57 protein-coding genes, 1 tRNA gene and 1 other RNA gene (2 of these 59 running past the window's edge) are annotated in these 56,393 nt (G+C 60.2%); 33 read left to right on the top strand and 26 right to left on the bottom strand.

The genetic code is table 11. The annotated features are described in order from the left end of the window. A protein-coding gene (locus GAO09_RS02445; protein ID WP_153352450.1) for a low temperature requirement protein A crosses the window boundary here: on the top strand, window positions 1-876 show its 3' portion. 303 nt of this gene lie to the left of the window's left edge; the window shows 876 of its 1,179 coding nt (coding positions 304-1,179); its start codon lies beyond the left edge, outside the window; its stop codon occupies window positions 874-876. Between the two features lie 12 nt (window positions 877-888). On the opposite strand, the gene GAO09_RS02450 is transcribed toward GAO09_RS02445, so the two are convergent. The 4 genes from GAO09_RS02450 to GAO09_RS02465 all read right to left on the bottom strand — a co-directional run bounded on the left by GAO09_RS02450 (window position 889) and on the right by GAO09_RS02465 (window position 3,567). Next, a complete protein-coding gene (locus tag GAO09_RS02450; protein WP_324184964.1) occupies window positions 889-1,095 on the bottom strand; it encodes a SlyX family protein in 207 nt (68 codons plus the stop codon). Between the two features lie 3 nt (window positions 1,096-1,098). Further along, a complete protein-coding gene (locus GAO09_RS02455; RefSeq protein ID WP_153352451.1) occupies window positions 1,099-1,632 on the bottom strand; it encodes a cupin domain-containing protein in 534 nt (177 codons plus the stop codon). 67 nt (window positions 1,633-1,699) lie between these two features. After that, window positions 1,700-1,858: a hypothetical protein gene (locus tag GAO09_RS02460; RefSeq protein ID WP_153352452.1), complete on the bottom strand. Its 159-nt coding sequence runs from the start codon at window positions 1,856-1,858 to the stop codon at window positions 1,700-1,702. 215 nt (window positions 1,859-2,073) lie between these two features. Next, window positions 2,074-3,567: a globin-coupled sensor protein gene (locus tag GAO09_RS02465; protein ID WP_153352453.1), complete on the bottom strand. Its 1,494-nt coding sequence runs from the start codon at window positions 3,565-3,567 to the stop codon at window positions 2,074-2,076. Window positions 3,568-4,589: 1,022 nt separating this feature from the next. On the opposite strand from GAO09_RS02465, the gene recF reads away from it, so the two are divergent. Genes recF through GAO09_RS02480 form a run of 3 tightly spaced genes read left to right on the top strand, consistent with a single transcriptional unit; the run spans window position 4,590 to window position 6,991 of the window. Continuing rightward, complete coding sequence (recF, locus tag GAO09_RS02470; RefSeq protein WP_153352454.1) at window positions 4,590-5,711, top strand: DNA replication/repair protein RecF; 1,122 nt, start codon at window positions 4,590-4,592, stop codon at window positions 5,709-5,711. A 39-nt stretch (window positions 5,712-5,750) separates the two neighbouring features. Further along, entirely contained in the window at window positions 5,751-6,521 is a 771-nt protein-coding gene (locus GAO09_RS02475; protein ID WP_153352455.1) for a molybdopterin-synthase adenylyltransferase MoeB, read from the top strand. Then, on the top strand, window positions 6,518-6,991 hold the full coding sequence (locus GAO09_RS02480; protein WP_153352456.1) for a GNAT family N-acetyltransferase: 474 nt from the start codon (window positions 6,518-6,520) through the stop codon (window positions 6,989-6,991). Before GAO09_RS02475 ends, GAO09_RS02480 begins: the two co-directional genes overlap by 4 nt. Here GAO09_RS02480 and GAO09_RS02485 read toward each other — a convergent pair. Further along, window positions 6,988-8,004, bottom strand: coding sequence for a 2-hydroxyacid dehydrogenase (locus GAO09_RS02485; protein WP_153352457.1), 1,017 nt, complete (start codon window positions 8,002-8,004; stop codon window positions 6,988-6,990). The genes GAO09_RS02480 and GAO09_RS02485 overlap by 4 nt on opposite strands. A 191-nt stretch (window positions 8,005-8,195) precedes the next feature. Between GAO09_RS02485 and GAO09_RS02490 the strand changes: the two genes are divergently transcribed. Further along, a complete protein-coding gene (locus GAO09_RS02490; RefSeq protein WP_153352458.1) occupies window positions 8,196-8,741 on the top strand; it encodes an SH3 domain-containing protein in 546 nt (181 codons plus the stop codon). Here GAO09_RS02490 and GAO09_RS02495 read toward each other — a convergent pair. After that, entirely contained in the window at window positions 8,734-9,726 is a 993-nt protein-coding gene (locus tag GAO09_RS02495) for an adenosine kinase (RefSeq protein ID WP_153352459.1), read from the bottom strand. The genes GAO09_RS02490 and GAO09_RS02495 overlap by 8 nt on opposite strands. Window positions 9,727-10,136: 410 nt before the next feature. On the opposite strand from GAO09_RS02495, the gene GAO09_RS02500 reads away from it, so the two are divergent. Continuing rightward, window positions 10,137-11,081, top strand: a complete 945-nt coding sequence (locus GAO09_RS02500) for an AEC family transporter (protein WP_324184966.1) — start codon at window positions 10,137-10,139, stop codon at window positions 11,079-11,081. A gap of 64 nt (window positions 11,082-11,145) precedes the next feature. On the opposite strand, the gene GAO09_RS02505 is transcribed toward GAO09_RS02500, so the two are convergent. Then, window positions 11,146-11,718, bottom strand: a complete 573-nt coding sequence (locus GAO09_RS02505; protein ID WP_324184967.1) for a c-type cytochrome — start codon at window positions 11,716-11,718, stop codon at window positions 11,146-11,148. A gap of 150 nt (window positions 11,719-11,868) precedes the next feature. On the opposite strand from GAO09_RS02505, the gene GAO09_RS02510 reads away from it, so the two are divergent. Continuing rightward, window positions 11,869-12,624 carry a 3-deoxy-manno-octulosonate cytidylyltransferase gene (locus GAO09_RS02510; RefSeq protein ID WP_153352460.1) on the top strand — a complete coding sequence of 252 codons (756 nt, stop codon included), beginning with the start codon at window positions 11,869-11,871 and terminating at the stop codon, window positions 12,622-12,624. Window positions 12,625-12,632: 8 nt separating this feature from the next. Beyond that, window positions 12,633-13,484: a prephenate dehydratase gene (locus GAO09_RS02515; protein ID WP_153352461.1), complete on the top strand. Its 852-nt coding sequence runs from the start codon at window positions 12,633-12,635 to the stop codon at window positions 13,482-13,484. A gap of 250 nt (window positions 13,485-13,734) precedes the next feature. Here GAO09_RS02515 and GAO09_RS02520 read toward each other — a convergent pair whose 3' ends face one another. The 4 genes from GAO09_RS02520 to GAO09_RS02535 all read right to left on the bottom strand — a co-directional run bounded on the left by GAO09_RS02520 (window position 13,735) and on the right by GAO09_RS02535 (window position 16,260). After that, window positions 13,735-14,100: a VOC family protein gene (locus GAO09_RS02520; protein ID WP_153352462.1), complete on the bottom strand. Its 366-nt coding sequence runs from the start codon at window positions 14,098-14,100 to the stop codon at window positions 13,735-13,737. Between the two features lie 69 nt (window positions 14,101-14,169). Then, window positions 14,170-14,865 carry a helix-turn-helix transcriptional regulator gene (locus GAO09_RS02525; RefSeq protein WP_324184968.1) on the bottom strand — a complete coding sequence of 232 codons (696 nt, stop codon included), beginning with the start codon at window positions 14,863-14,865 and terminating at the stop codon, window positions 14,170-14,172. Continuing rightward, window positions 14,862-15,824, bottom strand: coding sequence for an NAD(+) diphosphatase (gene nudC, locus GAO09_RS02530; RefSeq protein ID WP_153352464.1), 963 nt, complete (start codon window positions 15,822-15,824; stop codon window positions 14,862-14,864). Before nudC ends, GAO09_RS02525 begins: the two co-directional genes overlap by 4 nt. A gap of 31 nt (window positions 15,825-15,855) precedes the next feature. After that, window positions 15,856-16,260, bottom strand: a complete 405-nt coding sequence (locus GAO09_RS02535) for an HIT domain-containing protein (RefSeq protein WP_153352465.1) — start codon at window positions 16,258-16,260, stop codon at window positions 15,856-15,858. A gap of 109 nt (window positions 16,261-16,369) precedes the next feature. Here GAO09_RS02535 and ffs point away from each other — a divergent pair. The 4 genes from ffs to GAO09_RS02555 all read left to right on the top strand — a co-directional run bounded on the left by ffs (window position 16,370) and on the right by GAO09_RS02555 (window position 19,439). Then, an RNA gene (ffs, locus tag GAO09_RS02540) (signal recognition particle sRNA small type) lies at window positions 16,370-16,466 on the top strand. Window positions 16,467-16,541: 75 nt separating this feature from the next. Continuing rightward, entirely contained in the window at window positions 16,542-18,425 is a 1,884-nt protein-coding gene (locus GAO09_RS02545; protein ID WP_153352466.1) for a DNA polymerase III subunit gamma/tau, read from the top strand. A gap of 11 nt (window positions 18,426-18,436) precedes the next feature. Next, window positions 18,437-18,760, top strand: coding sequence for a YbaB/EbfC family nucleoid-associated protein (locus GAO09_RS02550; RefSeq protein ID WP_153352467.1), 324 nt, complete (start codon window positions 18,437-18,439; stop codon window positions 18,758-18,760). A gap of 67 nt (window positions 18,761-18,827) precedes the next feature. Further along, the gene (locus GAO09_RS02555) at window positions 18,828-19,439 is read left to right on the top strand and encodes a LysE family translocator (protein ID WP_324184969.1); all 612 of its coding nucleotides are present in this window, start codon (window positions 18,828-18,830) and stop codon (window positions 19,437-19,439) included. Between the two features lie 10 nt (window positions 19,440-19,449). On the opposite strand, the gene GAO09_RS02560 is transcribed toward GAO09_RS02555, so the two are convergent. After that, on the bottom strand, window positions 19,450-20,070 hold the full coding sequence (locus GAO09_RS02560) for a hypothetical protein (protein WP_209018576.1): 621 nt from the start codon (window positions 20,068-20,070) through the stop codon (window positions 19,450-19,452). A 181-nt stretch (window positions 20,071-20,251) separates the two neighbouring features. Between GAO09_RS02560 and recR the strand changes: the two genes are divergently transcribed. Then, window positions 20,252-20,857, top strand: a complete 606-nt coding sequence (gene recR / locus GAO09_RS02565; protein WP_153352468.1) for a recombination mediator RecR — start codon at window positions 20,252-20,254, stop codon at window positions 20,855-20,857. A gap of 10 nt (window positions 20,858-20,867) precedes the next feature. Next, on the top strand, window positions 20,868-22,109 hold the full coding sequence (locus GAO09_RS02570; RefSeq protein ID WP_153352469.1) for a lytic murein transglycosylase: 1,242 nt from the start codon (window positions 20,868-20,870) through the stop codon (window positions 22,107-22,109). 24 nt (window positions 22,110-22,133) lie between these two features. Here GAO09_RS02570 and GAO09_RS02575 read toward each other — a convergent pair whose 3' ends face one another. After that, on the bottom strand, window positions 22,134-23,765 hold the full coding sequence (locus tag GAO09_RS02575) for an MFS transporter (protein WP_324184970.1): 1,632 nt from the start codon (window positions 23,763-23,765) through the stop codon (window positions 22,134-22,136). Window positions 23,766-24,030: 265 nt separating this feature from the next. On the opposite strand from GAO09_RS02575, the gene rimP reads away from it, so the two are divergent. From rimP to infB, 4 genes are all read left to right on the top strand, one after another. Continuing rightward, the gene (gene rimP, locus GAO09_RS02580) at window positions 24,031-24,627 is read left to right on the top strand and encodes a ribosome maturation factor RimP (RefSeq protein ID WP_153352470.1); all 597 of its coding nucleotides are present in this window, start codon (window positions 24,031-24,033) and stop codon (window positions 24,625-24,627) included. 56 nt (window positions 24,628-24,683) lie between these two features. Beyond that, complete coding sequence (gene nusA, locus GAO09_RS02585) at window positions 24,684-26,300, top strand: transcription termination factor NusA (RefSeq protein WP_153352471.1); 1,617 nt, start codon at window positions 24,684-24,686, stop codon at window positions 26,298-26,300. Beyond that, complete coding sequence (locus GAO09_RS02590) at window positions 26,297-26,989, top strand: RNA-binding protein (protein ID WP_153352472.1); 693 nt, start codon at window positions 26,297-26,299, stop codon at window positions 26,987-26,989. The genes nusA and GAO09_RS02590 overlap by 4 nt, the downstream gene beginning before the upstream one ends. A gap of 101 nt (window positions 26,990-27,090) precedes the next feature. Then, complete coding sequence (gene infB, locus GAO09_RS02595; RefSeq protein ID WP_153352473.1) at window positions 27,091-29,832, top strand: translation initiation factor IF-2; 2,742 nt, start codon at window positions 27,091-27,093, stop codon at window positions 29,830-29,832. A gap of 64 nt (window positions 29,833-29,896) precedes the next feature. Here infB and GAO09_RS02600 read toward each other — a convergent pair whose 3' ends face one another. Further along, a complete protein-coding gene (locus GAO09_RS02600; protein ID WP_153352474.1) occupies window positions 29,897-30,802 on the bottom strand; it encodes a DMT family transporter in 906 nt (301 codons plus the stop codon). 294 nt (window positions 30,803-31,096) lie between these two features. Here GAO09_RS02600 and exbB point away from each other — a divergent pair, with 294 nt between their 5' ends. From exbB to GAO09_RS02620, 4 genes are all read left to right on the top strand, one after another. Next, window positions 31,097-32,359, top strand: coding sequence for a tonB-system energizer ExbB (exbB, locus tag GAO09_RS02605; RefSeq protein ID WP_235937884.1), 1,263 nt, complete (start codon window positions 31,097-31,099; stop codon window positions 32,357-32,359). Window positions 32,360-32,364: 5 nt separating this feature from the next. Next, window positions 32,365-32,880 carry a TonB system transport protein ExbD gene (gene exbD, locus GAO09_RS02610; RefSeq protein ID WP_153352475.1) on the top strand — a complete coding sequence of 172 codons (516 nt, stop codon included), beginning with the start codon at window positions 32,365-32,367 and terminating at the stop codon, window positions 32,878-32,880. Next, window positions 32,877-33,824 (top strand): energy transducer TonB family protein, encoded by a 948-nt coding sequence (locus GAO09_RS02615; RefSeq protein ID WP_324184971.1) that lies wholly within the window; start codon window positions 32,877-32,879, stop codon window positions 33,822-33,824. The genes exbD and GAO09_RS02615 overlap by 4 nt, the downstream gene beginning before the upstream one ends. Before the next feature lie 93 nt (window positions 33,825-33,917). After that, complete coding sequence (locus GAO09_RS02620) at window positions 33,918-34,907, top strand: Ldh family oxidoreductase (RefSeq protein ID WP_153352476.1); 990 nt, start codon at window positions 33,918-33,920, stop codon at window positions 34,905-34,907. Between the two features lie 18 nt (window positions 34,908-34,925). Here the strand turns inward: GAO09_RS02620 and GAO09_RS02625 are convergent, their stop codons facing one another. The 4 genes from GAO09_RS02625 to GAO09_RS02640 form a co-directional block, all read right to left on the bottom strand. Next, window positions 34,926-36,341 carry an ABC transporter permease gene (locus GAO09_RS02625; protein ID WP_153352477.1) on the bottom strand — a complete coding sequence of 472 codons (1,416 nt, stop codon included), beginning with the start codon at window positions 36,339-36,341 and terminating at the stop codon, window positions 34,926-34,928. Next, a complete protein-coding gene (locus GAO09_RS02630) occupies window positions 36,338-37,027 on the bottom strand; it encodes an ABC transporter ATP-binding protein (protein ID WP_153352478.1) in 690 nt (229 codons plus the stop codon). Before GAO09_RS02630 ends, GAO09_RS02625 begins: the two co-directional genes overlap by 4 nt. A gap of 4 nt (window positions 37,028-37,031) precedes the next feature. Further along, window positions 37,032-37,511, bottom strand: a complete 480-nt coding sequence (locus tag GAO09_RS02635; RefSeq protein ID WP_153352479.1) for a hypothetical protein — start codon at window positions 37,509-37,511, stop codon at window positions 37,032-37,034. 112 nt (window positions 37,512-37,623) lie between these two features. Further along, a complete protein-coding gene (locus GAO09_RS02640) occupies window positions 37,624-39,378 on the bottom strand; it encodes an alkaline phosphatase (RefSeq protein WP_153352480.1) in 1,755 nt (584 codons plus the stop codon). Between the two features lie 437 nt (window positions 39,379-39,815). Here GAO09_RS02640 and GAO09_RS02645 point away from each other — a divergent pair, with 437 nt between their 5' ends. Next, window positions 39,816-40,439, top strand: a complete 624-nt coding sequence (locus GAO09_RS02645) for a ribonuclease D (protein WP_153352481.1) — start codon at window positions 39,816-39,818, stop codon at window positions 40,437-40,439. Window positions 40,440-40,472: 33 nt separating this feature from the next. Here the strand turns inward: GAO09_RS02645 and GAO09_RS02650 are convergent, their stop codons facing one another. After that, window positions 40,473-40,736: a hypothetical protein gene (locus GAO09_RS02650; RefSeq protein WP_153352482.1), complete on the bottom strand. Its 264-nt coding sequence runs from the start codon at window positions 40,734-40,736 to the stop codon at window positions 40,473-40,475. Between the two features lie 22 nt (window positions 40,737-40,758). On the opposite strand from GAO09_RS02650, the gene GAO09_RS02655 reads away from it, so the two are divergent. Further along, window positions 40,759-41,046 carry a hypothetical protein gene (locus tag GAO09_RS02655; protein WP_153352483.1) on the top strand — a complete coding sequence of 96 codons (288 nt, stop codon included), beginning with the start codon at window positions 40,759-40,761 and terminating at the stop codon, window positions 41,044-41,046. Window positions 41,047-41,227: 181 nt separating this feature from the next. Beyond that, a complete protein-coding gene (locus GAO09_RS02660; protein WP_153352484.1) occupies window positions 41,228-42,994 on the top strand; it encodes a hypothetical protein in 1,767 nt (588 codons plus the stop codon). A gap of 83 nt (window positions 42,995-43,077) precedes the next feature. Here GAO09_RS02660 and rpsA read toward each other — a convergent pair whose 3' ends face one another. Together rpsA and cmk are read right to left on the bottom strand one after the other, a co-directional pair. Beyond that, window positions 43,078-44,781: a 30S ribosomal protein S1 gene (gene rpsA, locus GAO09_RS02665; RefSeq protein WP_153352485.1), complete on the bottom strand. Its 1,704-nt coding sequence runs from the start codon at window positions 44,779-44,781 to the stop codon at window positions 43,078-43,080. Between the two features lie 149 nt (window positions 44,782-44,930). After that, a complete protein-coding gene (gene cmk / locus GAO09_RS02670; protein ID WP_153352486.1) occupies window positions 44,931-45,569 on the bottom strand; it encodes a (d)CMP kinase in 639 nt (212 codons plus the stop codon). A 260-nt stretch (window positions 45,570-45,829) separates the two neighbouring features. Here cmk and GAO09_RS02675 point away from each other — a divergent pair, with 260 nt between their 5' ends. Together GAO09_RS02675 and GAO09_RS02680 are read left to right on the top strand one after the other, a co-directional pair. Further along, the gene (locus GAO09_RS02675; protein WP_324184973.1) at window positions 45,830-46,216 is read left to right on the top strand and encodes a TIGR02300 family protein; all 387 of its coding nucleotides are present in this window, start codon (window positions 45,830-45,832) and stop codon (window positions 46,214-46,216) included. 153 nt (window positions 46,217-46,369) lie between these two features. Next, a tRNA-Ala gene (locus tag GAO09_RS02680) sits at window positions 46,370-46,445 on the top strand. 53 nt (window positions 46,446-46,498) lie between these two features. Here the strand turns inward: GAO09_RS02680 and GAO09_RS02685 are convergent. The 5 genes from GAO09_RS02685 to GAO09_RS02705 are packed head-to-tail and all read right to left on the bottom strand — an operon-like array spanning window position 46,499 to window position 50,790. Then, on the bottom strand, window positions 46,499-46,903 hold the full coding sequence (locus GAO09_RS02685; protein ID WP_153352487.1) for a hypothetical protein: 405 nt from the start codon (window positions 46,901-46,903) through the stop codon (window positions 46,499-46,501). Between the two features lie 40 nt (window positions 46,904-46,943). After that, complete coding sequence (gene nagA, locus GAO09_RS02690) at window positions 46,944-48,101, bottom strand: N-acetylglucosamine-6-phosphate deacetylase (RefSeq protein ID WP_153352488.1); 1,158 nt, start codon at window positions 48,099-48,101, stop codon at window positions 46,944-46,946. Then, window positions 48,098-49,126 (bottom strand): SIS domain-containing protein, encoded by a 1,029-nt coding sequence (locus GAO09_RS02695; RefSeq protein WP_153352489.1) that lies wholly within the window; start codon window positions 49,124-49,126, stop codon window positions 48,098-48,100. The genes nagA and GAO09_RS02695 overlap by 4 nt, the downstream gene beginning before the upstream one ends. A 15-nt stretch (window positions 49,127-49,141) precedes the next feature. After that, window positions 49,142-49,906: a GntR family transcriptional regulator gene (locus GAO09_RS02700; RefSeq protein WP_153352490.1), complete on the bottom strand. Its 765-nt coding sequence runs from the start codon at window positions 49,904-49,906 to the stop codon at window positions 49,142-49,144. Further along, the gene (locus GAO09_RS02705; protein WP_153352491.1) at window positions 49,903-50,790 is read right to left on the bottom strand and encodes a glucosamine kinase nucleotide-binding domain-containing protein; all 888 of its coding nucleotides are present in this window, start codon (window positions 50,788-50,790) and stop codon (window positions 49,903-49,905) included. The genes GAO09_RS02700 and GAO09_RS02705 overlap by 4 nt, the downstream gene beginning before the upstream one ends. Window positions 50,791-50,997: 207 nt before the next feature. On the opposite strand from GAO09_RS02705, the gene GAO09_RS02710 reads away from it, so the two are divergent. From GAO09_RS02710 to GAO09_RS02735, 6 genes are all read left to right on the top strand, one after another. Next, window positions 50,998-51,888, top strand: a complete 891-nt coding sequence (locus GAO09_RS02710) for an N-acetylmuramic acid 6-phosphate etherase (protein WP_153352492.1) — start codon at window positions 50,998-51,000, stop codon at window positions 51,886-51,888. Between the two features lie 50 nt (window positions 51,889-51,938). Next, a complete protein-coding gene (locus GAO09_RS02715) occupies window positions 51,939-53,204 on the top strand; it encodes an ABC transporter substrate-binding protein (RefSeq protein ID WP_153352493.1) in 1,266 nt (421 codons plus the stop codon). Window positions 53,205-53,387: 183 nt separating this feature from the next. Next, window positions 53,388-54,338 carry a carbohydrate ABC transporter permease gene (locus GAO09_RS02720; protein ID WP_153352494.1) on the top strand — a complete coding sequence of 317 codons (951 nt, stop codon included), beginning with the start codon at window positions 53,388-53,390 and terminating at the stop codon, window positions 54,336-54,338. Window positions 54,339-54,349: 11 nt separating this feature from the next. Further along, the gene (locus tag GAO09_RS02725; RefSeq protein ID WP_153352495.1) at window positions 54,350-55,189 is read left to right on the top strand and encodes a carbohydrate ABC transporter permease; all 840 of its coding nucleotides are present in this window, start codon (window positions 54,350-54,352) and stop codon (window positions 55,187-55,189) included. After that, entirely contained in the window at window positions 55,186-56,247 is a 1,062-nt protein-coding gene (locus GAO09_RS02730; protein WP_153352496.1) for a Gfo/Idh/MocA family protein, read from the top strand. Before GAO09_RS02725 ends, GAO09_RS02730 begins: the two co-directional genes overlap by 4 nt. Before the next feature lie 22 nt (window positions 56,248-56,269). Then, on the top strand, window positions 56,270-56,393 hold the beginning of the coding sequence (locus GAO09_RS02735; RefSeq protein WP_153352497.1) for an ABC transporter ATP-binding protein. Its footprint extends 884 nt past the window's final position; only the first 124 of its 1,008 coding nucleotides appear in the window; the start codon lies at window positions 56,270-56,272; its stop codon lies beyond the right edge, outside the window.

Below are 56,393 nucleotides of genomic sequence, written 5' to 3' on the forward strand. Positions count from 1 at the left end.
GCTTTTGCCGATCTGGGGCTTGTGTTCGCGCTTGCCTATTCCGGCATGCAATTGTCACGCTCGCTGTTTGCGCTTTATGCGTTTCGCGGCACCGATGACGAGTCCTACCGCACGTTTCAGCGCATCACGCTCTGGCTCATCTTATCCTGCGCGTTCTGGATTGCCGGTGGCCTGATGGAAAGGGAGACGCGCGTCATCCTCTGGATCGCAGCTCTCGCCATCGAATATATCGCACCTTTGCTGCGTTACTGGTTGCCGGGCCTTGGCCGGGCGCCAGAAGAGACGCTTGATGTAAACGGCGAACATCTGGCCGAACGGTGTGCGCTGTTCGTGATCATCGCACTCGGCGAAACCATTTTGACCACCGGCAAGACTGCATCCAGCCATTTCGACAGCGCCATGACGCCGCTCGTGCTGACATGCGCCTTCCTGTCCACGGTGCTGATGTGGTGGCTGTATTTCCATGACGGCCAGGAACGCGCCGCCGACAAGGCGGAAGAGGATGCCGAGCCGCAGGCGACCGGCCACCAGCTCTTCACCTACGGACATCTGCCTATCGTAGCCGGTATCATCCTGACCGCTGTCGGTGAGGATTTTTCGCTGGCGCATCCGCTCGAAAAGGGCGGCTACAACCACGCCATCGCCGTGCTAGGCGGGCCGGTGCTTTACCTCGCCGGCACATTGTGGATGAAGACCATATCATCGCGAATGATGCCGTGGTCGCACTGCGCCGGTATCGCCATTCTCATGGCAGGCTTTGTGATCGTGCCGTTCACGGCCAATTTCCTGATCCAGATTCTTGCGAGCCTGACGTTGCTGATGGTCGCAATCTGGGAATATCTGGCGCTCAAGAACCTGCGACGCGACGCCGCCTGACCGGAATTCGTCTCAATAATGCGGCGGGCGGGTGATGGCCGGAGCTTCGAGCGAGGTTTCCTCGAGCGAGAGAAAACGCTCGGTCAACCGGTCCAGCTTGGCACGCGTGTGCTCGACCACTGTCCATTGTTCGGCAAGCTGGTCCGACAGTTCCTCGATCACCTTGGCCTGATGCGCCGCCAGTTCTTCCAGCTTCACCAGCCGTTCTTCATTGCCCACGGACTATTCCTTCCGGTTCGTATCTGCCACCTGTGACGCTCTCAACGTATCCGGCAAGCCATCGTGATCTCCAAGCGGCCGTTGCGGCGGATCGCTCCACCAGTCCGGACGAGACGTCTGCATCTCTTCATGCTTTGGGTAGTAGATGCGGTTTTCCGGTTTGGAAACCTCGCCGACGATAAGAAGGCGCACATCCGCATCGGAATTGTTGATGAATGTATGCGCCTGCCCCGTTCCGGCGGGGAAACCGACGGAGTCGCCCGCTTGAAGGCGATGCAGTTCACCATCCAGCCAGACATCCGGCGTGCCTTCGATGACGTAGACGAATTCTTCCTCGAGGCTTTCGGCATGCGGAAACGATGTGCGTCGGCCGGGCGGCAGACGTTCGTGATGGATGCCGATGCGCGTGAGGCCAAAATGACGCGCCAGCGGGGCGCCGATCGCCAGAAGCTCGTCATATCCACGATAGCAGCTATCGTCCGGGCTTTCGATTTCGGTCCAGTGGGAAATGCAGTCCGGTCTTTGCTTTTCCGACATGTGGCGCGACCTCCAGTAGACGATTGGCCGAGGTTAGCGCATCTGTCCGAAAACCGGAATGGCCGGATCAGGCAATCGTGTGCCGACCGGCATGACCGCTGCGGGCGACCTGCTGCTCCATAAGAATCAGCATGCCGGCAAGAATGACCGCGAGACACATGGCCAGCCCGCAGGCGACCCAATGGAGCGGCTTGAGAAGCGTGGCGACAACTGTGCGATAGGTCATGGCGAGACACTGCAACAGAAACATCCTGCTGCGCTTGGACATAAAATCACGCAAAACATTGGTCCGATCGGAAAGATGTATTTTTCAAATGTACTGAAATTATCGCCGCGCCGGATATGCGGCGGGGTCATCCTTCTTTGATCCTATCGGTCCAATGTCGCAATACGTGATTATTGATCGGTTTGTTTTGACATATGGGGTATTCTCAAGCGCATTCAGGCGCGCAGACGGGGTCGTTCCTGATGCGTGTTCTGGGCCGAGCGGGTGCGGAAACGGCCAACAAGCGCGGCGAGCGTGTTGGATATGCCGACAAGGCTCTGGGCAGACGCATTGGTCTCTTCCATCAGCGCCGCATTCTGTTGGGTGATCTGATCCATCGAGCGCACCGAGGCGTTGATCTCATCGATACCCGACGCCTGTTCCTGTGCTGATTGCGCGATCGAGGCAATATGTTCGTCAATTGCCTTAACGCGCGTGCCTATGCCAGTCAGCGCCTCACCAGCGCGGTTGACGAGATTGACACCACGCTGCACATCGCCGGAGGAGCGGTCGATAAGCTCCTTGATTTCCTTGGCGGCAGCAGCGGAACGCTGCGCGAGTTCACGCACTTCCTGTGCGACGACGGCAAACCCCTTGCCCTGTTCACCGGCACGGGCGGCCTCGACGCCGGCATTAAGCGCCAAGAGATTGGTCTGGAAGGCAATTTCATCGATAGCGCCGATGATCTGCGTCATCTTCTGCGAGGATTCGGCGATATCCCCCATGGCGGTCACGGCTTCTTCCACCACCTGACCATTCTTCTGGGTTTCGGCTGCCGACTCACGGATGATCTGTTGGACTTCCTTTGTCCGCTTCGCCGACTGACCGGACAGCGCGGTGATTTCCTCCAGAGCCGCCGCCGTTTCTTCGAGCGCCGCCGCCTGCTGTTCGGTGCGTCTGGCCATATTGTCGGCGGCCGACGAGATGTCGCCGACCTCGGCACGAACCTGATCAACCGAACCGGCGATATCGCGCATGGCCGTGTCGAGCGAGGCGACCGAAGAATTGTAATTTTGGCGCAAGGCTGCGAAATTGGCGGCCAGTTCCTGACGGATTTCAGAGGTCAGGTCGCCACCGGCGAGACTTTTCAGACAGGCATCGAGCGCATCCAGCGCGGCATCCTGTTCCGCCTTGGCAACCGCCCGCTCGGCTTCCGCCTTGGCCCGCTCGTCGCTCAAGACCTGCAGGTAGACCGAGATGGCGTAATCCATATCCACCATTGCTGCCTTGACGACAGCCGACAGGTGTTCGGACAGAACCTTGGCTTTCTTCTCGACGAAGAAACCCTTCATCTCATTCTGGATGACGGCACGCATGATGCCGTCGAGGATCATTGCATAGCCGCCGATATACCAGCGCGGCTCTAGCCCGAGGCGGGCATGGGTGCGGCCGATGGTCGAGACGGCTTCGACATAGCTGTCGTCGTAACGGCCGGATGCGATGACATCCCAGTGGCTCGCCTGCCGGCCCTTGGCATGAGCGATATGCGCATCATTGGCGAAAAACTTTGCGGTATGCGGATGCGCCTTGGCCTTGCGGTAGAAATTGTCGAGCGCGCCATCAACGGCCTGCGCTACCAGCGGACGAACATTGGCCAGATGGCCACGTTCTGCGGTACCGAGACCTACGAAATCGAGACGTTCGTTCAGTGCCGATTTATTGTCGCTCATAAAATCCCCCGTCGAATGACTGTTTGGCGCAACCTCTCCCAGGCGCCGGCCCCTGGCGCTATTTCTGTGAGCGATTGATTAACGTGTTGTTAGCTATGCATACTGACTTTTCGTTAATTATGAGTTTTTGTTGTTTTAGCTGAACTGGATTTTTTCTGTCGCCAGTTGCCGGCGGCAGCACGAGGTATTTGCAGACACAGGCCTGCACGCGGCGGCACCCGCCCGTGGCTTGATCTTTCCTGCAATGGCCCGGCTTGACCGGGGGTATTCACTCGGAGAGCCCACGCGAACGCGGAACCTCACTTTAGTTTTAGTCTGTGGCTCCGCGTTCGCGTGGCCTTCGGCGTCTTTTCGGGGCTTCCGGCCCCTACAGGTGCTTCCCTCGCCTCACTGCGTGGCTTTGTTCGCGCCCGCCTTTCGGGCGGACCTGCCACTTGCACGGCTAAACCGAACCCGGCATGGCTGCCGGGGGAAGGCTTGATAAGGTCTTGGCATTTTCGCCGCCACCCATGGGTTTCACCTCCCCTGATCTTGCCGCACGTTACGGTTCGACCAAGGGCGCCGGCCTCCGCCTGCCCGCGAACGTCTCGCGAAACACTCCGGCAACGAAGGCACGTGAAGTATCGCACAAGCTGGAAATACGGGGATGAACTCGGAGTCAACGTGTTGATATCGTTGAATCGAGGTCTTCAAACGTCCACGGGGTTCTGGGTAATTTGGGGGGCGATGCGCTCTTTTCTCTTCCGTCATTCCTGTGCTTGTCACAGGAATCCAGCCACCGCGCGTCTGCGCGGTGAGAGAACTCTTCTTTCGCTTGTGACTGTCAGCGAGTCTTGCGCGCCGCAGACGCGGGGCTGCGGGATTCCTGTGACAAGCACAGGAATGACGAAGAAGGGGGCGAGAATGGCGGGATGCCCCAGGAAAAGCGCGAATGGAAAGAAGGCAGTCACCGTACCCAACTCAAAACTTGCCATCCGCCCCCGAAATCCTTAGCTCCTGTGCAACGACAAGCACGAATCGCGATGGCTGAAAAAACCTCCCTGTCCCGCCTGAAGCTGACCGACTTCCGCAATTATGCTGAAGCCTCGCTTTCGCTCGACGGGCGGCACGTGGTGCTGACCGGCAATAACGGGGCCGGCAAGACCAATCTCCTGGAAGCAGTTTCCTTTCTCTCGCCCGGCCGTGGCCTGCGGCGCGCCACCCTTTCCGATGTGACGCGGGTCGGTGCGACGGGCGGGTTCAGCGTGTTTGCCGATGTCGAAGGCCGTGAGGGCGAGGTGGCGATCGGCACCGGGCTGGATGGCGACGGTGAAAGCCAGGCGCGGCGGCTGCGCCTCAACGGCACGCCGGTGCGCTCCGTCGAGGAACTGACCGACCATCTCAATGTTTTGTGGCTGACGCCGGCCATGGACGGGCTGTTTACCGGCTCTTCCTCCGACCGCCGGCGTTTTCTCGACCGGCTGGTGCTGTCGCTCGATCCCGCCCATGGGCGGCGCGCAGCCGACTATGAGCGCGCCATGCGCAGCCGCAACCGGCTGCTTTCCGAAGGTCGGTTCGATCCGGCATGGCTTTCGGCCATCGAGGTGCAGATGGCCGAGCTCGGGATTTCGATGGCGGCAGCGCGGCGGGAAATGCTGGGCCTGCTGACGGCCCTGATTGCCGAGAGCGATGCCTCACCTTTCCCCTCGCCCGATCTGCAATTGAGCGGTTTTCTGGATGAGGCAGCCGACCGGCCGTTCGCCGATCTCGAAGAGGATTTCTGCTTCATGCTGGAGGAGGGGCGTCGTCGCGATGCTGCCGCCGGCCGCACATTGACCGGGCCGCACCGGGTGGACCTGATGGTGCGCCACCGCGAAAAGGACATGGACGCAGCCCGCTGTTCCACCGGCGAGCAGAAGGCGCTGCTCGTGGGTCTGGTGCTGGCGCATGCGCGGCTGACCGCCAACATGACCGGATACGCGCCCGTTCTGCTGCTGGACGAGATTGCCGCGCATCTGGACGAGGGACGGCGGGCAGCACTGTTCGATCTGGTACATGATCTCGGCGGGCAATCCTTCATGACCGGCACTGACCGCGAGATGTTTTCAGCCCTTGGTGAGCGCGCACAGTTCCTGACCGTCGAGCATGGCGGTATTGCGGGATGAGCCGCTATTCAAATGGCGAGCCGGTGTTAGGATAGTGTTATGGAAGCCCTGACCCAAGACGAAATCGAACGCTATCGCCGCCATATTCTGCTGCCGGAAATCGGCGGCACCGGGCAGCAGGCGCTGAAAAATGCGCGGGTGATGGTGATTGGTGCCGGCGGCCTCGGCGCGCCGGTTTTGCTGTATCTGGCCGCTGCCGGTATCGGCACGCTGGCCTTTGCCGATGACGACCATGTTTCGCTTTCCAACCTGCAACGGCAGGTGATCCACGACACCGGCACGGTGGGCGAGGAAAAGACGGCAAGTGCGCGAAAAACCATTGCGCGACTGAACCCGCATGTGCGGGTGATCACGTTCGAGGAGCGGTTTTCAAGCGTATGGGCGGCAGATCATCTCCAAAAATTCGATCTGCTGATCGACGGCTCCGACAATTTCGACACCCGATACATGGCTGCCGATGCGGCGGAAGCGGCGCGCATTCCGCTGGTGACGGGTGCCGTTGGCCGGTTCGATGGTTCGGTGACGGTGCTGAAACCTTATGAGAAAGGGGCGGATGGCGTTTTGCTGCCGACCTATCGCGACCTGTTTCCGGAAAAACCGCCGGAAGGGCTGGTGCCCGCCTGTGCCGAAACCGGGGTGATCGGTGCGCTGACCGGCGTGATCGGCACGCTGATGGCCATGGAAGCCATCAAGGTGATTACCGGCACCGGAGAGCCACTCATCGGCCGTTTGATGCTCTACGACGCACTCTCGGCCCGGTTCGACACGATCAGATACAAACGCCGCCGGACGAAAGATACCGCCGCATGACCGAGATCATCCGTATCGAAAACGGCTTCCAGCGCTGGGACGAGCTTTTCGCGTTGATCCTCTCCTCCTTCGCCTACATGGACGGGGTGATCGACCCGCCCTCTTCCGCCAACCGGCTGACGCTGGCGGCGCTTGCCTACAAGGCGCAGACGGAAGTGGCATACGTGGCGATAGAGGCTGGAAAACTGGTGGGTTGCGTATTCTGCAAACCGGAGGAACGTTTTCTCTACATCGGCAAGCTGGCCATCGCACCGTCGCTTCAGGGCAATGGGCTGGGCCGAAAACTGCTGGCGAAAGCCGAAGAGGTGGCCCGCGAAAAGGGTCTGCCGGCGCTCAGGCTGGAGACCCGCATAGAGCTTGTCGGCAACCATGCCACATTCGGCCGCTGGGGTTTTGAGAAGACTGCGGAAAACCGTCATGCGGGTTTTGACCGCACGACGTCCATTGAGATGCAGAAGCGGCTGGCTTAATCCCGACCGGGCAGCACGCGGTTCGGCGGGCGATGTCCGTCGAAATAGGCGCGAATGTTGATGATCACCTTGTCGCCCATATCGATGCGGCCTTCGAGCGTTGCCGAACCCATATGCGGGAACAGCACCGCCTTGCCTTCCTTGGCGAGCTTCAAAAGCTTGGGATTGATAGCCGGCTCATTTTGAAAGACGTCGAGGCCGGCGCCGGCAATCTTTCCGTCCCGCAGAAGCTGAATGAGTGCTGCTTCGTCGATCACGTCACCACGCGCGGTGTTGACGATGATCGAGGACGGCTGCATCAGCGCGAGGCGGCGGGCGGACAAAAGATGGAAGGTGGCGGGCGTCGACGGGCAGTTGACCGAGACGATATCGACGCGCGCCAGCATCTGATCCAGACTGTCCCAATGGGTGGCTTCCAGCTCGGCTTCGGTTGCCGGATTGATCGGGCCGCGATTGTGGTAATGCACGGAGAGGCCAAAAGCCTTGGCGCGGCGGGCAACGGCAGTGCCGATGCGGCCCATGCCGATAATGCCGATGCGTTTGCCGCCGATGCGCCGGCCGAGCATCCAGGTGGGCGACCAACCCTCCCATTGGCCGGGTTTGTCCATCAGCACCTGCGAGCCTTCGACAAGGCGGCGCATGACGGCAAAGATCAGCGCCATGGTCATATCGGCGGTGTCTTCGGTCAGAACATTGGGCGTGTTGGTGACGGTGATGCCGCGTTTTGCCGCCGCATCAACATCGATATGGTCAGTGCCATTGGAAAAACCGGCGATCAGCTTCAGCTGCGGCCCGGCCTTTTCGATCAGGTCTGCATCGATGCGGTCGGTGACGGTGGGCACCAGAACGTCGACTTCGGCCATCGCGCTCGCGAGCTGTTCGCGGGTGCGCGGCGTGTCGTCGATATTCAGTTCCGCGTCGAAAAGCTCGCGCATGCGGGTTTCCACCGCATCCGGAAGTTTGCGTGTGAGATAGACCCTTGGTTTTTTCTTACCGGTAGCTGGGGAAGTCATGCGGTCCTTCGACGGTTTGTTCAGAGGTCCTTAACCAAGTTTTGTGATCCTATCTCGGTAGGCGTTTTCTACCAGACCCGTCAGCGAAGACAAACGAAACTGTTTGGCAAAAGCCGTTTCGGCTCATCTGGTGGCAATCTGGAAGACGCGGGGGCAGGATCATCGCCGGAACTTCTAGGACTAAAAAACATATGCGTCGCGTCATCCGCAACTCCATTCTCGCCCTGACACTGTGTCTCACTGCCGGCGCGCCGGTCTTTGTAGGACCCGTTTTTGCTCAAGGAGCAGCCAAGGGCGCCAGCGGCCTGCCGCTGCCGCGCTTCGCCAGCCTGAAATCGCGCAAGGTCAATATACGCATCGGTCCGAGCACGGATTATGCCGTTTCATGGATGTACATGAAAGCGGGTACGCCGATGGAAATCATTCAGGAATACGAAAACTGGCGCCGTGTGCGCGACGCCGACGGCACCGAAGGCTGGGTCAATCAGGCGCTGCTATCGGGCACCCGCACCGCCGTGGCCGCCCCGTGGATGCGCGGCAAGGGTGACGACGTGTTCGTCAACATGCGCCGAGGGCCGGAAGGCTCGAGCGGGCTCATTGCCAAGATCGAGCCCGGTGCGGTTCTGACCATCGGCGAATGCAATGGCGACTGGTGCCACGCCGAGGTGGGCGAGGCAGAGGGCTGGGTAAACCAGGGCGAAATCTGGGGTGCCTACCCCGGAGAAGCCTTTAAATAAGACCTTCGGCCAAAGCCTGCGGCTGCATCGATTCGAGCGGCCGCGGCCCAAGCTGCTGGATGACGATACCGGCCGCCAGGCAACCAAGCTTGCCACATTCTTCCAGCGACTTGCCGCGCGTGTAAGCCACGAGGAAACCGGCAGCGAACAGATCGCCGGCACCGGTCGTATCGACCAGATTGTCGATCAGCATGGCAGGGACTTTTACCCGCTCGTCACCGCGCACGATGACAGCGCCTTTTTCCGACATGGTGACGGCCGCCAGCTTGCAATCGGCACTGATCTTGTCGAGCGCCAGTTCAAAGTCGTCGGTTTCGTAAAGCGACATCGCTTCCTGTTCGTTGGCGAACACGATATCGACCTTGCCCGAACGCATCAGCTCGAGGAATTCGTCGCGGTAACGGCCGACGCAAAAGGTGTCCGACAGCGTCATCGAGACTTCGCGGCCGGCTTCATGGGCGATACGGCTGCATTCGAGAATGGCTTCTTTCGCACGCGGCGGATCCCAGAGGTAACCTTCGAAATAGGTGACCTTGGCGTCCTTCACCACGTCTTCCTCGACATGTTCGGGACCGAGATCGACGCAGGCGCCGAGATAGGTGTTCATCGAACGCTCGCTGTCGGGCGTAACGAAAATCATCGAGCGGGCGGTCGGCGGAAACGTGCCATCCGGCTTTGTCTCGTAATGAACGCCCTGGGCGCGGATATCGTGCTGGAAGATTTCGCCGAGCTGGTCGGCGGCGACCTTGCCGAAATACGCGGCCTTGCCGCCAAGATTGGCGATGCCCGCCGCCGTATTGCCGGCGCTGCCGCCTGACGCTTCGTGGGCCGGGCCCATCAGCGAATAGAGCAGTTCGGCGCGCTCGGCGTCGATCAGGTTCATGGCCGCCTTGGTGATGCCGTTGTCGGTGAGAAACTTGTCATCGCAACGCGCGATGATGTCCACGATGGCGTTACCGATGGTGAGGACGTCGAACCTGCTCATATGCCGATGCTTTCTCCGCGATTGGATTTATCCCGTCATAGCCATTTCTGTCCCGAAGGAAAGCAGAAAACCGGATGTTTGATGCCATGGTTGACCAAGGTCATATGTCTGTCATGGAAGAGGGATAGTGTTGTTTTCAACGGAGGCCGCGACGCACGGCCATGAAGGGCGAAAGCCGCCGTTACCGGTTTTGCGCCCGACCACGGATGTACTGGCGGAAGTTGAACCGGACACCCGACAGGATCGGGACGGAAAGCGGGGGCTTCCCCCGCTTTTTTGTTGGATGCGGCCAGATGACGCCGGCACCAGATAATAACGGAACGGGACACTGAATCGTTGGCAATGCATTTGTCGCGCTGAGCGATATGCGCTAGACGCAATCATACTCCCGTCTCCCGAAAGCATTTTCCGTGTCAGCTGTCTTTTTGAATGTCGCCCCTGTCTTCCTTCTCATTCTTCTGGGCTGGACGCTGGCACGAACCAAATTCGTCAGTGCCAAAGTGGGGGATGCCCTGGGTGAATTCGTCTTCAAGCTGCCGCTGCCACTTTTGATTTTTCGCACACTGGCCGAGGCGGATTTTCACGGCGCCTCGCCGTTCCGGCTCTGGATCGCCTATTTTACCGGCGTCGCCATCACCTGGACGGTCGGACACCTCGTGGCCCGTTACCTGTTTGCCCGCGACGCCAAGATCGGGGTGATCGCCGGCATGTCTTCGGCCTTCGCCAACAACGTGTTCATCGGCCTGCCACTGGTCGGCCTGTCGGTCGGCAATGACGGTATCGTTGCGCTCTCCATTCTAATTGCCATTCACCTGCCGCTGATGATGGTGGTGGGTACGGTTTTGATGGAAAGTGCCGCTGCCAAGGTGGATGGCGGCGGACGCCGCAGCATCATGGCCGTGTTGAAACAGGTCGGTTCCAACCTGATCCGCAACCCGCTTGTCATCGCGCTTTTTGCAGGTCTGATCATGAACGGGTTGGGCCTTACATTGCCGTCTCTGGCCAAGAACCTTGTCGACCAGATCGCCTCCACCACCGCGCCGCTGGCATTGATCTCGCTCGGCATGACGCTGACGCAATATCCGATCCGCGGCAATCTGGGCCTTGCCACCGTGACGGCATCGCTGAAACTGATGCTGATGCCGGCCTGCGTGTTTGCGGTGGCGCATCTTCTGGAGCTTTCTCCCGCCTGGACGATGGCGATCGTTATCACCTCTTCGGTGCCGACCGGCATCAATGCCTGGCTGATCGCCATGCGGTTTCGCGCCGGCCAGGGCATGGCGGCCTCGACCATCAGCATCACCACGCTGTTCGGCGTCTTCACCGTCAGTTTCTGGATGTGGCTGCTGGGCTGATTTTTTCGCGGCAGACATCAAAAAAGCCCGGTTTGAGCCGGGCTTTTTGCATTCAGCGAAATGATCAGTTGGTGGCCGGTGGCGGTGCAGCCGGATCCGGCAGCGGTTCAGGCGTATCGGCCAGCGTGCGCAGGTAAGCGATCAGGTTGGCGCGTTCCTCATCCTTCTTCACGCCTGCAAAGCCCATGGCGGTGCCGGGAATGTAAGCCTTCGGACCGGCAAGGAAGTGGCTGAGGTGGTCGTAAGTCCACTTTTCCTCGCCGCCCTTGGAATAATCCTTCATGGCAGCCGAATAGCTGAAACCCTCATGCTTGGCGATCGGACGATTGACGAGACCGAAGAGATTGGGACCAACCTTGTTGGGCCCTCCCTTGGTCGCGTCATGACAGCTTTGACACTTCTTGAAGGCGGTTTCGCCGGCCTTGGCATCGGCACTGGCCATAAGCTGGGCGATCGGAACGGCTGCTGGTGCGGCCTCCCCGCCGCCTCCGGCCGCTGCTTCTTCCGCGACGATCTCGAAACCGGGCTTTTCCGGCGCTGGCGAATGGAACAGCCCTTCCGATGCGATCGAAACCGACATCAGGACAAAAACCGAGGCCAGAAGGGCTCCCACGCCCATATTCACATAGGGATTCACGACGACACCCTCCCACTTAACCGCCCAAATGTCGGCGGAGTCTTGAAATTGCACAGAAGCTATGGCTTCTGCACCACGCGTGCAATCCGAATGTAGCACTCGCAACTGAGACGTTTTGCCACTGTTTGCACTGAAATAGAAGGGCTTACCATGACAAGTTTGGCTTCCGACAAGGCGCTGGTTCTGATCCCCGCACGCATGGCATCGACCCGCCTGCCGGACAAACCGCTCGCCGATATCAACGGCTTGCCGATGATCATCCAGGTGGCAAAACGCGCCACGGAAGCCAATGTCGGCCGGGTGGTTGTCGCCGTCGATGACCAGCGCGTGTTCGATGTCGTCAGGCAAGCCGGTTTCGAGGTGGTGATGACACGTGCTGACCACCAATCCGGTTCGGACCGGATTTTCGAGGCGGTGCAGCTTGTGGATCCGGATGCAAAGGCCGAATTCATCATCAACGTGCAGGGCGACCTGCCGACGATCGAGCCGGAGGTGGTGCAGGCTTCGCTGAAGCCGCTGGAAAACCCGGACGTCGATATCGCCACGCTGACGGTCGAGATTACCGACGAGCACGAGAAGGCCAGCCCGCATGTGGTAAAGGTCGTCGGTTCGCCGATTTCCGACACGCGGCTGAGGGCGCTGTATTTTACCCGCACGACCGCGCCTTATGGCGACGGCCCGCTCTATCACCATATCGGCCTCTACACCTATCGCCGCGCGGCGCTGGAGCGTTTCGTTTCGATGAAACCATCCGTGCTGGAACAACGCGAAAAGCTGGAACAGTTGCGCGCGCTGGAAGCCGGCATGCGCATCGATGTGGAAATCGTGCATTCGGTGCCGCTGGGCGTCGATACACCTGCCGATCTCGAAAAGGCGCGGGCGATCCTCGCCGGCCGTACCAAGTGAAGGACATCATGACCGTGACCAACCGCATTTCCTTCCAGGGCGATTACGGCGCCAATTCCGACATGGCCTGCCGCGACATGTTTCCGAACATGGAGCCGCTGCCCTGCCCGACTTTCGAGGACGCGTTCAACGCGCTGGAAAACGGCGAGGCCGATCTGGCAATGATCCCGATCGAAAACACGCTTGCCGGCCGCGTGGCCGACATTCACCACCTGCTACCGGAATCGCGGCTCAACATCATCGGCGAATATTTTATGCCGATCCGCTTTCAGCTGATGGTGATGCCGGGCGTGCAACGCGACGAGATTCGCACCGTGCACAGCCATATCCATGCGCTCGGACAGTGCCGAAAGATCATCCGCAGCAATGGCTGGAAGGCCGTGGTTGCCGGTGACACGGCGGGGGCCGCCAAGCTGGTTTCGGAGCAAGGCGACCGCTCGATGGCGGCGCTTGCGCCGCGACTGGCGGCCGACCTCTACGGGCTGGATATTCTGGCGGAGAATGTCGAGGATTCGGAAAACAACGTGACGCGGTTTGTCATCCTGTCGCGTGACGAAGCCTGGGCAACACGTGAGGACGTGGCGGAGGTGATCGTCACCACTTTCGTCTTCAACGTGCGCAACATTCCGGCAGCGCTCTACAAGGCGCTGGGCGGTTTTGCCACCAACGGCATCAACATGACCAAGCTGGAAAGCTACCAGATCGGCGGCAAGTTCATTGCCACGCAGTTTTATGCGGATGTGCAGGGACATCCCGACGATCCGGCTCTGCGCCGCGCGCTGGAGGAACTGCGGTTCTTTTCGGAGAAGGTGCGCATTCTCGGCGTCTACAAGGGCCATGCGATGCGCGGCACGCTGTAACGGCGTCCTATCGATTGTCTTTAAGGTGATGGTCTTTTTAAAAGTCGCCTTCTTGGCTTGATGACAAGGTCAGAAACCTAACCATCGTCATCCTCGGGCTTGTCCCGAGGATCTGCAACGGCTTGATATCATTGATGTGGTTAGATCCTAGGGACAAGCCCTAGGATGACGAGCTCAATGATTGCCAATACTGTCAGCACTCTGACAAGGCGGCGTTTTCGAACGCCGCCCTCTTTCGTTTCATGCGTGATCAAGCTCTGGCATAGACGCGCAGGCGGTGGCCGTCGGGATCGGTCACGGTGAATGTGTAACCGAAATCGGCGTTGACCGGGGTTTGCAGCACGCGCAGGCCGCGTTTTGTCCAATCCGCATAGATGCGATCGACATCCGCGGCAGCATTGACGCGAAAGCCGATTTCCGAACCACCGCTTTCGCCCGTGACCGTCGGCAATGCCGTGTGGCGGGACCACAGGCCAAGCTTCATACCAGTCGACAAGACGAACATCGAGAAAGTGGGAACATTTTCGACCGGCTCTGCGCCAAGCAGGTCACGGTAAAAAGCGGTGCTGGCGGCCGTGTTGTCGACGTAGAGGATGACAAAATCGGGGTGGTTCATCTCAGTGCTCCTTGGTTGGGACTGAGCGGACCTTATGGGCACCTGCGTCAAATTCTGTCAGCAGCAACTTCAGTGAGGCGCAGGAATACCCTGATCCTCGCGCCACGCCTTCAACAGGACCGAGCGCCGCCGAGGATATCGCTTTTCCGTCGAGATGGCGGAAGCGATGCGGTCGGTGCGGAAATGGCGAAACCCTTGCCGCATCTCGCACCACGCGATCATGATGCGGATACTGTCGAAAAAGCCGAGCGCGAAGGGCCAGACACGACGCTGCGTCAGCGCGCCTTTTTCATCCTCATAGGCGAGTTCGAGAATATGTTCCGCGCGGATCGACTTGCGGATCAGCACCAGATCGGACTTGTCGTCCGGACGACGCGGGCCGGCGACCAGCAGGGTGGATTCGTCGATTTCCGCCCTGAGTTCAGACGGCAGCACGGCGGCAATTTTTTCCAGGGCATCAACGGCGCCGGCAGCAAGGCGGACATCTGCCATTTTCGCCACCCAGCGGGAGCCAAGCACCAATGCCTCAATTTCTTCCGGCGAAAACATCATCGGCGGCAGCATGAAGCCGGGTTTCAGCACATAGCCAAGACCCGCCTCGCCTTCGATTAGAGCACCTTGCGCCTGCAGGCTGGCGATATCGCGGTAGAGCGTGCGCAGGCTGACGCCGGTTTCCTGCGCCAAAATCTTGCCGCTGACGGGCTGGCGGTAACGCCGCAGCACCTGCAGAAGTGTCAGCAGGCGTTCCGAACGGGCAACCGTCACGGCTGCGGCCAGTCGATCCAGTCGCGCATCAGCCGGTAGGCGATGGCGCCCGGATGCGGGGCGAAAAACTGGCTATCCGGCCCGGCATCGAGCATTTGCGTCACCTCGGCGCGGGTGAACCAGCGCACGTCCGACATTTCCTGAGGATCGATCTTGATTTCAGACGAGGTCGCCTCGGCATAACAGCCGATCATCAGCGTGTGCGGCATCGGCCATGGCTGCGAGGCGTGGTAGCGCACGCGGCCGGTTTCGATGCCGGCCTCCTCGAATGTTTCGCGGCGCACGGCGTGCTCCATCGTTTCGCCCGGTTCGACAAAACCGGCAAGGCAGGAATACATGCCCTCCTGAAAATGATGGCTGCGGCCAAGCAGGCAGATATCCTTTTCCACATCCACGGTCAGCATGATGACGACCGGATCGGTGCGCGGGAACATCATGTGGTCACAAGATGTGCAAACGCGTTTGTAGCCGCCGATTTTCGGCTCCGTGGCCGCGCCGCACTTACCGCAGAAACGGTTGGCGGCATTCCAGGCCATCAGGCTGACGGCCTGCGCCACCTCGCCTAAAATTTCGCCTTCCAGCAGCGCGTCGCGATAAAGAGCGCGGGCATCGGCCGGCTTGAAATGGCTGGCGAGCTCATCGTCTGGGATGCCGACCGGGACCGCGATGCGCGGCTCGCCGTTTTCCTTGTAGCCGAGCAGAATGGCGTGATCGAAATCCGGCTGCAGGTCGGACAGTTCATAGGCCGAAAACAGCGGATCGAGAACACGATCATCGTGCTTCAGGATGAGCTTGTTGCCGGAAAAGGCAAAGATATGCGTGCCTTCGATGGCGAGCGCCTTTTCGATACAATCCTCGCCCCGGTATTCGGCCTGCCGGTCGAGCATGTTGCCGGCAAAGGCCGTCATGCTGCTCGGTTCGGGATGAGGGGCGTCGGTATCGAAAAGCGTTTTCGTCATGTGACATTTCACCGGGTCATGTGTGAACGGATCAGAGCGCTTGGCTGAGCGCCTTGATGAATTGCTGCATTTCGGCCTCGCTGCGCGGCTGCGACGTGCCAAAACCCCAGATCGGGCCGGGCCAGTTCGGATCGCCTTCGGAACGCGCGACGATATGGACATGGAGTTGGCTGACGATGTTTCCAAGCGCGCCGACATTGATCTTTTTTGCGCCCGTAACCGTCTTCAGGGCTGATGCGACCATGTTGGTTTCGAAGGTCAGCATGGCCTGATCGAGTGGCGTGAGATCAAACGGTTCGGTGACGCCGGCGCGCTGCGGCACCAACATGACCCAGGGCCAGCGGCCGTCTTTCATGACGCGCAGCTGGCACAGCCCGGTGACCGTGACCAGCACAGTATCGCGCGCAAGGCGCTCGTCGAGTTCGAAGGCTGCCAAGGGTTTTCCTCCCGTATCCAAGTCTTTTTCTGAGGGCGGCGCATGACCGCCACTAGTTTTTTACAGGGTTGGCTTGCATTTGCCAGCGATATTGACGATATGAGCGGTGGGAGGTTGGTGGTGGACGAGCCACTCGCCAACCGGGTCAGGTCCGGAAGGAAGCAGCCCTAACGAGCCAGGCACGGGTCGCCGTGCCAGCCTCCCACCCTCTCATCTTGGCCAGCGTCCGGTCCGGTCAAGAACCTTGCGGCCGGAATGGCCCGTAAGCTGGCAGGATTTATATGAGCGATACCGGCACCCCATCGACGACCAATTCGAGCACCGGCAGCGGTTACCGGGTGCTGGCGCGAAAATATCGCCCCAAGGATTTTTCCGACCTCATGGTCGGGCAGGAACCGATGGTTCGCACGCTGACCAATGCGTTCGAGACCGGCCGTATTGCCCAGGCCTACATGCTGACCGGCGTACGCGGAGTGGGCAAAACCACCACCGCCCGCATTCTGGCGCGTGGCCTGAACTACAAGACCGCCGAGATGGATCGCCCGACCATCGACCTGCGTGAACCCGGCGAACATTGCCAGGCGATCATGGAAGGCCGCCATGTCGACGTGATCGAGATGGACGCCGCCTCGCATACGGGTATCGATGATATTCGCGAGATCATCGAGCAGGTGCGCTACCGCCCGGTTTCGGCGCGCTACAAAGTCTACATCATCGACGAAGTGCACATGCTGTCTACTCAGGCCTTCAACGGCCTGTTGAAGACGCTCGAAGAGCCGCCGGAACATGTGAAATTCATTTTTGCGACGACGGAAATCAGAAAAGTTCCGATCACCGTTCTTTCGCGCTGCCAGCGTTTCGACCTGCGCCGCATCAGTGCCGCCGATCTGGTCGGCCTGTTTGGCACGATTGCGCAGAAGGAAGGCATTACCGCCGAGCCGGAAGCGCTGGCCATGATCGCCCGTGCCGCCGAAGGCTCTGCACGCGACGGTCTTTCACTGCTCGATCAGGCGATTGCCCATGGCGGCGGCAGCGTGCATGCCGATACCGTGCGTGGAATGCTTGGCTTGGCCGACCGCGCCCGCATCGTCGACCTTTTTGGCCATGTGGTGGCCGGCGATGTGACAGCGGTACTGTCCGAATTCACCGCACAATACGAGGCTGGCGCCAACCCGGTGGTGGTGCTGACGGATCTTGCCGACTTCACCCATCTGGTTACCCGTTTCAAATATATTCCCGATGCCGCCAACGATCCTTCGCTGAGCGAAGTGGAGCGCACACGCGGGCCTGAATATGCGCAGTCGGTGGCTGTGAGCACGCTCTCGCGCATCTGGCAGATGCTGCTGAAGGGTATCCCGGAAGCAGAAAATTCCTCACGCCCTGCCGGTGCCGCCGAAATGGTGCTGATCCGTCTGACGCATGCGGCCCATCTTCCTTCGCCGGAAGAAGCAGCAAGACGGATGCTGGATATCGCCAATGGCGGTGGTGAAGGTGTCGCTCCGCGTGGTGCGCCGAATGGCGGCGGCGGTGGATCGCAGGCTATGCAGTCTGCGCCAATGACCAGTGCGCGTGCGATCGGCATGCCGCAAGGCATTAGCGGCAATGGCGCGACGGCGCGCCTGCATTCCGTGCCGATGCCGGACCGTCAGGAAATGCCGGTTGGCCGCATCGAACCGCAGCCGGCAGAAAAAGCTGCGCCGCAGGTATCGGTCAATTCTCTCAACGACATTGTCGATCTGTGCGTGAAACACCGCGACGCCAAGCTGAAAGCGCTGGTGCGCAATTTCGTGCGTCTGGTGAAGGTTGAGCCCGGCCGGCTGGATATGCGCCTGACCGAAGGCGGCCCTGCCTCGCTTCCGGGCGAACTCGGCGTCAAGCTGAAGGAATGGACCGGCATCCACTGGATCATCTCGCTTAGCCGCGAAGAGGGTTCGGCCACACTGGTCGAGATCGATAACAAGGCGCGTGAGACGCGGCTGGTCGATGCCCGTACCGACCCGGATATCATGGCCATTCTCGGCCAGTTTCCGGGTGCCAAGGTTATCGACGTGCGCATTCGCGTCGACGACACATCCGACGACGACGAGACCGCGGCCCCACCGGCCGTGATCGAAACCGCCGAAGGCGATATTCTGCCCGGCGACGACATCGACACCGATCAATAAGGAAAAATACGATGCGTGACATCATGGGCATGATGGGCAAGGTCAAGGAAATGCAGGCCAAGATGGAGAAGATGCAGGCGGATATCGCCCTTCTCGAAGTCGAAGGCACATCGGGTGGCGGCCTCGTGACCGTACGCCTGAACGGCAAGGGCGAAATGCTCGGCGTGAAGATCGACCCGTCGCTGTTCAAGGAAGACGACGTAGAGATCCTTGAGGATCTGATCATCGCCGCCCACAAGGATGCCAAGGACAAGGCCGATGCCACGACCGCGGAAAAGACCCGCGAACTGACCGCAGGTCTGCCGATCCCTCCGGGCATGAAGTTCCCGTTCTGATTTTTGATGGGATCGGGCGCATCGCATCCGATGCGCCCGATTTTTTCTCTGCCGGAGGAGCGCGGCCGTGACATTCACATCCATTCTGGTTTTCGCAGCAACCCTTTTCGTAGCCGCCGGCTCACCGGGCCCAAGCATTGCCGCACTGGTGGCACGCGTGCTTTCCAAGGGCTGGCGCAACGTTCTGCCGTTCATTGCCGCGATGTGGGTGGGCGAGGCGATCTGGCTGTCGCTGGCGGTGGCCGGCCTTGCAGCAGTCGCGGAAAGCTTTCAACCGGTCTTCGTGGCGATCAAGTGGATCGGCGTCGCCTATCTTCTCTATCTGGCCTGGAGAATGTGGACTGCGCCCGCGACCGTTGGCGGTGAAGATCTACCGGAGAGCCGGTCCGGAATGAAAATGTTTCTGGCCGGACTGACAGTGACGCTTGGCAATCCGAAAATCATGATCTTTTATGTGGCGCTGCTGCCTTCGATCATCGACCTTGCCGGCGTGACGCTGATTGGCTGGGCGGAACTGGTGGCGGCGATGATTGTCGTTCTGGCAACGGTGGACGTCGCCTGGATGGCATTGGCGGCCAAGGCGCGACAGTTCCTGAAAAGCCCACGTGCGGTGAAGATCGCCAACCGCATTTCGGCCGGCACCATGGCGGGTGCTGCGGCAGCGATCGCGGCGCGCTAAAAATCCTTCGTCAGAAATTGTAACGCACGCCGACAACATTGGCGTTAGAGCCGCCATGCATGTCACCCAAGGTGCCCCATGCGCCGGAGCGGTGATGCAGCCGCCAGAATAGCTCGACATCGGGACGGGAGACTGTGCTAAAGCTGATCTCCGGACCGAGATAAAACAGCGTGCCGGCATTGCCGTCACGCTCTTCCTCATTCCTGCGCTCGCGGCCATTCATGGTTTTCGTCACATGGCTGAGGCCGAAGGTGAAGGATGGCACGATGCGCACGGTATTCGCGATTTCGATGCCTTCGTAACGACCGACGACACCGCCCCAGATTTCGGCATTGGTATTGCCGCCGAACCGTCCTGCAAGGCCGGCTTCGACACCAAGTTTCACGGCGCCGATCTCGTATGGAAAAATCTGGTATCCAATGCCGAAAAGCGGGTGACCTTCATAACCGACCCCGAACGGATTGGCCGATTGGGCCATGTCTCCATCCGTCATGCCACCGCCGAAAAGGAAAACCGACTGGTCATGCGTGATCTCGTCCGTTTCCTGGGCGACGGTATCGACCGCGCCGCCAAGCGGAAAGCCCAGCCCACCGAGCAGGATCACGAAGGGAAAGCGTCTCAAAACACTCATACAAAGCTCCGCATGACCATCACCCAAGCGGTATAGGGCGCAAAACCAATCGCATCATATCACCAAACATCACGGATTGGTGATATTCCTTCCCAGATGCCTCATCGCTGGTCTTTATGCCCGCTTTGCAGCTCCATCCGTTTAGGAGGACAGGTGCCGATGAATCGGCTACAAGCGGCGCATGGCAAAACGCGTGACCGGTCCCGAAATCGAAAAACTCATCCAGCTTCTGGCGAAAGTGCCGGGACTTGGGCCCCGCTCCGCCCGACGGGCGGCACTTCACCTGATCAAGAAGAAGGACCAGTTGCTGGGTCCGCTGGGGTCTGCCATGGGCGAGGCCTATGACAAGGTCAAAGTCTGCTCACACTGCGGCAATGTCGATACGATCGATCCCTGCACCGTATGCACCGACGACCGCCGGGACCAGTCGGTCATCATCGTCGTCGAGGACGTGTCAGACCTCTGGGCGCTGGAGCGGGCTGGCGTGATGAATGCCGCCTATCACGTGCTGGGCGGCACCCTTTCGCCGCTCGATGGTGTCGGACCGGATGACCTCAACATCAAGGGGTTGATCGACCGGGTGAGCGAAGGCGGCGTCAAGGAAATCATCATTGCCGTGAACGCCACCGTCGAGGGACAGACGACGGCGCATTACATTACCGACCGGCTGGCCGATCTAGGCGTTGCCATCACCCGTCTGGCGCATGGGGTGCCAGTGGGCGGTGAGCTTGATTATCTTGATGAAGGTACGCTGAGTGCAGCACTTCGGGCACGTACAGCGATCTGAGGAGGAGCTTATGAAAAAGAAACTGGCCGCAGTGCTGGCCTGCGCTCTCGCTTTTCTTCCCCTCCCCGCGCTCGCCCAGAACAAGCCGGATGTTGAAAAACAGTTCCAGCGATGGATCGCTGGCGATCTTTCCGCTGAGGCCAAGAAGGCCGGCGTTTCGGAGCGTACGATCAAGGCAGCTTTTGATGGTGTTTCGCTGAACTGGGATCTGCCGGATCTCGTGCCGCCGGGCAGCAAGCTGCCGAAAAAACAGGACCAGAGCCAAGCGGAATTTTCTTCTCCCGGCGCCTACTTCAACGAAAAACGCCTGCAGGGGCTGGCGACGACCGGCCGAGCGTTGGCCAGCACCTATGGTTCTACGCTGAAGAAGATCGAGGCGGCCTATGGCGTGCCCGGCGAGGTGATTGTTGCCATCTGGGGCCGGGAATCTGGTTTCGGCAAGGCGCGCATGCCCTATTCTGCCGTGCAGGTTCTGGCGACAAAGGCCTTCATGTCCACCCGCAAGGACATGTTTCGTGAAGAACTGATTGCTGCCTTGCAGATGATCCAGCGCGGTGACGTCAGTGCTGCGACCATGAAGGGTTCATGGGCCGGCGCACTTGGCCAACCGCAGTTCATGCCGACCAGCTATATGAAATATGCCGTCGATTTCGATGGGGATGGCCGTGCCGATATCTGGAACTCGGTGCCGGACGCACTCGCCTCGATCGGCCATTACCTGCAAAAGGAAGGCTGGCAGCGCAGCCGTGACTGGGGCTTTGAAGTCAGCCTTCCGCAAAACGTCTCCTGTGCGCAGGAAGGGCCGGATCTGGCCAAGCCGGTTTCCGCCTGGGCAGCCACGGGCATCACGCGCGTTTCCGGCAAGGCCTTTCCATCTGCCGATCTGAAGGCCGATGGCATGATGCTGGTGCCGGCCGGGCGCGGCGGGCCGGAATTTCTGGTGACGCCGAATTTCTACGTCATCAAGGAATATAACAACTCCGACCTCTATGCGCTGTTCATCGGCAATCTAGCCGACCGCATCGCCTATGGCGCGGGGCCGTTTCAGGCTCAATGGGGCGATGTCGGCAAGATGCTGCGCTCTGATGTGCTCGCCATGCAGAAGGCGCTGGTGGCCAAAGGTTATGATGTCGGCAATGTCGATGGATTGCCGGGCTTCAAAACCCGCCGCTCGCTGGGTGACTGGCAGGCGAAAAGCGGGTTGGCGCAGACCTGCTATCCGGATGCCTCGCTGAAGGGCAAGTTGCGGTAGGTCGAACGCCCGGCACTCCCTGCCTCAATGCTGCAAATCGATCGGTGCCTTGTGAAAAATATCGTCGCGCGGCGGGATGGCCTGACGTTCGATCATGCGGTGAACGCGCGGGCCAACCTCGCCGACATGCAGTTCGCGGATACGCTTCCAGACATCGGCATCCGCCTGGGTGCGGCGCTGGTTGTGGCGCACGTAGTCCGCCCATGTGGCGGTGTGATAAGTTTCCGTCCAGATATCCGGGTTTTCCAGATCGCGCATCAATGTCCATTGGCGGGCGCCATCGCGGATGCGGATGCGGCGGCGCTGCGACATCAGTTCAAGGAATTCGGCCACATCCTTTTCGCCGATCGTATAATCGATCAGCAGCACGATCGGGCCGCTTCGGGCCTTCAGGTCGAGGCGCAGTGACGGCTCGTTGAACGTGCCCAGCGGATCGAGATTGAGGCTTTCGAACTGCGGCAGGCGCATGCGCAGACCGATGACGATGCCAAGAGCCATGACGGTGGCGGAACAGAGGAAGGCGACGGGTGCGCCGTGGTTTTCGGCAACCAGACCCCACATCCAGCTGCCACCCGCCATGCCGCCGAAAACGGCCGTCTGGTACAGCGACAGGGCGCGACCGACGACCCAGCGCGGCGTCGACATCTGCACCGTGACGTTGAACAGCGACAGCGCCATGACCCAACAGGCGCCGGGAATGAGCATGACAGCCGTGGTGACCCAAGCATTGGTGCTGAACGCGGTGACAACGGCGCTGATGGCAAAGCCGCAGAAAGACATGCGGACGATGGTTTCCGAGGTAAATTTTTCACGCAAGCCCGCATTGGCAAAGGCGCCGCCGATGGCGCCGATGCCGAAAGCGCCGAGCATGATGCCGTAGGTGAGCGGACCGCCGGAGACGAGATCACGCGCGACGATCGGCAGGAGGGCGAGAATGATGCTGGTGGAAATGCCGAAGATGAAGGAGCGGAACATCACATTGAGGATGTTCGGCGACATGGCGACATAACCTATGCCGGCGGAGATGGCACGCAGCATGGTTTCGCGCGGCAGTTTTGTCTTGATATATTGTGGGCGCCAGCGGGCCAGTGCGTAGATCAGCGCGAAATAGCTGATCGTGTTGGCGGCGAAGGCGGCCGCCGCCCCGGCCCCCGCCACGATGGCGCCACCGATAGCCGGACCGACGCTACGGGTGATGTTGAAACCGACGCTGTTGAGTGTAACGGCGGCCGGTAGCACCTCGCGCGGCACCATGTCGCCGACCGAGGCCTGCCAGGACGGATTATTGAGCGCTACACCGCAGCCGATCAGGAAGGTGAAGGTCAGGAGAGACCACGGCGTCAAAACGTCGAGATAGGCGCAGAGCGTCAGCAGCGAGGACACGATCAGCATGAAGATCTGGGCGGTCAGCATGATGCCGCGGCGATTGTAATTGTCGGCCAAGGCGCCCGAGATCAGCGAGAACAGCATGATCGGCAGCGTCGTTGACGACTGCACCAGCGCCACCATGTCCTGCGAAGTGGTGATCGAGGTCATCATCCAGGCGGCACCCACCGCCTGGATCAGCCCGCCGAGATTGGAGGAGATGCTGGCGAACCAGACCGTGCGAAATGTCTGGTGGCTGAAAGGCGCGAGAGGCGACACCCGATCGGGCACTGTGCTGTTCCTGAATGATTCTTGTTGATCCCTAACCTAGAGACATGGCTCATGAGGGCAAGCTGAAAGAGGGGTCGATGCCGATATGGTTTAGGCGAGGCTAAACCGCTGATCGTACAACCCTTGCAATCCTGCGGCTTGAGGCGTATATAGCCTTTAAATTCTTGATCGTCTGATGAAGGGTGGGCCCGCAAGGACCCGCTCTTTTTTATTAGCCGGTCGCGGGAGAAGCATCGCACTCAAGCGATAAAACGCCGGATAAAACATGCAGCCAACCGAACTGGAGCCACGTCTCATCGTCGAGACAGGCCTTGACCTCAGGATCGCAGAAATCATTGAGCCCACGCTGATCGGCATGGGTTTCCGCCTGGTGCGCGTCCGCATGATGAACCAGAACGGCATGACGCTGCAGATCATGGCCGAGCGCGAAGACGGCACGATGGATGTCGAAGGCTGCGAAGCCGTGTCCACCGCGATTTCGCCGGTTCTCGATGTGGAAGATCCCATCGACAAGGAGTATCATCTGGAAGTGTCGTCGCCGGGCATTGATCGCCCCATGGTGCGCAAGTCCGATTTCGCGCGTTGGGCCGGCCATCTCATCAAGCTGGAGACCTCGATCCTGGTCGACGGCAAGAAGCGTTTCCGCGGCAAGATCGGCGAGACCAACGAAGACGGTTTTGTGCTTGAGCGCGACCAGGTGGCTGCCGGCGAAGAGCCGCATGTGACCATTCCGTTCTCGGCGCTGGCCGAAGGCAAGCTGATCCTGACGGACGACCTGATCCGCGACGCGCTGAAGGCCGACAAGCTTGCCAAGCAGGCGGCCAACCAGAACGACGACGCAGACGAACAAGACGCAGAATAACAAATGAAACCCTGCCTAACGGCAGTCAGCATTTCGACCTACGGAGACCAACGACTATGGCAGTGAGTGCGAACCGGCTTGAACTTCTGCAGATCGCAGATGCAGTTGCGCGCGAAAAGGTCATCGACCGGGAAATCGTTCTGGCCGCCATGGCCGACGCGATCCAGAAGGCCGCACGTTCGCGTTACGGCTCTGAGACCAATATTCGCGCCGACATCAACTCGAAGACCGGCGAAATCCGCCTTCAGCGTCTTCTCGAAGTGGTCGAAGTTGCCGAAGACTACGGCACGCAGATCCCGCTGGAACTGGCGCGCGACCGCAATGTCGACGCCAAGCTCGGCGACTTCATTGCCGATCCGCTGCCGCCGATGGATTTTGGCCGTATCGCCGCGCAGTCGGCCAAGCAGGTCATCGTGCAGAAGGTGCGCGAAGCCGAGCGTGACCGCCAGTTCGATGAGTTCAAGGACCGTATGGGCGAAATCGTCAACGGTACCGTCAAGCGCGTCGAATACGGCAACGTCATCGTCGATCTCGGCCGTGGCGAAGGCATCATCCGTCGCGATGAGATGATCCCGCGCGAAAACATGCGGTACGGCGACCGCGTTCGTGCCTACGTCTACGACGTGCGCCGCGAACAGCGTGGCCCGCAGATTTTCCTGTCGCGTACGCATCCGCAGTTCATGGTAAAACTCTTCACCATGGAAGTGCCGGAAATCTACGACGGCATCATCCAGATCAAGTCGGTTGCCCGTGACCCCGGTTCGCGTGCCAAGATCGCTGTTATCTCCAACGACAGCTCGATCGATCCGGTCGGCGCCTGCGTCGGTATGCGTGGTTCGCGCGTTCAGGCGGTTGTCGGCGAGCTTCAGGGCGAAAAGATCGACATCATTCCGTGGAGCCAGGATCCGGCTTCCTTCATCGTCAACGCCCTGCAGCCGGCTGAAGTCGCCAAGGTCGTTCTCGACGAGGATGCAGAACGCATCGAAGTGGTTGTTCCGGACGAGCAGTTGTCGCTGGCCATCGGCCGTCGCGGCCAGAACGTCCGCCTCGCATCGCAGCTGACCGGCTGGGATATCGACATCATGACGGAAGCCGAAGAGTCGGAACGCCGTCAGAAGGAATTCAACGAGCGCACCAACCTGTTCATGGAAGCCCTCGACGTCGACGAAATGGTCGGCCAGGTGCTTGCTTCGGAAGGTTTTGCCGCCGTTGAGGAACTGGCTTACGTCGAACTCGATGAAATCGCCTCGATCGACGGTTTCGACGAAGACACCGCCAACGAAATCCAGACCCGCGCCAAGGAATTCCTGGAGCGCATCGAGGCCGAAAACGATGCCAAGCGCGTTTCGCTCGGCGTTCTGGACGAGCTGAAGCAGATCGACGGCCTGACGGCCCAGATGCTGGTCGCTCTCGGCGAAGAAGGCATCAAGACGGTTGAAGACTTTGCCGGCTGCGCAGCCGACGATCTTGTCGGCTGGTCGGAGCGCAAGAACAACGAGACCAAGAAATTCGAGGGCACGTTCTCGAAGTTCGACGTTTCGCGTGTCGAAGCCGAAAACATGATCGTGCAGGCCCGTCTTCTGGCCGGCTGGATCACCGAGGCTGACCTTGCAACGGCCGAAGAAGACGTTGCCGAGACCTCGGAGGAGGCGGAAGCCGCTGAACAGGAATGATTGCCGAGGCTTCTGCCAACGGTGATCACGAAGATCAGGATGCGGACGAAGTTTTCAACGACCGCACCTGCATCGTGACGCGCGAGGCCGGATCGCCGGAGACGCTGATCCGCTTCGTGGCCGGCCCTGACGGGACGGTGGTTCCTGACCTGAAACGCCAGCTGCCGGGTCGCGGCTGCTGGGTGAAGGCGGAACGGGCTCTGGTCGAAAAGGCCATCGCTCGCAAGATTTTTGCACGCGCCCTCAAGAACAAGGAGGTGCGTGCAGAGCCGGAACTCGGCGCTCTGGTGGACCAGCTTCTGGTCGTTCAGGTTGCCGGCATGATGAACCTGGCCCGCAAGGCCGGGCAATTCATCTCCGGCGCGACGAAAGTGGATGCCGCTGTCCGCTCGGGCGAGGCTCTGGCCGTGTTTCACGCGTCGGATGCCGCCGCGGACGGCAAACGCAAGATCGACCAGGCCCGTAAGGCCTGGCGGCTCGGTAACGACCTGGAGGAGGAGATTCCTTCCTTCGCGTTGTTCACCGCGGCCGAAATGGACGAACTGATGGGCCAGAATGCTTTTATCCATGCCGTGGCGCTTGCAGGCCAGGCAGGTGAAGGTGTAGTGAAGCGCGCAACCATGCTCGAAACGTACCGTCATAACGGTCCTTCCGGAGCAAATGGCGGCGCTGGCCGGTCAGAGACATGACACGGTTACCGGCAAAAGCCGGCCGCCGCATTGAACGACGTGTATTGAAACACAGGGTCTGATGTTCCTCATCCGGTCCTGTGCGAAGGAACAGGAACGGAATGACGGACAACAAAGACGACAAGACAGCCGGCGTGAAAAAGACCCTCACCTTGAAGCCTTCAGGGATGAGCCAGGGTACCGTGCGCCAGGATATGGGGCGCGGCCGTACGAAGTCGGTCGTCGTCGAAACGGTAAAACGCCGCCCGACCCGCCCGCAGGACGAAAAGCCGATCACCCCGATCACGACGCCGGCAGCGCCGCGCGCTGAAACGCCGGCGCCGGCATCTGCCGCTCTGACGGCAGCAGCAGCGCCTGCACCGCGCCCGGCCGCTCCGGCAGCCGCACCGCGCCCTGCTGCCCCGGCACCTGCTCCGGCTCAGACGCAGACCCGCGTTCACCAGCAGACACAGGCCCATCGCCCGGCCCCGACGCAGACGCGCCAGCCTGAACGCCCGCGTGGCGCCGTGCTGCACGACCTGTCGGCCAGCGAAATGGACGCCCGCCGTCGCGCACTCGTGGAAGCGCAGGCACGCGAAGTCATCGAAGCGCAGAAGCGCGCCGAAGACGAAGCCCGCCGCAAGATCGAGGAAGAACAGCGCCGCATCGAGGCGGAAGCAGAAGCTGCGCGCATCGCCGCTCTGCCGCCAGAGCCGGTTGTTGAACCTGTTGTCGAGGCACCTGCCGCTCAGCCGGCTGCTGCTGCTCCGGCCGCGACCCGCAATCAGGAAAACCGCCCGCAGACGCGCCCTGCCGCACCCGGTACCGCTGCTGCCGTTCCCGGTCGCCGCAATGTCGGCGAGGAAGACGACCGCCGCGGCCCGCCGCGCGGTGGTGCTCCGAACCGTGGCAAGGCAACCGTCGTCATTCCGGCAAAAGCACCGGCACGCCCGAAGGCCGACGATGGTCGCCGCCAGGGCAAGCTGACGATCACTGCTGCCAGCACGGACGACGACGGCAACAACCGTGGCCGCTCGATGGCTGCCATGCGTCGCCGCCAGGAAAAATTCCGCCGCAGCCAGATGCAGGAAACCCGTGAAAAGGTTATCCGCGAAGTCATCCTGCCGGAAACCATCACCATTCAGGAACTGTCGCAGCGTATGTCCGAACGGGCCGTCGACGTGATCAAGTACCTGATGAAGGAAGGCCAGATGATGAAGCCGGGCGACGTCATCGACGCCGACCTCGCAGAACTCATCGCCGGCGAATTCGGCCACACGGTCAAGCGCGTTTCGGAATCCGACGTTGAAGAAGGCATCTTCGACGTTGCCGACGACGCCGTCGAAATGATCTCGCGTCCTCCGGTCGTCACGATCATGGGTCACGTCGACCACGGCAAGACCTCGCTGCTCGACGCCATCCGTCAGGCAAACGTTGTATCGGGCGAAGCCGGTGGCATTACCCAGCATATCGGTGCCTATCAGGTCGAACAGAACGGCCAGAAGATCACCTTCATCGACACCCCCGGTCACGCCGCCTTCACGGCCATGCGTGCCCGTGGTGCACAGGCGACGGATATCGCGATCCTGGTGGTTGCAGCCGACGACGCCGTGATGCCGCAGACGATCGAATCCATCAGCCACGCAAAGGCTGCCGGCGTTCCGATCATCGTGGCGATCAACAAGATCGACAAGCACGAAGCCAACCCGGACAAGGTCCGTCAGCAGCTTCTGCAGCACGAAGTCTTCGTTGAATCGCTGGGCGGTGAAGTGCTCGACGTCGAAGTGTCGGCGAAGAACAAGCTCAACCTCGACAAGCTGCTCGAAGCCGTGTTGCTGCAGGCCGAAATTCTCGACCTCAAGGCCGATCCGGTCCGTACTGCCGAAGGTATCGTCATTGAAGCCCAGCTCGACCGCGGTCGTGGTGCGGTTGCGACCGTTCTTGTCCAGAAGGGTACGCTGAAGCCTGGCCAGATCATCGTTGCCGGCGACCAGTGGGGCCGTGTTCGTGCCCTCGTCACCGACAAGGGCGACCACGTCAAGGAAGCAGGACCTGCCATGCCGGTCGAAATCCTCGGCCTGTCGGGTACGCCTGCTGCCGGTGACCGCTTTGCCGTTGTTGAAAACGAAAGCCGCGCTCGCGAGATTTCCGAATATCGCCAGCGTCTGGCCCGCGACAAGGCAGTTGCACGCCAGTCCGGTCAGCGCGGTTCGCTCGAACAGATGATGAGCAAGCTGCAGAACACCGGCTACAAGGAGTTCCCGCTGCTCATCAAGGGCGACGTGCAGGGTTCGGTCGAAGCAATCATCGCATCGCTCGACAAGCTCGGCACCGACGAAGTGCGTGCCCGTATCGTTCACTCGGGCGCAGGCGCCATCACGGAATCGGATCTTTCGCTTGCCGAAGCATCCAACGCCGCGATCATCGGCTTCAACGTTCGTGCCAACGCACAGGCCCGCCTGGCAGCAGAACGCGGCGGCATCGAGCTTCGCTACTACAACATCATCTACGATCTGGTGGATGACGTGAAGGCAGCGATGTCGGGTCTGCTTTCGCCGGAACGCCGCGAAACCTTCCTCGGCAATGCCGAAATCCTGGAAGTGTTCAACATCACCAAGACCGGCAAGGTCGCGGGTTGCCGTGTTGTCGAAGGCAAGGTCGAGCGTGGTGCAGGTGTACGCTTGCTGCGCGACAACGTTGTCATCCACGAAGGCAAGCTCAAGACGCTCAAGCGCTTCAAGGATGAAGTCTCGGAAGTGCCGATGGGCCAGGAATGCGGTATGGCCTTCGAGAACTACGAAGACATCCGCGCCGGCGACGTCATCGAGTGCTTCCGCGTGGAACACATCACCCGTTCGCTCTAAGCCGAACCGGTACCGAAACAGAAAAGCCGTCCGGACCATACCGGGCGGCTTTTTTATTGAGTGTTCAGGGCGCCGGCTCTAGCACTTCGGGTGGCCGCTTCTTCCTCAGCCGGTTTTCCCGGAAGAAGATATAGAGGCCGGCCGCAACGATGAGGGCTGCGCCGACAAGCGTTGCGGGTTTCGGGATATCGTCGAAAAAGATCCAGCCGAACAGCATGGCCCAGAGCAGAAGCGTATATTGCAGTGGCACGACGGTGGCGGCATCCGCAAGCTTGAGCGCACGATTGACGAGAAGATGCGCGGCAGACGCGACGACGCCGAGCAGGCAAAGCATGCCGAGATCGAAGCCGGACTGAATGGATGACCATTGCCACGGCAGGAAGACCAGCCCCGCGACACCTGCTGAAACCACCTGCCAGAAGACGAGAACGATATCCGGCGTATCGCGAAGCTGACGACCCGAAATCATCATGAAGGCGAAAGCAGCGCTGCCGGCAAGCGCCAGAAGTGCCGGCAGGCCGAAACTGGCAGCCCCCGGCTGCAGGGCTATGACCACGCCAAGGAAACCGACGGCGATGGCACTCCACCGCCGCCAGCCCACCTTTTCCTTCAGCAGGATCGGCGACAGAGCAGCCACATAGATGGGAGCAGCCAGCCAATAGGTCATGGCATCCGCCAGCGGCATGAAACCGACGACGAAATAGAAGGAGGCGACTTCCGCTGTTGAAAGAATTGCGCGCGCCGACTGGAGGCCCGGTTTGGGTGACGTGAGCAACTGGCCGCGATGCCGCCAGAAGGCGGGTGCCAAAATGACGAAGGCGGCGGTGCTGCGGATGAACAGGATCTGGCTCAGCGAATAGGATGACACGAGCCATTTTCCCATCGTGTCGTTGAGCGCGAACATCAGCATGCCCACAAGCATTAAACCCATGCCGAGAGCGACAGGAGACTGCGAGCGAATGATGTTCATGACAGTCTCCAGTCCATGGCTGGTTTTTTGAAGGCAGAGGAAATTCGCAACAGTTTTAGCGGCGAGTCAAGCAAACCTGCAGGTTCCAAACTTGACCCGAACAAGCGTATTTTACCGTGATGCAGCAATTTATTGTTGCCAAGCGCAGTCAAGTTTACTATCGGGTAACCGAACGGTACGAGCGTCGCCTGGGGCATGTTCGCTGACGGATGGAATGCGCAAAAGCATTCTCCCGGGCATGGCACACGATGGGATGCATCGTGCGAGCCTGTTTCGAGTCCGGAGAATTTCTGAATGTCCATAGCCAAAAATCACGTTTCGACCACCCGTGGCCGTGGCATGCATCTGATATCCTGCACGGCGCTCATCGCGGCAACGCTGATGACCACGTCCGTTCACGCGCAAACGCCATCGACGGAAGCGCCTTCCGCACCGGCACAAACAGCGCCCGCTCCGACCCAGAACACCGCACCGACAACGCCTGCGCCTTCCGAAACATCGCAGCCGAGCACGCCCGCAACACCGGCACCTGCGACCCAGGCACCGGCAGCGCAGGCGCCGACCGGCCGTCTGCCGCAGGCTCAGCCTGCCGATCAAGCGCCTGCCGCTCCGGCCCAATCGACACAGGCACCGGCAGACAATAACACAACCCCGGCAACTCCGCCGGCCGGCGCAACCCCAAGCGCGCCCGCGACGTCCGAACAATCTGCCCCCGCAACACCGCAGGGTAGCGATCCTTCCGCCACCACCGCTCCTGCTCAGCCTGATGCGCAGCCGGCGCCGCAGGCGACCGACATCACACCCGCCACAGGCGAGGACGCACCGCGCGCCGACCTGCCGCACGATCTGTCGCCCTGGGGCATGTTCATGCAGGCCGACTGGGTCGTCAAAAGCGTCATGATCGGCCTTGCCATCGCTTCGCTGCTGACCTGGACCGTTTGGTTTGCAAAGACGCTGGAACTGGCAGGCGCCCGCACCCGTGCGAAAAGGACGATCAAGGCCATCCGCAATTCGCGCACGCTGACTGAAGCGGTACAGGCGACCGAGGGCCGTGGTGGCCCGGCCGCCACGATGCTGCGTGCTGCTGCCGAGGAAATGGAAGTGTCGGAAGCCGCTATCGAGCACGCCGAAGGTGATGGTGTGAAGGAACGCGTTTCCTCCGTGCTGACCCGTATTGAAGCCTTTGCCGGCCGTCGTATGGCACGCGGAACCGGAATTCTTGCCACGATCGGTTCGGTTGGTCCGTTCGTTGGCCTGTTCGGTACCGTATGGGGCATAATGAACTCGTTCATCGGCATTTCGGAATCGAACACGACCAACCTTGCCGTTGTCGCTCCCGGTATTGCCGAGGCATTGCTTGCAACCGCCCTCGGTCTCGTGGCCGCTATTCCGGCCGTGGTGATCTACAACATGTTTGCCCGTTCGGTGACCGGTTATCGCCAGCTTCTGGCCGATGCGGCAGCCGGCGTCGAGCGACTGGTCAGCCGTGACCTCGACTTCCGCAAGATACCGCCAGGCGGCCGCGCCAAGCCCGTTTCGCTTGTTGCCGGGGAGTAAGAACCATGGCTGGCGGCATTCGCGAACATCACGGCGAGGAAATGGCCGAGAACCACGAGATCAACGTCACGCCGTTCATCGACGTTATGCTGGTTCTCCTGATCATCTTCATGGTGGCTGCACCGCTCGCCACCGTCGACGTCAATGTCGATCTACCGGCCTCCACCGCCAAGCCGGCGGAGCGACCGGACGAGCCGATGTATCTGACGGTCAAGCAGGACCTGACACTCAATCTCGGCAATGATGTCGTCGCCCGTGAGGAACTGGCAACGACGCTTGATCGACTGACCGAAGGCAAGCGCGACACCCGCATTTTCCTGCGCGCCGACAAGATGGTCGATTACGGCCACTTCATGGAGGTGATGAACCTTCTGCGTGACGCCGGTTATCTCAAGATCGCTCTCGTGGGCCTTGAAAGCCTGCCCGCGCCGATGCCGGCCCAGGACGGCGCAGCGGCATCCGCAGCGCCTGCAGCCCAGCCTTCGGCTGCGCCCGCCCCTGCTGGAGGTGCAAATCCGTGAACTCGGTCAGCTTCAATCCATCGCCGGCCGGGCGCTTTGGGGAGGCCGCTCTGTGGTGCTCGGCGGGTCTTTTCGTGCTTGCCCTGCATATCGGCGCCGGCTTTTACCTGATGCAGCAGACCGAAGTGGCAGCAGGCGACAATGCACCGCCGCCTGCGATCATGATCGAACTGGCGCCGGAACCGGAAGCGGCGATGCCGGAAGAAACGCAGATAGCCGAGCAGACGGAAGATTCCGAGGAAATCAAGAGCGACACACCGGACCCTGTAGAGCCGCAGCCCGAGGCGCCACCGGAAGAAGTGACGCCTCCCGAGCCTCCGCCACCGGAGCCGATCGTCGAGGAACAGCCGCCTGAGCCGGAACCCGTCCAGGAAGTGACCGAGACCGTACCGGAAGAACCGCCGGAGCCGCAGGTGGATCCGATCGTGGAAGAACAGATGGCCGCGCTCGACAATGTCGAAGTGCCGCTGCCGACGATGCGGCCACCGGAACCGGTAGAGAAAAAACCGGAAGAGCCGGTGAAAAAGAAAGTGGCGGAAAAGCCGCGTCCGAAAAAACAGGTTCAGGCCTCGCAGGCGCGTCAGGAAGCCAAGGTCGATGCGAACCAGTCCGACCGGACCGCGGCACAGCAGACGTCGGCGAGCAACTCCCGTTCGTCCTCTATGTCGCCACAGCGCTGGCAGGGACGTCTTGCCGCGCATCTGGAGCGTCGCAAGCGCTATCCGGCGGCCGCCCGCTCCAAGCGTGAAGAAGGTACGGTGTACGTCCGCTTCCAGATCGACAATAGCGGCAACGTTCTGTCGGTTTCGCTGTCGCGCTCGTCCGGCTCCTCGGCTCTTGATCAGGAGGTTCTGGCGCTAGTCAAACGCGCCTCGCCCGTGCCGGCGCCGCCTACTGGAGTGAACAAGACCATTACCTTCCCGATGCAGTTCACAATCCGCTAAAAACATTCAGCCGCAATCGAGAAACTCGGTTGCGGCTGTAGCGTTCCTATTTGACGCTTGCTAGGTTTTGCTGCATCGCAACAGGTGCAGTCCATGACCATTTCCCTGGCAGAAGCCGAACTCCTCATCTCTTCCGTTTTTGAGCATAACGGCGTCGATGCCCCGGCAGCGGCCTCCGTTGCCCGTGCGCTGGTGCAAGCGGAAGCCGCCGGACAATCCGGCCATGGGCTTCGCCGCGTACCGGCTTATGTGAAGCAGGTTCTTACCGGCAAGGTGGATGGTCGCGCGCAGCCAGTCCCGTCGCAGCCAAAGCCCGGCATTCTGGCGATCAATGCCAATCATGGTTTTGCCTATCCGGCGCTTGATCTGGCAGCGGAGATGCTGCCTTCCATCGTGCGCAAACAAGGCATTGCGCTTGCTGCCATCAACCGTTCGCACCACGCCGGCGTAATGGCGTTGACGGTGGAGCGCTTTGCCGAGCAGGGTCTGGTGGCGATGATGTTTGCCAACGCACCGGCGGCGATGGCGCCCTGGGGTGGCAAGACACCGCTTTACGGCACCAACCCGATTGCCTTTGCCGTGCCGGTTGCCGGTGCCGACCCGCTGGTGATCGACCTGGCGCTTTCCAAGGTGGCGCGCGGCAAGGTGATGGCAGCGCACCAGAAACACGCCAGCATTCCCGACGACTGGGCTTTTGACGCGGATGGCAACCCGACCACCGACCCGGCCGCGGCGTTGAATGGCACGATGGCGCCGGCCGGCGGCGCCAAGGGCGCGGCACTGGCGCTGATGGTAGAAGTTCTGGCGGCAGGGCTGACCGGCGCCAATTTTTCCTATCAGGCCAGTTCACTGTTTGACGAACACGGCCCTGCCCCGTCGCTCGGCCACATGATCATCGCCATCGATCCGGAAGCTGCCGCAGGCGGCACGGCCGAGCGGATGGCTGCTCTTGCCACAGAGATAACCCGTGAAGAGGGTGTACGGCTTCCTGGGCGTCGTGGCGGCGATTTGCGCCGGACAGCGCTGGAAACCGGCCTGGTTATTGAAGATGACGTGATGGCTGCGATCGCTGCGTTGCGCTGAAAAGGACGGTGTCTTGGCTCAGGCCCTGAGGGCCTGAGCAGGCGACTGACGATAGGCAAGCAATGCCGGCACGGCCGCCAGCACACCGGCAAAGCCGAGCAGGATCAGCGCCAATCTCCCATCCTCCCGGGTAAAGCCGACCGGCAGTATGACGCCGCTCTTGGCGGTGAACATCTGCGCGCCGACATGCGCCGCCCCCAAGCCAACCAGAAATCCGATGCCGACGCCAAGCGCAACGAGCAGGAACAACTCCAGCCAGACGATGAGGAAGACCGAACTACGCGGCGCACCGAAGGCGCGCAGAGCGCCTATCTGACGGCGGCGCTGCCCCACGTGAATCACCGTGACGAGAACGAGGGCGGCGGCCACCAGACCTTGGGACCCAGCGGCGACAGCGCTTAACACCATCTTGGCATCGCCAAGCGTAGCATAAAGGCCGGTGAGAACCTCGCCCGGAAAGACACCGAGCGTGGAGCCCGAACGGTATTCCTGGCGCAGGCGATAGGCATCGGCGATCGTCTTCGGCTTGACCAGAATGGCCGGCAAGCCCGGTGTGGAGGCACCAAAGGTTTCGACGATGGGCGTATCAGCATCGATGCTGCCGTGATGGTCTTCCTCGACATGTTTCGACGAGGCTGCACCCAGCGCAAAAGCATATTTCTGGCCCTGCTGCTGGGCTTCCTGAGCATGTGCCGCCGTATCCGGGTGACCTGATGCTCCTTCGGCATGGACATCGGCGTCATCGTGGTGGGCTTCGCCTTCGGCGGAATGATCGTGACCATCCGCGTCGTGGTGCTCACCCTCATGTTCTTCATGATGGCCGTGATCCGCGCCGAGGCCGTGGACATGCCAGACGGCCTGAATAGGCACGAGGATGGCGCGGTCCCAGGGCGTGCCGGTGGGCTGCAGCTTGCCGACCACCTTGTACGCCGGCCCCGCATGCGTATGGCCACCGGTTTCCGCCGTGCCGTGCATGGGTTTGATTTCGGCACCGATCGACAGATCGACCGCAGCGCCGAGAACGGCCTCGCCTTCCAGCGCAAACATCTTGCCTTCGGAAAATCCGGTCGTCGTACCGCTGATCAGGCTGGTCGTCGTGCCGATGATCGGATAGCCGGCAAAGGAATCACCAAACCCGACCGGTGCCGCCCATGATACGCGCGGATCAGCGGCAAGTTTCGTCAGGACCGAACCCTCGACCAAAGGCAGCGGTGCCGCCTGCAGGAAGATCGATGAGAGGATCAGCTGCGTTTCGCTGCCGGGGGCCCCCACAACGAGATCGAATTTGTCCGCCGCACGTGCACTGCCCAGGCGCAACGAGCGTTCCTGAAGCGTGACGGCGACGCCAAGTGCGGTGGCAAGCGCCACCAGAAGAATGACGACAGCGCCGCCCAGCCAGAGACGACGCAGATCAGCAAGAATGAAGCGAATCATGCGGCGATCTCCCCGGTCGGCACGTCACCGATGATACGACCACTTTTCAGAGACAGGCGGCGGCCGAGCCGCTCGACAAGGCGCTGGTCATGGCTTGCGATGATGAGTGTGGAGCCGGCATCGGCGGCGACGGATAAAAGCAAATCACCGACCGCCTCGCCACTTTCTAGATCAAGGCTGGCGGTTGGTTCATCGGCGATGATGACGCCGGGTTTACGCAAAAGGGCGCGGGCGATTGCCACACGCTGCATTTCACCACGCGACATGGTTTCGATGTGCTGTTCCGGACGTTTCAGCCCGACAGTTTCGAACAGTGCGTGCGCGCGCTTTACCAATTCGGCATTGGCGACACGCGACAGACGTGCTGGAAGCAGGATATTTTCGAGGGCGGAGAGGCCCGGGAACAGATGAAAATCCTGCATGACGAGGCCGATATTTTCGGCGCGCCATCGGTCGCGTCTGCCTTCGGAAAGATCGGCGAGGTTTTGAGAACCCCAGAGGACCTTGCCGGCGCGGATGCGCTCGAGCCCTGCAATGATGTTGATGAGTGTGCTCTTGCCAGAACCCGAACCGCCCGTCAGCGCCACATGGCTGCCGGCAGAGATTTCAAGCGTGCCGATACTCAGCACCGGCGCCACCAGACCGGGAAAGGTGACGGCGAGATTTTCGATTTTCAGCGGAAGCATGTTTTCAAACCGTGTCGTATTCGGCCTGGCGAATGCGCAGGAGGCTGACAAAGCCTGTTTCCGGGTCCGTCCAGGAACCCATTTCCAGCTTGCCGCGCACTTCGATCGTCTGGCTAGGCTGGGTAAAGGTCTGTTTTTCACCGAGATAAACGACGACGATATTGTCCGGCCAGTCGCTGTCGGTGGAGCAGAACGGGCAGATCGACATCGGGATTTCAGTCAGCACGAAAAACTGCGCTTCGGCCTTCAACGGCGGCGCCATGAAACCGCGCATGGCGATCTCCTTGCCGTTCAGCTGCTTGACCTTTTCCGAAAACTCGAGGCCAAGCACGCTGACCTTGCCATAGAGTTCGTCGAATGTGATGTCGCTATTGGCCTCGGCGCGCGTACCGGCGGCCAGAAGCGGTAGACCGGCGATGAGGCCCAAGCCTATGGTCTGAAGGGTTTGGCGGCGATTAATACGCGCCTCAACCGACTTGCTCATGACCATTCTCCTTTTGGAAATGTCTCCCGCATCGTGATCCCGACAGGACGGCGACACAAGAGCCGTAATGGCAAGGGCACGCCTTTGCAGCGTGCCCTCACGATATCAGGTCTTAGTTGGTCTGTTTTGCGCCGAGAGCGAAAGCTTCAGCCAGACCCTTGTAGACGTCGCTCTGTTCCATGTAGCCACGGAAACCTTCGGCGCCGGGGCCTTCAGCCTGCAGAACGATGTCGTCAACAGCGTGGACGCCGCTGTCAGCGCTCTTCGGGATAATGCCCTGCACGAAGACGGCGCCGGGTACGTCCTTGTACTGTTCGTTGGCGATGTATTCCTTCTTTTCGTTCTGGATGGCCGGTGCGAACGGGCCGTCAAGCTTCGGGCGGAAGGTTTCGTAATGGTCCGGGCCGTTATTGGCATTCAGGAACAGGCGGCGGGAAACGTCGACCTTGTCCGGGAAGCCATCACCGTTTTTGTCTTCGTAGTTCGGGAAGCCGGCTTCGGCATACGTGCCGACCTTTTCGCGCATGTCGGTGCCCGGCTTTTCGTCATCAACGGTGCCGATGATGGAAACGCCGTGGGTGTGGTCGCCGGTGACGACGATCAGAGTGTCGGGGTTCTTGGCCGCGAATTCGCGAGCAACACCGATGGCCTGGTCGAATTCGATCGTATCGACGACAGCGCGGTCCCAATCCAGCGGGTGAGACATCTTGTCGACATTGGCAGCTTCAACCATCAGGAAGAAACCTTCCGGGTTCTTCGAGAGCGTGTCGAGAGCGACCTTGGTCATTTCGACGAGGCCCGGCTGTTCCGGGAACTTGCCGACGGTACCCTTTTTCAGGAACTCGCGGTCAAGCGTGGTGTCGAGATTGCCCGTGTGGAACAAGCCCAGGATCTTGCCATCGTTGGCGCCGGCAGCGGTTGCCAGTTCACCCTTGCTGGTTGCCAGCTTGTAACCGGCGTCTTGGAACAGCTTGACGAAATCCTTGTCGTCCTTACGCTTCGAGCCGGCAGTCGACTGCGGCAGGAAATAGGCGGAGCCACCACCGAGAACGACTTCCGGCTTCAGATCGAACAGCATGCCGTTGATGTCGGCCTTGTCGCCGCGCTTGCGGGTGTGGGCAACGACGGCAGCAGGCGTCGCGTCCTGCAACTCGGCAGTCGAAACGATACCGATCGACTTCTTGGTCTGGCGACGCAGGGCTTCGGCGATGTTTTCGACCTTCGGGTCGTCCAGCGAGGCCGGTGTACGGTCGGCATAGACGCCGATGGCGTTCACGGCGGTCTTGTGACCGGTCATGTAGGCCGACATGGTGTTTGCCGAGTCGGTTGCGACAGCGTCGGTGGCCGAGGTGCCGATGAAGGCGACCGGCGGCACATCGTCCATGTTGAGGCGGCCATTGGCCTTACCCTCGGTCATGCCTTTGGACATGATGCGGGCGGCGGTGCGGTGAGCAACCGAAAGACCATCAGCGATCAGGAAGATGACGTTCTTTGCCTTGGCCTGGGACGGCGTGCCATAAACATTCCAGGTGACGCTCTTGGTTTCAGAACCGGCAGAAACCTCGACCTTGTAGTCACCGGCATTTGCGATGGTGATGTCGCGCAGGATGACGGCCGAACCGAGGACCTTGTCCTTGTTCCTTTCTTCGGCGACGAACTCGACTTCCTTGCCGAGTGCAGCCTTATAGTCCTGACCGTTGACGGTGATCTTGACGTCTTCCGGCTTCACGACGGCATCGAACTCGACCTTGAAGTCGAACGGCGAACCCGAAAGGATCGTGGCGCGATCAAGTGGGAAAACTTCGGCAGCCTGGGCGGCGCCTGCAAGAACGGTCGTAGCGACCAGAGCGGCAAGAATTTTGCGCATGGTGGAACCTCGCTGAGGAGTTGTAAAAGTGAAGGCGAGGTGGGGTATATCGGCGTCAGATGACACTTACGTGACGCATGGCATCAGCGGCTGACGAAGATAAAAATATCTGGAATAGCGCCCGTCGGAAACAAGGGCATAAAATGAAAAAGCCTGCCGCGGGAGGAGGTGCGGCAGGCTTTAAACTTGACCGACAACTGGGAGGAGGAGGATGTTGTCGATCCGTATCGGGCGACGCTGGGAGGAGGAGTGCGTCGCTTCGATGATTTGCTTATAGCCATGCATTAGTGGAAAGGGAAACCAATTTGTTGCAACGCAGCAATGCGTTTTGCGCAACCCTTCATGAAATCCTGACCCCAAACGAGGCAAAACATTTAAAGATGGCGGGGCTGTCAGCGATTGCGGTATAGCGAGAAAGTTTCGAAAAAGGATGTTCCATGGCACAGATCCGTTATCATAAAGGCGATATTTCAGCTGCTGACGCTACCCGTTACACCGGCGCTGTCGCCATCGATACGGAAACGCTGGGACTAGTGCCACGCCGCGACCGCCTCTGTGTCGTGCAGCTTTCTCCCGGCGACGGCACGGCCGACGTGATCCGCATTGCCGCCGGTCAGAGCCAAGCACCCAATCTCGTGGCGCTGCTCGCTGATCCGACGCATGAGAAGATTTTCCATTACGGCCGCTTCGACATTGCTGTGCTGTTTCACACTTTTGGGGTGACGACGGCGCCGGTCTTCTGCACCAAGATCGCCTCACGGCTAACGCGTACCTATACAGACCGGCACGGACTGAAGGACAATCTGCGCGAACTTCTGGAAGTCGACATTTCCAAGGCGCAACAGCAGACGGACTGGGCCGCTGACGTGCTTTCGCAGGCGCAACTGGAATATGCGGCATCGGACGTGCTGCATCTGCATGCGCTGCGCGACAAGCAGGTGAACCGCCTCATCCGCGACAAGCGCATGGAACTGGCCGAAGCGTGTTTCGCCTTCCTGCCGACACGGTCCAAGCTCGACCTTCTGGGTTGGGACGAAACGGACATCTTTGCCCATAGCTGACGCTGTTTCTCGTCATGGCTGTTTAAGGGGGCGCTAAGTCTGCGCGCTTAGCCTTCCGGCAACCATAGCGAAGCGAACGCAGGCAATGCTACTTCCGACACAGGTAGCGGCCAGCACCGCCATTACCGACAGCATGCAGTCGATGCTCGACACGATCGAGAAACGGCGCAAGCAGGCCGAGAAAAAGACGGGCAGAAAAAGGACTCGCTTCTCGGGGCGCGCATCAGTGCCGGCACCGAAAACGGACGTGCGCAACGCCGCATTGCCGAAGCCCTTTTCGGCATGAAAGGTCGACATCAACGAACTCAAGATACAGTTGATGGACAAGCTCGGCGAAAAGCTGGGCATCAGCCGCGAAGACGGCATGTCGTCCTATGCCTGTGGCCGTGCCATCGAAGGTGCGCTGAAATCGGTTAGCGCTTCGGGACTGAACGACCTGGGCAAGGAACTCGGGCTAGGCGAACTCGACTTCTTCCTCACGGACCTCGTGGCCGCGATCAAATACCCTTGGGGCGAAGAGAACGACAGGTTGGAAAGGTGCTCGACAAACAGCACGGCGACGGCAAGAGCACAGCCGATGAGCGGGCATTTTTCAACTCTCGCTTGAAGCACTCAGCGCATTAGCAAAACATTAGGGATATCATCTGCATATTAAGCCGTATCATCCGGCATGAAAGTCGCCATGAGGCGCGGCGGTTGCAATCAGCAGGATTGCGAACCTCACCAAACCGTCCCGCCGGGCTGTCCCTTCAACATGAGGATCCGCCCTCTCCGACGTCGAGCCGGCCATGCTGCCCCCTGTTCCCGCCACACCCGTCGCCCATGCCATGCAGGCGAACCAGCGTCAGGCATCCACCCAGCAGGTGGAGCAGGGAGTTGCCGTGCCGGGGAATGCGACACAGGTTACGGCAAGCCCGGTCGTGGGCGGAACTCAATCCAGCATGGAATTGCTCGACCTCTCTGGTCAGGTGCGGCTGGCGCAGAGTCTTTCTGTCTTTGCCGAAACGCTTGGCGGCCTCCTGAAACTGCCGCGCCGTGAAGGTGAAGCTCTTGCCGATTACAGCAAGCGGTTGGCGGCAGCCATCAATGCGTTGAGCGCGACCGAGCGCGCGCGCCTGCAAACACAGTTGAACCAGATCATGCAGGGCGCGACGCTACGCCTGCTGGCGGATCTGCTGAAAGACCCGTCCGGGCCTGCGGCAGCGCGCTTGGCCGTGCAGATCGAAATTGCCCAATATCAGGAACAGTATCAGGGACGCGACCTCGCTGCGCGCCACGCGGTCAATTCCTATCGGCAAAATAACGGCAACGACCTTCCCGCCAATGGCAATGGCAATGGCAATGGCAACAGGAACACGGCGGTCGTGCCAAATGGTGTCGGCACCAAAACCCTTCACAGCAAAGCTGATGCAACGACCGCGACGCCGAACATTGCCGGCGGAGCCTTGCCGAATGGGGCGACGGAGACTGACGCGTTGCTCGCAAAGGCTGCCACATTTTCCGAGACCAAGGCGACGCCTGCTGTCGCCAAACCGGTGGCCGAATCCGCCACCTCAGCATCCGGGCAGGCAGGACGATCACGCGAAAATGCCATCAGCCATCTCGCACCCGAGACCAAAATTGACACTGATGGCGACGCCGCGCAGGCCAACCGGCCGGTTGCAGACAGTCATCCTTCTGTCGAGGGAAAAACAGCGCCCGCAATCGCATCTGAGGCACGCCAACAGACGGCACGCGGCGAGAGCGCGCTCTTTGCCACGGCGCGTGGCACAGAAACGCCCACAACCAACAAGCCCGAACCGAAAGCGCCAACCATCTATGATGCAGCCGCATTGGTCCGCCTGGCGCATGGTGAGAGCAACAAGCCGGTGGCCACGATTGCCAGGGCAATTTTCGACGGGTTTCAGGCCGACTGGATTGCCGACCTCCTGACGGGTGAAACTGACGCGAAAAATGCGCGACAGGTTTTGCCGGCACAGGGCGGCCAGATGCCCCTCGCTGCGAATAGCGAAGAGATCGACACGCCGAAGGATGCCGCATTACCCGCCAACAGGCAGGTGCCCACTTCCGTGCAGGCTGACGAGAATGCGCCCGAACCTGTCATCGGCCCGCTGCCGCAGACTGCCAATCCTCTATCGGCAACGGCAATGATCGCGGCACAGCCCGATACCGCCTTCGAAAAGGCGCTGCTCGGCATGACATTTTTGCCTCGAGAAGTGCCGGGGCATCCGCTCGTTCCGCAAGACGGCACGCCGGAATTCGATGACGAGCAAAATCACGAGGTCAGGCGCAAATCAGCCGTGGGCGATGACGAACAGCCATCGCGGCGCGAGCATCAGGGCTTTCACCAGCCTTCGGGTGGTGATGAACAGCCGACGGATGGCGATGAGCAACCGGCTGAGCTCATACTGCCCGGCGACGAGATGGAGCATCCGGACACCCCTGACAGTATGCCGACCACTTCGGGCCTGAAACAAGCGCCGCGCCAACATCTGTCGGATCATCCGTCAGCAAGCGCCGAAGATCTTTATCGCCGGCTGGCATCACTGGAATAATCTGAAATCGCATGATGATTAAGAAAAAGGCCGCCGGATCTTCATCCGGCGGCCTCTTCATTTCAAAAGATCGAAGCTAGCGATTATTCGCCGCCACGGTTCTTCAGGGCTGCGCCCAGGATGTCGCCGAGCGAAGCGCCCGAGTCGGACGAACCGAACTGAGCAACGGCTTCCTTCTCTTCTGCGATCTCGAGAGCCTTGATCGACAGCATGACCTTGCGGTCCTTCTTGGAGAAGTTGGTGACGCGAGCGTCAAGAACCTGGCCAACCGAGAAGCGCTCCGGACGCTGGTCGTCGCGATCGCGAGCGAGGTCAGCGCGGCGGATGAACGAGGTGATGTCTTCGTGTTCAACGAGCTTCACTTCGATGCCACCGTCGTTAACGGCGATAATTTCGCACGAAACAACAGCGTTCTTGCGCAGTTCGCCGGAAGCGGCAGCGTCGCCAACAGCGTCCTTGCCGAGCTGCTTGATGCCGAGCGAGATGCGTTCCTTCTCGACGTCAACGTCCAGAACAACAGCCTTGACGATGTCACCCTTGTTGAACTCTTCGATGACCTGCTCGCCCGGACGGTTCCAGTCGAGATCCGACAGGTGAACCATGCCGTCAACGTCGCCTTCGAGGCCGATGAACAGGCCGAATTCGGTCTTGTTCTTGACTTCGCCTTCGACTTCAGTGCCGGCCGGGTGGCTGAAGGCAAATGCCTGCCACGGGTTCTCGAGGGTCTGCTTGAGACCGAGCGAGATACGGCGCTTGGACGGATCGACTTCGAGAACGACGACGTCGACGTCCTGCGTGGTCGAAAGGATCTTGCCGGGATGAACGTTCTTCTTCGTCCAGGACATTTCGGAGATGTGGATCAGGCCTTCGATGCCCGGCTCCAGCTCTACGAATGCACCGTAATCGGTGATGTTCGTGACGGTACCGGAGATCTTCTTGCCGACCGGGTACTTGGCCGAGATGCCATCCCACGGATCCGACTCGAGCTGCTTCATGCCGAGCGAAATGCGATGGGTTTCCTGGTTGATGCGGATGATCTGAACCTTGACCTGCTGGCCAATGGACAGGATTTCCGACGGATGGTTCACACGGCGCCATGCCATGTCGGTGACGTGCAGCAGGCCGTCGATGCCGCCGAGGTCAACGAACGCACCGTAATCGGTGATGTTCTTGACGACGCCGTCAACAACCTGGCCTTCTTCGAGGTTCTGAACGATTTCAGAACGCTGCTCGGCGCGGGACTCTTCGAGAACCGTACGGCGCGATACAACGATGTTGCCGCGACGCTTGTCCATCTTGAGGATTTCGAAGGGCTGCGGGTTGTGCATGAGCGGGGTGACGTCGCGGATCGGACGGATGTCGACCTGCGAACGCGGCAGGAAGGCAACGGCGCCGTCGAGATCGACGGTGAAACCACCCTTGACCTGGTTGAAGATAACGCCTTCGACACGCTCGCCAGCTTCGAACTTGACTTCGAGCTTGACCCAGCTTTCTTCGCGGCGAGCCTTTTCGCGCGACAGAACAGCTTCGCCGAGAGCGTTTTCGATGCGCTCAACGTAAACTTCAACTTCGTCGCCGACCTTCAGCGTGCCGTCTTTGCCCTTGGCGCCGAATTCCTTCAGCGCGATGCGGCCTTCGACCTTGAGGCCGACGTCGATGACGGCAACGTCTTTTTCAATCGCCGTGACGATACCCTTGGCTACATAGCCTTCGGCGAGATCGGTCTTGGCAAAGGATTCTTCCAGCAGGGCTGCGAAATCTTCGCGCGACGGGGTAGATACTGACATGAAATCTCCTGGGCGTGCCCATTGGACACTGGCGCCGGGGGTTCGAGTTAAAAATACCCGAAGTTCAAGTCCGCTTCCTCAAAGGAAGCAATCCGGCGCGGGGACTAGACTTTCGGGGCATGCCGGCTGCCGGGCGAACCGGCGAGCCATCAATTTCGGTTCAGGGCAGCGTCGACAATGCGTTTTGCTGCCTGAAACGCGGCCTCTATACCCATTTCCGAGGTATCTAGCAAGACCGCATCATCCGCCGGTTTCAAAGGGCTGTCGACGCGGTTCATGTCGCGATCGTCGCGCGTCTTCACATCCGCGACGATTGCATCGTAGTCGGCCGCCTGTCCCGAGGCGACGATCTCGTCATAGCGGCGGCGCGCACGCACTTCCGGCGAGGCGGTGACATAGAGCTTTACCGCAGCATCCGGGCAGACCACGGTGCCGATATCGCGGCCATCAAGCACGGTGCCCGGTGTCTTCCTCGAAAAGGCGCGCTGCGCTTCCACCAGCGCACGGCGCACGGAAGGCATGACAGCGATTTTCGAAGCGGCCTCGCCGATCTCGTGTTTTGCCAGCACGGCACGATCCAGCCCGGCAAGATCGACCTCGAGCGCCATCTTTTCAGCCACCGCCTCGTCATCGAAGGGCAGGCCGGCATCCAGCAGTGCCTTGGCTGTGGCACGGTAGGTCAGCCCGGTATCCAGATGATAAAAGCCATAGGTTTCGGCCAGACGGCGCGACAGTGTGCCCTTCCCGGCGGCGGCTGGTCCGTCGATGGCGATCGTAATGTGTTTCAAGAGGACACCCCGCTGGTCCGGCTGCAAACCATATTTTCTGCACCTACATAGGCGGCGGCATACATGTGATGCAACATGTTGCAGATAGGTCCATTCTGCCGCATGTTGCGGAATGGCGGGATTTTGCCGGGTCAAATTGCCTTTGACATGCAAAAGGACAACGACTAAGGGGACCGGCTAGCATTTTCACTTGAATATGACGACCGCAACAATGCGGCATTGCCGATACCATTCGGCCCATTCTCACGAGGCTTTCGACAGTGGCAAAAGCGGAACTTGGTACCAAACGTGTAGACCCGGATACGGGCAAGAAATTCTACGACCTCAACCGTGACCCGGTCGTGTCGCCTTATAGCGGCAAATCCTGGCCACTTTCCTTCTTTGAGGAAAACTCGGCAGCCGCCATCATGGAACAGGCCGAGGAAGAGGACGTTCAGGAAGTCGATTCCGAAAACAACGAAGTTGAAGTCGCGTCGCATGACGATAACGATGACGGCGCAAGCAACGACGACATCCCTGATGATCTGGGCGATGACGACGTAGAGCTTGACGGCGACGATGACGACACCTTCCTCGAAACCGAAGAAGACGATGACGACGACATGTCCGACATCATCGGCGTCGGCGGTGACGACGAAGAAGGCTGATCTTCTTTTAAAATGCGGCCCGGACAAGATTTTTTCACCGGGTCGCATTTTTCGGCTTGCACTTCTCAGAAACAGGAAGTACTTAGCCGCCACTCCCGAAGCGAACTCGCTCACGGAGTTTCCCAGGACCGGAAAATACCGGACCACCCTGATGGGGCTATAGCTCAGCTGGGAGAGCGCTTGCATGGCATGCAAGAGGTCAGCGGTTCGATCCCGCTTAGCTCCACCAAATCTTCCCAGATATTTTTCGACCCATATAAGATCATCTAGCAGCCTTGTATGTCAGATCTTGAACACCTCTTCCCCGCAGAACACGATCACGTAACCGCCCGACGATTCGGCTTTTGTTGCCCATGATTCGAGCTGGCTGCGATAGGGTTCGCTGCGCCACAATTCCGGGTGATCAGGATCGGCAAGAACGGTGATCTGCGGTCCCTGCTCGTAAATCATCATTTTCGAGATTTTCGGGTCCCATTCGGGCGGCAACGAATCATCCGTGCGCCAGAGACAGAGGAAATCACGGCAGAGCGACGGGCGCTCGGCATAGATCGAACAGCCCTGCCCTTCGACGCAATGGCTGCACCAGGCGTTCGCCGGCTTGTCGAAATGATCGATATCGGGCAGCCGGCAACAGAGCGTGCAGGTACCGCAGGTTCGGCTTTCCGTATTTTCCATGATGGTGGACATGCGCCTGCCAATAACACCGGCGAGCCCCATACAGAAGCGGCTATTGGCGATGCACGCAGGTGCCGCCAATGAAAGTGGCGCTCATCGACAGGTCGTTGTTCAGCACGACGAAATCCGCATCCATGCCAGCCCTCAAGGCGCCCTTGTGCGAAATGCCGACTGCTTCCGCCGGATAGACGCTTGCCATGCGTACCGCCTGCTCCAGCGGCAGGCCCAGCTTTTCATGCACGAAGCGAACTGATGACAGCATGTCGATATCGGCACCGGCGAGCGTGCCGTCGGCGAGCGTCAAACGGCCATCCTTGCGCAGGATTTCCCGACCATTGAGCGTGAAGCTGGTCACATCGGTGCCGATGGGCGACATGGCGTCGGTGACGATGAAAATACGGCCCTGCCCCTGTTTGGCGCGCAGGGCGACGGCCATGGATGGTGGAACAACATGAATGCCGTCAACAATCAGGCCGCAATGCAGTGCGGTGCTTTCCAGCGCCGCGCCGACAAGGCCAGGTTCGCGATGGCCGAGCGGGCTCATGGCATTGAACAGGTGTGTGACCATACGCGCGCCGGCCCTTTCGTAGCGGCCAGCCGTCTCGAAGCTCGATTCGGTATGACCGAGACTGACGATGATGCCTGCATTCGCCAACTGGCCAACCTGCGCTTCGGTGACGTTTTCCGGGGCAACTGTTGTCAGGAGAACATCGAGATCCTTTACCGAAGACAGAAGCAGATCGAGATCAGCCTCTTCCATCGGACGAATCAATGAAGGGTCGTGCGCACCCTTGCGCGCGACAGAAAGATGCGGCCCCTCAAGATGCAGACCCAGAAAACCGGCAATACCTTGCTGTTTCGCCTGCCTACCGGCCTTGATGGTGGCGCGGGTGATTTCCGGCGTATCGGTAATCAGTGTCGGCAACAGCGCCGTCGTGCCGAAACGGGCATGGGCGGCGCAGATACGGGAAATGCCTTCGACGGTCGGCTCGTCATTGAGCATGACGCCACCGCCGCCATTGACCTGCAGGTCGATGAAGCCAGGCAGAAGGATGCCGCCGTCGAGCGTTACTATCTCGATGCCTTCGGAAAGCGTTGAAAGCTCAGTGATGGTTTCCACCTTGCCGCCGGTTACGACGAGCACCGATTCATCATGCCACATCTCGCCATCGAAAATGCGGGCGCCCAGATAGGCCTTTCGGTTGGTCATCGTGTTTCCGTTACTTTCTTGAGCGCCACCGGCGCATCCGGATTAAAACCGCGGCTGCGCGACCAGGATTCGACGAACCCGTAGAAGGGCAGAATCAGAGCCAGCGCATCGGTGAGCGGATGGCCCGTGGCCACGAAGGGCAGTTTTCGAGCGGACTTGACCTTTTCCGATGTCGCGAAGGCAAGCGCGCGCTTGCCGGCGAGGCTTTCGACGATCTCCACGACAGAGCTCTCCGCGGCATCACGCGCGGCAAAGGCCAGAAGCGGAAATTTGTCTTCCACCAGCGCCACCGGTCCATGCAGCACTTCGGCGGCCGAGTAGGCCTCGGCATGCATGTTGGAGGTTTCCTTGAATTTCAGAGCCGCTTCGCTGGCAATCGCCAGCGCCGGGCCACGACCGAGCATGTAGAGCGATTCGGCATCACCGAGTTCTGCGGCAAAATCATCCCATCGCAGGGTGACGGCCTTGCCAAAGACTTCAGGCAGGTTTTGCAGGGCGTTGCGCAGATCGGCGTCACCCGTCCATTCGGTCAGAAGAGCGAGGCCGGCAACGATGGAATTCACGAAGGATTTGGTGGCGGCGACAGCGAGTTCCGGTCCGGCCTGGATATCCAACGCATGATTGCATGCGGATGCAATCGGCGACGGCAGTGTGTTGGTAAGCGCGATGGTGACGGCGCCGGAAGTAGTCGCAGCCTGCGCCATGGCGACGATATCGGGACTTTTGCCGGATTGCGAAATGGCGATGGCGGCACCGCCATCCAGCTTCAGTTTTGCGCCATAGATGGAGGCAAGCGAAGGACCGAGCGAAGCGACCGGGCGGCCGGCCGTCAATTCCACCGCATATTTGATGAAGGTGGCGGCGTGATCGGAAGAACCGCGGGCGATGGTGACGAGAAAGGCCGGATCCTTTTCACGCAGGGCAAGGCCAGCCGATTTGAAATCAGCGGCAGAACGTTCCAGAAGACGCGCGACGGCTTCGGGGATCTCATCGATCTCGCGGCGCATATGGGTCTGAGTGGTCATCGTGGTCTCCCGTTTTCAGCGGTCGCCAAGCGTCAGCTCGGCCACGAAATCATAGGCATCGCCCCGATAGAGGGAGCGCGTGAACTCCACCACCCGGCCGGAACCGAGATAGGAAATACGTTCGATCGACAGGCCGGCGGCACCGACCGACATCTGCAACAACCCGGCATCCGGGTTTTTCACGTTGCAGGCGGAGATGCGCTGGATGGCGCGCACCGGCCGCGTATTGGCCTTTTCCAGCTCGGCATAAAGCGAGGTGGTGACGCGGCCCGGATCGGGCAGGAATTCCGCCGACAAGCTGGCGCGCTCGATGGCAAGCGGCATGTCGTTGGCAATGCGCAGGCGGCCTATACGGGCAACCAGCGTACCAGGTGCAAGGCCCAGCATGACACTTTCCTCCGGCGAGGGATGGTAAAGCCCGCGCTCCAGCCATTCCGAGCGGGTGACAAGGCCGCGCCGCGCCATGTCCTCTGTGAAGGACGTCAGATGCGAGAGCGGTTGCTCGACGCGCGAAACAGGCTTGACCACAAAGGTGCCGGAACCGTGGCGGCGCAGCAGCAGGCCATCCTTGACCAGATCATCCACCGCCTTGCGCACGGTGACGCGGCTGACACTGGCGTAATCGGCAAGGTCACGTTCTGCGGGCAATGCTGCGCCATGGGCAAGGCGTCCGGAGCGGATGGCATCTTCCAGCGTCTGGCGCAGTTTCAGATAAAGCGGGCCGGCGCTTGCCGCCTGAAAGCCGTCGAGCGGCAGAAGGGCGGAAAGCGCTTCGCTCATCGATCGGTCCCTTCCGAGGTCAGTTCGGACACGGCAAGCGAGACGGCGCCGGTGAGCGCATCGGCCAAAGGCTCGGACAGGCGGTTGCGATGACGTTCAGCCAGATAGACTGGATAGAGACCGGCAAGGCCGCCGAGCAGGCATAGGCGCCCCTCGCCCTGCATGACGGCGGCAACGGCATCAAGCGCAGCATCGACTTCGCCGGCGGCGGCGTGAAGAATGCGCAATGCCGTCTCATCGCCGCGTTCGGCTGCAAAAAATACGCGTGGCGCATAACGGCCGAATTCGCCGGGGCTGGCCTTGCGGGCAAACCCGACGACCTGCTCGGGATCATTGCCGAACTCCGCCAAAAGTTCGGCGGAGAGCGGCGTCACCGAGCGGACGCCATCATGCGCCAGCAGGCACTCCTGCAACGCGGCATGACCGAGACGGGCACCGCTACCAAGATCGCTGACCTGAAAACCCCAGCCGCCGATAGAGGTGAGTTCAGCGCCGCGGCGCGCCAGGCAGATGGTGCCCGTACCGAGAATGGCGATGGCGCCATCTTCACTGCCAACGGCCCCCTCAAGCGCGATCAGCCCGTCATTGACGATTTTCGAGCGCTGGAACGGCAGGCGGGCCAGAACATAATTGACGGCATCGCCGACATTGTTACCGGCAAGCCCGAGCAGAGCCGAGGATGTCGAGACCAGATGTTCCGAAAGACCGGCATCCCGAAAGGCCAGACGTGCGGCCTCGTCGATATGGCGCAGAGCATTGTCGGGATCGGACAGAATGTTGGAGGCGCCGCTTTTGCCACGGCCGAGAATGCGACCATCGGCATCCGCCACCGCCGCACGGCAACTGGTTCCGCCACCATCGATCCCGAGAATATAGTTGGGCATGAATACCTCCGACACAAACCATACCAAAAAAGTACCAATAGCCAAGAGCGATTTGCAATTCGCATTTTGGAAACATTTCAATTCATTGAATTACAATTACATTTTTCCGAAATCATGGTCGTTCCGCGATTCAACTTAGGCGACCGTTAATTTGCATCTGGACAATTGGTATTTTTTTGGCATCATTTCTCTCGAGGGAGAACTCGGATGAGCAAAAACGCCACCGAAGCCAGACATGACAATGCGATCGGGCTCGATCAGCTTGAGCCGGCTGCCGTGCTGCGGCTGCTCGCGGACGGCCAGCAGGCTGCGGCGCTTGCGGTATCGGACGCCATTCCGGCGATTGCTGAGGCGGCCACACTGGCGGCCGACGCTCTGCGCAATGGTGGACGACTGATCTATGTCGGCGCCGGCAGTTCCGGCCTGATGGCCATGGCCGATGCGCTTGAATTGCCCGGCACTTACGGCATTGCCCGCGACCGGATCGTGGTGCTGTTGGCCGGTGGGCTTGCCAGCCTGACCGATCTGACGGGCGGGCCGGAAGACGATATCGCTCTGGCCGAGCGAGACGCCGCTTCCATTGACGCCAACGACTGCGTGATCTGCGTCACCGCCAGCGGCTCGACACCCTATTCGCTCACTATCGCCAAAATTGCCGCATCCCGTGGAGCCAAGGTGATCGGTCTGGCCAACAATGCCGGCGCGCCTTTGTTCGATGTGGCCGATGTGGCCGTTCTTCTGGCGACTCCGCCGGAAGTGGTGGCCGGATCGACGCGCATGGGCGCTGGAACCGCCCAAAAAATCGCGTTCAACATGCTGTCGACTCTCACCGCCATCAAGCTTGGCCACGTGCATGACGGGCATATGGTGGATGTGCGTGCCGACAATGAAAAACTGCGGGGCCGCGCTACCCGCATCGTTTCCGAAATCGCCGGCATCGACATGGATGCCGCTGGCGAACGGATGCAAAGCGCTGCTGGCTCGGTGAAAATAGCCGTGCTGCTGGCGGCCGGCGCAAAAAATTCCGAAGCTGCGCAGGCAGCACTTGCTCGTTCAGGGCAAGTGCTGCGGCAGGCGCTGGCCGAGTTCAAAGAATAATAACCGGGAACCGAAAACGCGCCTGCGGGCGCTATAACTGGGAGAATGTCATGACCCGTATGCTGAAAGGCCTGATGCTTGCCACGACCGTGCTTGTGCCTGCGGCACTGGCAGGTGTCGCCAACGCTGCTGATACTGCGCTGACCATCGAAAGCTGGCGCAATGACGACCTGTCGATCTGGCAGGAAAAGCTGATCCCCGCCTTCGAAGCCAAAAACCCTGGCATCAAGGTGACTTTTGCACCGATGGCGCCGACCGAATACAATTCGGCCGTCAACGCCAAGCTGGAGGCTGGCACGGCGGGCGATCTCATCACCTGCCGCCCGTTCGACCTGTCGCTTGCCATGTTCGAGAAGGGCCAGCTGGCCGCTCTGAACGATCTCGACGGCATCAAGAATTTTTCCGACACGGCAAAATCCGCCTGGACCACAGACGACGGCAAAACGACGTTTTGCGTGCCGATGGCATCGGTCATTCACGGTTTCATCTACAACAAGAAGGCCTTTGAAGAGCTGAAGGTCGAGGTGCCGAAGACCGAGGACGAGTTTTTTGCCCTGCTCGACAAGATCAAGACCGACGGCAACTATATCCCGATGGCCATGGGCACCAAGGACCAGTGGGAAGCCGCGACCATGGGCTATTACAATATCGGCCCGAATGACTGGAAGGGCGAGGACGGCCGCAAGGCACTGATCGCCGGCACGCAGAAACTGACCGATGCCGACTGGGTCGAGCCCTACAAGACGCTCGCCAAGTGGAAGCCTTATCTCGGCGACGGTTTTGAGGCCCAGACCTATCCGGACAGCCAGAACCTCTTCACGCTCGGCCGCGCGGCCATCTATCCGGCCGGTTCGTGGGAAATCGCACCATTCAAGGCGCAGGCCGATTTCGAGATGGGCGCCTTCCCGCCACCGGTGAAGAAGGCCGGCGATACCTGCTATATTTCCGACCATAACGACATCGGTATCGGCCTCAACGCCAAGGGCAAGAACCCGGAAGCGGCCAAAAAATTCCTCGCCTGGGTCGCCTCGCCGGAATTCGCCACGCTTTACGCCAATTCGCTGCCGGGCTTCTTCAGCCTGAACTCGACGGCTGTGAAGATGGAAGACCCGCTGGCGCAGGAATTCGTCTCGTGGCGCCAGACTTGCAAGCCGACCATACGTCCGAGTGCGGCAATCGTCGGCCGTGGCAAGCCGAACCTCGATCTGGAAATGTGGCGCGTGTCGGCAAACGTCATCAACGGCACGCAGACACCGGAACAGGCTGCCGAAGAGACCCAGAAGGGTCTGGACAGCTGGTACAAGCCGGCGAAGTGAGCTGAATGAAGGCACGCAGGCTGATCATCAGCCTACGTATCTTCGGCAAGGCTCATCAACCTCTCAGTCGTCATCCTCGGGCTTGTCCCGAGGATCTGCAACTGCCTGAAGATCATGAACGTGGTCAGATCCTCGGCACAAGGCCGAGGATGACGCCTCACATGCAAACGTAGAGTTCCAGTCATGAGCGATATCTACACAGCCGATCCTGCGATCGTTCCGATCAAACGGCCCACTCGCTGGCATATCGCCGTGTTTCTGGCGCCCGCCGTGCTGGTCTATACGGCGATCATGATCCTGCCGCTGATCGAAACGCTGCGGTTGTCGCTCTATAATCTCGTTGATGGACAAACGGCGTTTGTCGGCCTGTCCAATTTCGCCACGCTGTTTTCCGATCCGCGGCTTTCCGCGAGTTTCTGGAATGCGCTCGGCAACAACCTGATCTTCTTCGTCATTCACATGCTTGTGCAGAACCCGGTGGGTGTTGCGCTTGCCGCCATGCTCTCCATTCCGAAACTGCGCTTCGCCACCTTCTATCGCACCGCCATTTTTGTGCCGACGCTGCTCTCATTTGTCATCGTCGGCTTCATCTGGAAGCTGATCCTGTCGCCGATCTGGGGCATTGCGCCGGGCATGCTGGATGTGGTCGGTTTGAAATGGATGTTCGCGCCTTGGCTCGGTCGACCTGACAGTGCGCTGATCACCGTGTCGCTGATTTCGGTGTGGCAATATGTCGGTATTCCGATGATGCTGATCTATGCCGCCCTCTTGAACATTCCCGAAGAAGTGCTGGAGGCCGCCGAATGCGATGGCATTACCGGCTGGGGCCAGTTCTGGAAGATCAAGCTGCCGCTGATCCTGCCGTCGATCGGCATCATCTCCATCCTCACTTTCGTCGGCAATTTCAACGCCTTCGACCTGATCTACACCGTTCAGGGGGCGCTGGCCGGGCCCGACGGCTCGACCGATATTCTCGGCACCCTGCTCTACCGAACCTTCTTCGGCTTCCAGAACCAGATGGGCGACCGCTCGATGGGGGCCACCATCGCCACCGTGATGTTCCTGATCATCCTCGCCGGCGTGTCGCTCTACCTTTTTGTCATCCAGCGGCGCATTCGTCGCTACCAGTTCTGAAGGAAGCGATCATGGCCAAGGCACGCACCTCGCTTGTCCGCAGCGGACTGATCCACCTGGCGCTGATCAGCTACACACTGATTGCGCTGTTTCCGGTGTTCCTGACGCTCATCAATTCGTTCAAGAGCCGCAACGCGATCTTTCGCGATCCGATGGCGATCCCCACGCCTTCCACCTTTGATCTCGTCGGCTATCAGACCGTGCTCGCACAGGGCGACTTCTTTGGTTACTTCCAGAACAGCCTGATCGTCACCGTTCTTTCCATCGCTCTGGTTCTGCTGTTCGGCGCCATGGCGGCTTTCGCGCTCTCCGAATATCGGTTTCGCGGCAATCTGCTGATGGGGCTTTATCTGGCGCTCGGCATCATGATCCCGATCCGGCTCGGCACCGTCGCCATCCTGCAGGGCATGGTGGCTGCCGGTCTCGTCAACACGCTGACGGCGCTGGTTCTGGTCTATACGGCGCAAGGACTGCCGCTCGCCATCTTCATTCTCTCGGAATTCATGCGCAATGTTTCCGACGACCTGAAGAATGCCGGACGGATAGACGGGTTATCCGAATACGCAATCTTCTTCCGGCTTGTCCTGCCGCTGGTGCGCCCAGCCATGGCGACGGTTGCCGTGTTCACCATGATACCCATCTGGAACGACCTGTGGTTCCCGCTGATCCTTGCCCCCGGTGAGGAAACCAAAACGGTAACGCTGGGCGCACAGATGTTCATCGGCCAGTTCGTGACCAACTGGAATGCCGTGCTCTCCGCCCTGTCGCTCGCCATCCTGCCGGTTCTGGTTCTCTACGTCATCTTCTCACGCCAGCTGATCCGCGGCATCACATCGGGAGCCGTCAAATGAGTTCACATTCCCCTCTTCGCGTGCTTGTGGCCGGTCTCGGCAATATGGGCCGCAGCCACGCACTGGCCTATCACAACAATCCCGGCTTCGAGATTGTTGGCCTAGTGAACCGAAGCAAGCCTGATTTGCCGGCAGAACTCGGCGACTATCCTTTCTTCGATAATTTCGAGGCGGCACTTTCCGAACTGAAGCCGGATGTCTGCTCGATCAATACCTATTCCGACAGCCATGCGGACTTTGCCATCAAGGCATTCGAAGCAGGTGCCCATGTGTTTCTGGAAAAACCGCTGGCAACGACCGTGGCCGATGCAGAGCGCGTGGTCGCGGCGGCCAAGGCGACGGGCAAAAAACTGGTGATCGGTTACATCCTGCGCCATCACCCTTCGTGGATAAGACTGATCGCGGAAGCGCGCAAACTCGGACCGCCTTACGTCTTCCGCATGAACCTCAACCAACAGTCCTCCGGCGCCCATTGGGACGTGCACAAGGCGCTGATGCAGACGACGGCGCCGATCGTTGATTGCGGTGTGCATTATCTCGACGTGATGTGCCAGATCACCGATGCGCGTGCCGTGGAGGTGCGCGGCATGGGCCTGCGCATGACCGATGAGATTGCACCGAACATGTATAATTATGGCCACCTGCAGGTGATGTTCGAGGATGGATCGGTCGGATGGTACGAGGCCGGCTGGGGACCGATGATGTCGGAAACGGCTTTCTTCGTGAAGGACGTGATGTCGCCGAAAGGATCAGTCTCTATCCGCGTCGATGAAAACGCCAAATCTGCCGATATCGACACGCATACGAAAACATCGGTTATCCGCGTGCATCGTGCCGAGACCGGGCCGGATGGCAAATTTCTCGCCCCTGACGAGGATCTCAGGATGGAAGGCGAACCCGGCCATCAGGAGCTTTGCGACCTCGAACAGGCCTATGTGTTGAAAGCGATCCGCGACGATATCGACCTGACACGGCACATGCACGATGCCGTGCAATCGCTGCGCCTGGCGCTGGCGGCCGACGAAAGCGTGCGTACCGGTCTGCCGGTTCGTTTTTGAGATTACGTAAAGGAATAAGCTCTTGGGTTCTCTGAAACTGACATCCATCCGCAAAGCCTTTGGCACGCACGAGGTACTGAAAGGCATCGATCTCGAGGTCGCGGACGGGGAGTTCGTGATCTTTGTCGGCCCGTCGGGCTGCGGCA

The organism is Endobacterium cereale (assembly GCF_009617585.1).
Classification (GTDB): domain Bacteria; phylum Pseudomonadota; class Alphaproteobacteria; order Rhizobiales; family Rhizobiaceae; genus Neorhizobium; species Neorhizobium cereale.

Excerpts from the sequence above, each read along its gene's own strand:
- GAO09_RS02490 (WP_153352458.1), top strand. The coding sequence starts at position 8,196 with ATGCGTCGCGTCATCCGCAACTCCATTCTCGCCCTGACACTGTGTCTC.
- GAO09_RS02650 (WP_153352482.1), bottom strand. The coding sequence starts at position 40,736 with ATGTCGACCTTTCATGCCGAAAAGGGCTTCGGCAATGCGGCGTTGCGC.
- exbD (WP_153352475.1), top strand. The coding sequence starts at position 32,365 with ATGGCTGGCGGCATTCGCGAACATCACGGCGAGGAAATGGCCGAGAAC.
- GAO09_RS02465 (WP_153352453.1), bottom strand. The coding sequence starts at position 3,567 with ATGAGCGACAATAAATCGGCACTGAACGAACGTCTCGATTTCGTAGGT.
- infB (WP_153352473.1), top strand. The coding sequence starts at position 27,091 with ATGACGGACAACAAAGACGACAAGACAGCCGGCGTGAAAAAGACCCTC.
- GAO09_RS02705 (WP_153352491.1), bottom strand. The coding sequence starts at position 50,790 with ATGCCCAACTATATTCTCGGGATCGATGGTGGCGGAACCAGTTGCCGT.
- nagA (WP_153352488.1), bottom strand. The coding sequence starts at position 48,101 with ATGACCAACCGAAAGGCCTATCTGGGCGCCCGCATTTTCGATGGCGAG.
- GAO09_RS02460 (WP_153352452.1), bottom strand. The coding sequence starts at position 1,858 with ATGACCTATCGCACAGTTGTCGCCACGCTTCTCAAGCCGCTCCATTGG.
- GAO09_RS02685 (WP_153352487.1), bottom strand. The coding sequence starts at position 46,903 with ATGTCCACCATCATGGAAAATACGGAAAGCCGAACCTGCGGTACCTGC.
- GAO09_RS02590 (WP_153352472.1), top strand. The coding sequence starts at position 26,297 with ATGATTGCCGAGGCTTCTGCCAACGGTGATCACGAAGATCAGGATGCG.
- GAO09_RS02700 (WP_153352490.1), bottom strand. The coding sequence starts at position 49,906 with ATGAGCGAAGCGCTTTCCGCCCTTCTGCCGCTCGACGGCTTTCAGGCG.
- GAO09_RS02640 (WP_153352480.1), bottom strand. The coding sequence starts at position 39,378 with ATGCGCAAAATTCTTGCCGCTCTGGTCGCTACGACCGTTCTTGCAGGC.
- GAO09_RS02645 (WP_153352481.1), top strand. The coding sequence starts at position 39,816 with ATGGCACAGATCCGTTATCATAAAGGCGATATTTCAGCTGCTGACGCT.
- GAO09_RS02570 (WP_153352469.1), top strand. The coding sequence starts at position 20,868 with ATGAAAAAGAAACTGGCCGCAGTGCTGGCCTGCGCTCTCGCTTTTCTT.
- GAO09_RS02520 (WP_153352462.1), bottom strand. The coding sequence starts at position 14,100 with ATGAACCACCCCGATTTTGTCATCCTCTACGTCGACAACACGGCCGCC.
- GAO09_RS02625 (WP_153352477.1), bottom strand. The coding sequence starts at position 36,341 with ATGATTCGCTTCATTCTTGCTGATCTGCGTCGTCTCTGGCTGGGCGGC.
- exbB (WP_235937884.1), top strand. The coding sequence starts at position 31,097 with ATGTCCATAGCCAAAAATCACGTTTCGACCACCCGTGGCCGTGGCATG.
- GAO09_RS02550 (WP_153352467.1), top strand. The coding sequence starts at position 18,437 with ATGCGTGACATCATGGGCATGATGGGCAAGGTCAAGGAAATGCAGGCC.
- GAO09_RS02695 (WP_153352489.1), bottom strand. The coding sequence starts at position 49,126 with ATGACCACTCAGACCCATATGCGCCGCGAGATCGATGAGATCCCCGAA.
- GAO09_RS02620 (WP_153352476.1), top strand. The coding sequence starts at position 33,918 with ATGACCATTTCCCTGGCAGAAGCCGAACTCCTCATCTCTTCCGTTTTT.
- GAO09_RS02635 (WP_153352479.1), bottom strand. The coding sequence starts at position 37,511 with ATGAGCAAGTCGGTTGAGGCGCGTATTAATCGCCGCCAAACCCTTCAG.
- GAO09_RS02495 (WP_153352459.1), bottom strand. The coding sequence starts at position 9,726 with ATGAGCAGGTTCGACGTCCTCACCATCGGTAACGCCATCGTGGACATC.
- GAO09_RS02725 (WP_153352495.1), top strand. The coding sequence starts at position 54,350 with ATGGCCAAGGCACGCACCTCGCTTGTCCGCAGCGGACTGATCCACCTG.
- rpsA (WP_153352485.1), bottom strand. The coding sequence starts at position 44,781 with ATGTCAGTATCTACCCCGTCGCGCGAAGATTTCGCAGCCCTGCTGGAA.
- GAO09_RS02720 (WP_153352494.1), top strand. The coding sequence starts at position 53,388 with ATGAGCGATATCTACACAGCCGATCCTGCGATCGTTCCGATCAAACGG.
- nusA (WP_153352471.1), top strand. The coding sequence starts at position 24,684 with ATGGCAGTGAGTGCGAACCGGCTTGAACTTCTGCAGATCGCAGATGCA.
- GAO09_RS02630 (WP_153352478.1), bottom strand. The coding sequence starts at position 37,027 with ATGCTTCCGCTGAAAATCGAAAATCTCGCCGTCACCTTTCCCGGTCTG.
- GAO09_RS02730 (WP_153352496.1), top strand. The coding sequence starts at position 55,186 with ATGAGTTCACATTCCCCTCTTCGCGTGCTTGTGGCCGGTCTCGGCAAT.
- recF (WP_153352454.1), top strand. The coding sequence starts at position 4,590 with ATGGCTGAAAAAACCTCCCTGTCCCGCCTGAAGCTGACCGACTTCCGC.
- GAO09_RS02515 (WP_153352461.1), top strand. The coding sequence starts at position 12,633 with ATGACCGTGACCAACCGCATTTCCTTCCAGGGCGATTACGGCGCCAAT.
- recR (WP_153352468.1), top strand. The coding sequence starts at position 20,252 with ATGGCAAAACGCGTGACCGGTCCCGAAATCGAAAAACTCATCCAGCTT.
- GAO09_RS02660 (WP_153352484.1), top strand. The coding sequence starts at position 41,228 with ATGCTGCCCCCTGTTCCCGCCACACCCGTCGCCCATGCCATGCAGGCG.
- GAO09_RS02485 (WP_153352457.1), bottom strand. The coding sequence starts at position 8,004 with ATGACTTCCCCAGCTACCGGTAAGAAAAAACCAAGGGTCTATCTCACA.
- GAO09_RS02560 (WP_209018576.1), bottom strand. The coding sequence starts at position 20,070 with ATGAGTGTTTTGAGACGCTTTCCCTTCGTGATCCTGCTCGGTGGGCTG.
- GAO09_RS02710 (WP_153352492.1), top strand. The coding sequence starts at position 50,998 with ATGAGCAAAAACGCCACCGAAGCCAGACATGACAATGCGATCGGGCTC.
- GAO09_RS02510 (WP_153352460.1), top strand. The coding sequence starts at position 11,869 with ATGACAAGTTTGGCTTCCGACAAGGCGCTGGTTCTGATCCCCGCACGC.
- GAO09_RS02545 (WP_153352466.1), top strand. The coding sequence starts at position 16,542 with ATGAGCGATACCGGCACCCCATCGACGACCAATTCGAGCACCGGCAGC.
- GAO09_RS02655 (WP_153352483.1), top strand. The coding sequence starts at position 40,759 with ATGGACAAGCTCGGCGAAAAGCTGGGCATCAGCCGCGAAGACGGCATG.
- GAO09_RS02715 (WP_153352493.1), top strand. The coding sequence starts at position 51,939 with ATGACCCGTATGCTGAAAGGCCTGATGCTTGCCACGACCGTGCTTGTG.
- GAO09_RS02455 (WP_153352451.1), bottom strand. The coding sequence starts at position 1,632 with ATGTCGGAAAAGCAAAGACCGGACTGCATTTCCCACTGGACCGAAATC.
- GAO09_RS02475 (WP_153352455.1), top strand. The coding sequence starts at position 5,751 with ATGGAAGCCCTGACCCAAGACGAAATCGAACGCTATCGCCGCCATATT.
- nudC (WP_153352464.1), bottom strand. The coding sequence starts at position 15,824 with ATGACGAAAACGCTTTTCGATACCGACGCCCCTCATCCCGAACCGAGC.
- GAO09_RS02480 (WP_153352456.1), top strand. The coding sequence starts at position 6,518 with ATGACCGAGATCATCCGTATCGAAAACGGCTTCCAGCGCTGGGACGAG.
- GAO09_RS02600 (WP_153352474.1), bottom strand. The coding sequence starts at position 30,802 with ATGAACATCATTCGCTCGCAGTCTCCTGTCGCTCTCGGCATGGGTTTA.
- rimP (WP_153352470.1), top strand. The coding sequence starts at position 24,031 with ATGCAGCCAACCGAACTGGAGCCACGTCTCATCGTCGAGACAGGCCTT.